This is a genomic window from Campylobacter concisus (assembly GCF_002092845.1).
Classification (GTDB): domain Bacteria; phylum Campylobacterota; class Campylobacteria; order Campylobacterales; family Campylobacteraceae; genus Campylobacter_A; species Campylobacter_A concisus_AQ.
Genome location: NZ_LVXF01000042.1, coordinates 1 through 57,671 on the forward strand (window position 1 = coordinate 1; position 57,671 = coordinate 57,671).

The 57,671-nt window shown below is 37.2% G+C and carries 54 protein-coding genes (1 of these 54 running past the window's edge); 47 read left to right on the plus strand and 7 right to left on the minus strand.

The window, feature by feature from the left end; translation table 11 throughout:
* The 8 genes from hisH to A3854_RS09125 form a co-directional block, all read left to right on the plus strand.
* Window positions 1-442: imidazole glycerol phosphate synthase subunit HisH (gene hisH / locus A3854_RS09090; RefSeq protein WP_141081845.1), on the plus strand; the 442-nt coding region annotated here is incomplete at its 5' end.
* Entirely contained in the window at window positions 442-1,152 is a 711-nt protein-coding gene (gene hisA / locus A3854_RS09095; protein WP_084042208.1) for a 1-(5-phosphoribosyl)-5-[(5-phosphoribosylamino)methylideneamino]imidazole-4-carboxamide isomerase, read from the plus strand. The genes hisH and hisA, both read left to right, overlap by 1 nt.
* A 63-nt stretch (window positions 1,153-1,215) precedes the next feature.
* Window positions 1,216-1,581: a chemotaxis response regulator CheY gene (locus tag A3854_RS09100; protein ID WP_002939933.1), complete on the plus strand. Its 366-nt coding sequence runs from the start codon at window positions 1,216-1,218 to the stop codon at window positions 1,579-1,581.
* On the plus strand, window positions 1,581-2,414 hold the full coding sequence (locus A3854_RS09105; protein ID WP_084042209.1) for a 50S ribosomal protein L11 methyltransferase: 834 nt from the start codon (window positions 1,581-1,583) through the stop codon (window positions 2,412-2,414). The genes A3854_RS09100 and A3854_RS09105 overlap by 1 nt, the downstream gene beginning before the upstream one ends.
* Window positions 2,407-4,332 carry an ATP-dependent zinc metalloprotease FtsH gene (gene ftsH, locus A3854_RS09110; RefSeq protein ID WP_084042210.1) on the plus strand — a complete coding sequence of 642 codons (1,926 nt, stop codon included), beginning with the start codon at window positions 2,407-2,409 and terminating at the stop codon, window positions 4,330-4,332. The genes A3854_RS09105 and ftsH overlap by 8 nt, the downstream gene beginning before the upstream one ends.
* Before the next feature lie 2 nt (window positions 4,333-4,334).
* Entirely contained in the window at window positions 4,335-4,961 is a 627-nt protein-coding gene (locus A3854_RS09115) for a phosphatidylserine decarboxylase (protein ID WP_021091662.1), read from the plus strand.
* Window positions 4,954-5,685 carry a CDP-diacylglycerol--serine O-phosphatidyltransferase gene (pssA, locus tag A3854_RS09120; RefSeq protein WP_084042211.1) on the plus strand — a complete coding sequence of 244 codons (732 nt, stop codon included), beginning with the start codon at window positions 4,954-4,956 and terminating at the stop codon, window positions 5,683-5,685. The genes A3854_RS09115 and pssA overlap by 8 nt, the downstream gene beginning before the upstream one ends.
* A 145-nt stretch (window positions 5,686-5,830) precedes the next feature.
* Window positions 5,831-7,345 (plus strand): 2-isopropylmalate synthase, encoded by a 1,515-nt coding sequence (locus tag A3854_RS09125; RefSeq protein WP_084042212.1) that lies wholly within the window; start codon window positions 5,831-5,833, stop codon window positions 7,343-7,345.
* A 345-nt stretch (window positions 7,346-7,690) separates the two neighbouring features.
* On the opposite strand, the gene A3854_RS09130 is transcribed toward A3854_RS09125, so the two are convergent.
* Both A3854_RS09130 and surE read right to left on the minus strand, forming a co-directional pair.
* Window positions 7,691-8,338, minus strand: coding sequence for a tRNA threonylcarbamoyladenosine dehydratase (locus A3854_RS09130; protein WP_084042213.1), 648 nt, complete (start codon window positions 8,336-8,338; stop codon window positions 7,691-7,693).
* On the minus strand, window positions 8,328-9,104 hold the full coding sequence (gene surE, locus A3854_RS09135; protein ID WP_084042214.1) for a 5'/3'-nucleotidase SurE: 777 nt from the start codon (window positions 9,102-9,104) through the stop codon (window positions 8,328-8,330). Before surE ends, A3854_RS09130 begins: the two co-directional genes overlap by 11 nt.
* 102 nt (window positions 9,105-9,206) lie before the next feature.
* On the opposite strand from surE, the gene lpxB reads away from it, so the two are divergent.
* From lpxB to A3854_RS09255, 24 genes are all read left to right on the plus strand, one after another.
* Window positions 9,207-10,241, plus strand: a complete 1,035-nt coding sequence (gene lpxB, locus A3854_RS09140; protein WP_084042215.1) for a lipid-A-disaccharide synthase — start codon at window positions 9,207-9,209, stop codon at window positions 10,239-10,241.
* A 3-nt stretch (window positions 10,242-10,244) separates the two neighbouring features.
* Window positions 10,245-10,730 carry a transcription elongation factor GreA gene (greA, locus tag A3854_RS09145; protein WP_072594430.1) on the plus strand — a complete coding sequence of 162 codons (486 nt, stop codon included), beginning with the start codon at window positions 10,245-10,247 and terminating at the stop codon, window positions 10,728-10,730.
* Between the two features lie 63 nt (window positions 10,731-10,793).
* Window positions 10,794-11,585 (plus strand): UDP-2,3-diacylglucosamine diphosphatase, encoded by a 792-nt coding sequence (locus tag A3854_RS09150; RefSeq protein WP_084042216.1) that lies wholly within the window; start codon window positions 10,794-10,796, stop codon window positions 11,583-11,585.
* Entirely contained in the window at window positions 11,585-12,538 is a 954-nt protein-coding gene (locus A3854_RS09155) for a chemotaxis protein (RefSeq protein WP_021091802.1), read from the plus strand. The genes A3854_RS09150 and A3854_RS09155 overlap by 1 nt, the downstream gene beginning before the upstream one ends.
* Window positions 12,539-12,546: 8 nt before the next feature.
* Window positions 12,547-14,901 (plus strand): hybrid sensor histidine kinase/response regulator, encoded by a 2,355-nt coding sequence (locus A3854_RS09160; RefSeq protein ID WP_084042217.1) that lies wholly within the window; start codon window positions 12,547-12,549, stop codon window positions 14,899-14,901.
* 9 nt (window positions 14,902-14,910) lie between these two features.
* Entirely contained in the window at window positions 14,911-15,408 is a 498-nt protein-coding gene (locus A3854_RS09165) for a chemotaxis protein CheW (RefSeq protein ID WP_072594427.1), read from the plus strand.
* An 8-nt stretch (window positions 15,409-15,416) separates the two neighbouring features.
* Window positions 15,417-16,043, plus strand: coding sequence for a phosphoserine phosphatase SerB (gene serB / locus A3854_RS09170; protein ID WP_084042218.1), 627 nt, complete (start codon window positions 15,417-15,419; stop codon window positions 16,041-16,043).
* 6 nt (window positions 16,044-16,049) lie between these two features.
* Window positions 16,050-17,042 (plus strand): transaldolase, encoded by a 993-nt coding sequence (locus A3854_RS09175; RefSeq protein WP_084042219.1) that lies wholly within the window; start codon window positions 16,050-16,052, stop codon window positions 17,040-17,042.
* A 118-nt stretch (window positions 17,043-17,160) separates the two neighbouring features.
* Entirely contained in the window at window positions 17,161-17,697 is a 537-nt protein-coding gene (locus A3854_RS09180) for a 50S ribosomal protein L25/general stress protein Ctc (RefSeq protein ID WP_084042220.1), read from the plus strand.
* An 11-nt stretch (window positions 17,698-17,708) separates the two neighbouring features.
* On the plus strand, window positions 17,709-18,257 hold the full coding sequence (pth, locus tag A3854_RS09185; protein WP_084042221.1) for an aminoacyl-tRNA hydrolase: 549 nt from the start codon (window positions 17,709-17,711) through the stop codon (window positions 18,255-18,257).
* A complete protein-coding gene (locus tag A3854_RS09190) occupies window positions 18,254-19,318 on the plus strand; it encodes an LptF/LptG family permease (RefSeq protein ID WP_084042222.1) in 1,065 nt (354 codons plus the stop codon). The genes pth and A3854_RS09190 overlap by 4 nt, the downstream gene beginning before the upstream one ends.
* Before the next feature lie 55 nt (window positions 19,319-19,373).
* Window positions 19,374-20,597 (plus strand): diaminopimelate decarboxylase, encoded by a 1,224-nt coding sequence (gene lysA / locus A3854_RS09195; protein WP_084042223.1) that lies wholly within the window; start codon window positions 19,374-19,376, stop codon window positions 20,595-20,597.
* Window positions 20,581-21,660: a prephenate dehydratase gene (pheA, locus tag A3854_RS09200; protein ID WP_084042224.1), complete on the plus strand. Its 1,080-nt coding sequence runs from the start codon at window positions 20,581-20,583 to the stop codon at window positions 21,658-21,660. Before lysA ends, pheA begins: the two co-directional genes overlap by 17 nt.
* Window positions 21,660-22,757, plus strand: a complete 1,098-nt coding sequence (hisC, locus tag A3854_RS09205; RefSeq protein ID WP_084042225.1) for a histidinol-phosphate transaminase — start codon at window positions 21,660-21,662, stop codon at window positions 22,755-22,757. Before pheA ends, hisC begins: the two co-directional genes overlap by 1 nt.
* A 4-nt stretch (window positions 22,758-22,761) precedes the next feature.
* Window positions 22,762-24,459: a flagellar basal-body MS-ring/collar protein FliF gene (gene fliF, locus A3854_RS09210; RefSeq protein WP_084042226.1), complete on the plus strand. Its 1,698-nt coding sequence runs from the start codon at window positions 22,762-22,764 to the stop codon at window positions 24,457-24,459.
* Window positions 24,459-25,490 (plus strand): flagellar motor switch protein FliG, encoded by a 1,032-nt coding sequence (gene fliG / locus A3854_RS09215; RefSeq protein WP_021091747.1) that lies wholly within the window; start codon window positions 24,459-24,461, stop codon window positions 25,488-25,490. Before fliF ends, fliG begins: the two co-directional genes overlap by 1 nt.
* The gene (fliH, locus tag A3854_RS09220) at window positions 25,487-26,350 is read left to right on the plus strand and encodes a flagellar assembly protein FliH (protein ID WP_084042227.1); all 864 of its coding nucleotides are present in this window, start codon (window positions 25,487-25,489) and stop codon (window positions 26,348-26,350) included. The genes fliG and fliH overlap by 4 nt, the downstream gene beginning before the upstream one ends.
* Complete coding sequence (gene dxs / locus A3854_RS09225) at window positions 26,343-28,169, plus strand: 1-deoxy-D-xylulose-5-phosphate synthase (RefSeq protein ID WP_084042228.1); 1,827 nt, start codon at window positions 26,343-26,345, stop codon at window positions 28,167-28,169. Before fliH ends, dxs begins: the two co-directional genes overlap by 8 nt.
* A 72-nt stretch (window positions 28,170-28,241) precedes the next feature.
* Window positions 28,242-28,652, plus strand: coding sequence for a Fur family transcriptional regulator (locus A3854_RS09230; RefSeq protein ID WP_054197019.1), 411 nt, complete (start codon window positions 28,242-28,244; stop codon window positions 28,650-28,652).
* A 113-nt stretch (window positions 28,653-28,765) separates the two neighbouring features.
* Complete coding sequence (locus A3854_RS09235) at window positions 28,766-30,199, plus strand: CYTH and CHAD domain-containing protein (RefSeq protein WP_257639913.1); 1,434 nt, start codon at window positions 28,766-28,768, stop codon at window positions 30,197-30,199.
* A 12-nt stretch (window positions 30,200-30,211) separates the two neighbouring features.
* Complete coding sequence (gene ubiE / locus A3854_RS09240) at window positions 30,212-30,934, plus strand: bifunctional demethylmenaquinone methyltransferase/2-methoxy-6-polyprenyl-1,4-benzoquinol methylase UbiE (RefSeq protein ID WP_084042229.1); 723 nt, start codon at window positions 30,212-30,214, stop codon at window positions 30,932-30,934.
* Window positions 30,927-32,093, plus strand: a complete 1,167-nt coding sequence (gene xseA / locus A3854_RS09245) for an exodeoxyribonuclease VII large subunit (RefSeq protein ID WP_084042230.1) — start codon at window positions 30,927-30,929, stop codon at window positions 32,091-32,093. The genes ubiE and xseA overlap by 8 nt, the downstream gene beginning before the upstream one ends.
* Window positions 32,094-32,095: 2 nt before the next feature.
* Window positions 32,096-33,175 (plus strand): phosphoserine transaminase, encoded by a 1,080-nt coding sequence (serC, locus tag A3854_RS09250; RefSeq protein ID WP_084042231.1) that lies wholly within the window; start codon window positions 32,096-32,098, stop codon window positions 33,173-33,175.
* The gene (locus A3854_RS09255; protein ID WP_084042232.1) at window positions 33,175-34,635 is read left to right on the plus strand and encodes a class I SAM-dependent methyltransferase; all 1,461 of its coding nucleotides are present in this window, start codon (window positions 33,175-33,177) and stop codon (window positions 34,633-34,635) included. Before serC ends, A3854_RS09255 begins: the two co-directional genes overlap by 1 nt.
* Before the next feature lie 30 nt (window positions 34,636-34,665).
* On the opposite strand, the gene A3854_RS09260 is transcribed toward A3854_RS09255, so the two are convergent.
* The gene (locus A3854_RS09260; protein WP_084042233.1) at window positions 34,666-35,406 is read right to left on the minus strand and encodes a sulfite exporter TauE/SafE family protein; all 741 of its coding nucleotides are present in this window, start codon (window positions 35,404-35,406) and stop codon (window positions 34,666-34,668) included.
* A gap of 152 nt (window positions 35,407-35,558) precedes the next feature.
* Here A3854_RS09260 and A3854_RS09265 point away from each other — a divergent pair, with 152 nt between their 5' ends.
* Window positions 35,559-36,830, plus strand: coding sequence for an anthranilate synthase component I family protein (locus tag A3854_RS09265; protein WP_084042234.1), 1,272 nt, complete (start codon window positions 35,559-35,561; stop codon window positions 36,828-36,830).
* Here the strand turns inward: A3854_RS09265 and A3854_RS09270 are convergent.
* From A3854_RS09270 to A3854_RS09285, 4 genes are read right to left on the minus strand one after another with little or no spacing between them, the layout of a single operon-like run.
* Complete coding sequence (locus tag A3854_RS09270; RefSeq protein WP_084042235.1) at window positions 36,827-39,697, minus strand: response regulator; 2,871 nt, start codon at window positions 39,695-39,697, stop codon at window positions 36,827-36,829. The two genes, A3854_RS09265 and A3854_RS09270, sit on opposite strands and share 4 nt — an antisense overlap.
* Window positions 39,687-40,442 carry a hypothetical protein gene (locus A3854_RS09275; RefSeq protein WP_084042236.1) on the minus strand — a complete coding sequence of 252 codons (756 nt, stop codon included), beginning with the start codon at window positions 40,440-40,442 and terminating at the stop codon, window positions 39,687-39,689. The genes A3854_RS09270 and A3854_RS09275 overlap by 11 nt, the downstream gene beginning before the upstream one ends.
* On the minus strand, window positions 40,439-42,256 hold the full coding sequence (gene uvrC / locus A3854_RS09280; RefSeq protein WP_084042237.1) for an excinuclease ABC subunit UvrC: 1,818 nt from the start codon (window positions 42,254-42,256) through the stop codon (window positions 40,439-40,441). The genes A3854_RS09275 and uvrC overlap by 4 nt, the downstream gene beginning before the upstream one ends.
* Window positions 42,250-42,699 carry a hypothetical protein gene (locus tag A3854_RS09285; protein WP_084042264.1) on the minus strand — a complete coding sequence of 150 codons (450 nt, stop codon included), beginning with the start codon at window positions 42,697-42,699 and terminating at the stop codon, window positions 42,250-42,252. The genes uvrC and A3854_RS09285 overlap by 7 nt, the downstream gene beginning before the upstream one ends.
* 30 nt (window positions 42,700-42,729) lie before the next feature.
* Here A3854_RS09285 and A3854_RS09675 point away from each other — a divergent pair, with 30 nt between their 5' ends.
* The 14 genes from A3854_RS09675 to A3854_RS09355 all read left to right on the plus strand — a co-directional run.
* Window positions 42,730-42,897: a hypothetical protein gene (locus tag A3854_RS09675; protein WP_167496277.1), complete on the plus strand. Its 168-nt coding sequence runs from the start codon at window positions 42,730-42,732 to the stop codon at window positions 42,895-42,897.
* Window positions 42,898-43,011: 114 nt separating this feature from the next.
* Window positions 43,012-44,400 carry a sodium:proton antiporter NhaD gene (gene nhaD / locus A3854_RS09290; protein ID WP_084042238.1) on the plus strand — a complete coding sequence of 463 codons (1,389 nt, stop codon included), beginning with the start codon at window positions 43,012-43,014 and terminating at the stop codon, window positions 44,398-44,400.
* Between the two features lie 10 nt (window positions 44,401-44,410).
* Window positions 44,411-45,943 carry a glutamine-hydrolyzing GMP synthase gene (guaA, locus tag A3854_RS09295; protein WP_084042239.1) on the plus strand — a complete coding sequence of 511 codons (1,533 nt, stop codon included), beginning with the start codon at window positions 44,411-44,413 and terminating at the stop codon, window positions 45,941-45,943.
* 386 nt (window positions 45,944-46,329) lie between these two features.
* Window positions 46,330-46,734 (plus strand): YbgA family protein, encoded by a 405-nt coding sequence (locus A3854_RS09300; protein WP_084042240.1) that lies wholly within the window; start codon window positions 46,330-46,332, stop codon window positions 46,732-46,734.
* Window positions 46,718-47,086 (plus strand): TIGR02328 family protein, encoded by a 369-nt coding sequence (locus A3854_RS09305; RefSeq protein ID WP_084042241.1) that lies wholly within the window; start codon window positions 46,718-46,720, stop codon window positions 47,084-47,086. Before A3854_RS09300 ends, A3854_RS09305 begins: the two co-directional genes overlap by 17 nt.
* A 555-nt stretch (window positions 47,087-47,641) precedes the next feature.
* Window positions 47,642-48,286, plus strand: a complete 645-nt coding sequence (locus A3854_RS09315; protein WP_084042242.1) for a cupin domain-containing protein — start codon at window positions 47,642-47,644, stop codon at window positions 48,284-48,286.
* Window positions 48,287-48,396: 110 nt separating this feature from the next.
* Window positions 48,397-49,557, plus strand: a complete 1,161-nt coding sequence (locus A3854_RS09320; protein ID WP_084042243.1) for a multidrug effflux MFS transporter — start codon at window positions 48,397-48,399, stop codon at window positions 49,555-49,557.
* Entirely contained in the window at window positions 49,550-50,188 is a 639-nt protein-coding gene (locus tag A3854_RS09325) for a uroporphyrinogen-III synthase (RefSeq protein ID WP_084042244.1), read from the plus strand. Before A3854_RS09320 ends, A3854_RS09325 begins: the two co-directional genes overlap by 8 nt.
* A gap of 232 nt (window positions 50,189-50,420) precedes the next feature.
* Window positions 50,421-51,665: a phosphoribosylamine--glycine ligase gene (gene purD, locus A3854_RS09330; RefSeq protein ID WP_084042245.1), complete on the plus strand. Its 1,245-nt coding sequence runs from the start codon at window positions 50,421-50,423 to the stop codon at window positions 51,663-51,665.
* A complete protein-coding gene (locus A3854_RS09335; RefSeq protein WP_084042246.1) occupies window positions 51,662-52,111 on the plus strand; it encodes an RDD family protein in 450 nt (149 codons plus the stop codon). The genes purD and A3854_RS09335 overlap by 4 nt, the downstream gene beginning before the upstream one ends.
* Window positions 52,104-54,263 (plus strand): LPS-assembly protein LptD, encoded by a 2,160-nt coding sequence (locus A3854_RS09340; protein ID WP_084042247.1) that lies wholly within the window; start codon window positions 52,104-52,106, stop codon window positions 54,261-54,263. Before A3854_RS09335 ends, A3854_RS09340 begins: the two co-directional genes overlap by 8 nt.
* On the plus strand, window positions 54,264-54,962 hold the full coding sequence (locus A3854_RS09345) for a hypothetical protein (RefSeq protein ID WP_021091548.1): 699 nt from the start codon (window positions 54,264-54,266) through the stop codon (window positions 54,960-54,962). It begins immediately after the preceding gene.
* Window positions 54,952-57,150 carry a polyribonucleotide nucleotidyltransferase gene (locus A3854_RS09350; RefSeq protein WP_084042248.1) on the plus strand — a complete coding sequence of 733 codons (2,199 nt, stop codon included), beginning with the start codon at window positions 54,952-54,954 and terminating at the stop codon, window positions 57,148-57,150. Before A3854_RS09345 ends, A3854_RS09350 begins: the two co-directional genes overlap by 11 nt.
* A gap of 17 nt (window positions 57,151-57,167) precedes the next feature.
* Window positions 57,168-57,671: the 5' portion of a universal stress protein gene (locus A3854_RS09355; protein ID WP_021091781.1), read on the plus strand. It continues 348 nt past the right edge of the window; 504 of the gene's 852 nt are visible here — the first part of the coding sequence; its start codon is at window positions 57,168-57,170; its stop codon lies beyond the right edge, outside the window.

Below are 57,671 nucleotides of genomic sequence, written 5' to 3' on the forward strand. Positions count from 1 at the left end.
AAATAACGGCATGGACGAAGCTGTAAAAGAAGCCGTAAAAAGCGGCAAAGCTTTTATTGGTATTTGTCTTGGCATGCAGCTTTTATTTGAAAAAGGTTTTGAATTTGGTGAACATGCTGGGCTTGGACTGATAGCTGGTGAGGTCGTAAAATTTAATGAAGCTAATTTCGATAAACCATTAAAAATACCCCACATTGGTTGGAACGCTTTGGAATTTAAGCAAAATAGCCCATTAAATTTAGGACTAAAAGAGCTTGAGTATTTATATTTTGTACATAGCTATCATGTGGTTTGTGATGATAAATTTGCACTGGCAAAGACGACTTATGGATATGAATTTACAAGTGCGGTTTGGCATGAAAATATCTTTGGCTTTCAGCCTCATCCAGAAAAAAGTCATGAAGCTGGACTTAAAATTTTAGAGAATTTTGCGAGGTTGTGATGGAAATTTTTCCAGCAATAGATCTAAAAGAGGGGCAAGCAGTTAGACTTAGCAAAGGTCTTATGCAAAGTGCAAAAATTTATAGCAACGAGCCAAGTGAACTTGCTAAGAAATTTGAAGATTATGGCGCAAAATGGCTTCATGTGGTTGATTTAGACGGTGCATTTGCTGGAGAGACGATAAATTTTAAAACAATTGAAAAAATTACAAAGGCTACAAATTTAAACGTCCAAGTAGGTGGTGGCATAAGAGATGAAGAGCGAATAAAACGCTATTTAGACCTTGGAGTTAGCAGAGTGATCCTTGGCTCAGTAGCTCTTAGAGATCCAGAATTTACAGCAAAAATGGCTGAAATTTATAGAGTCGTAGTTGGCATTGATGCAAAAGATGGTTATGTGGCTGTGCAAGGTTGGGGCGAGATTTCAAATATAAAAGCAGTCGATCTTGCAAGAAAATTTGCAGATGTTGGCGTGGAAGCTGTGATTTGTACCGATATTAACAAGGATGGAATGCTTGGCGGAGTTAATGTTGAGTTTAGCTTGCAAATAGCTAGAAATAGCAAGCTTGAGACAATAGCAAGTGGTGGCGTGAGTGATATAAATGATATTTTGATGCTAAAAGCCACAAATGAGATTAGTGGCGTAATAGTTGGGAAAGCCTACTATGAAGGGTTGCTTGACCTAAAAGAGGCCTTTAAACTACTTAGATAGCGTTAAAGCTTTTATAAATTTAAATTAGCTAGAATAGGGCAATTTTTACTAAAAGGATATTATGTGAAGATTTTGGTTGTAGATGACAGTTCAACAATGAGAAGAATCATAAAAAATACTTTACAAAGGTTAGGACATCAAGAAATTCTTGAGGCTGAGCACGGTCTTGAGGCCTGGAATATCTTAACTCAAAATGAAGGTATCGAAGTTCTTATCACTGACTGGAATATGCCTGAGATGAATGGTCTTGAGCTTGTTAAAAAGGTAAGAGCAGAGCAGAAGTATGTTGATATGCCTATCATAATGGTAACAACAGAGGGCGGAAAAGCCGAAGTTATAACAGCTTTAAAAGCAGGTGTTAATAACTACATCGTTAAACCTTTTACGCCACAAGTTTTAAAAGAGAAGCTTGAAGACGTTCTTGGTTAATGAAAGATAAATTCTACGAATTAAGCATAAAAACATCAAATTTTTATGATGAAATTTTAGAGCTAGTTTTCTCTTTTGGAGTTACCTGTGTTGAAGAGCTAGATCACGAGATCATCATCAGGGAAGAGTATGATCTAAAAGATATAGCTTGGGGTATCGAAGAGTATGCAAAAGGGCTCTCTAGTGTTCGTAAAATTTCAAATGATTTAAAAATTTCTCTTAATTTAAAAGAAAATAAAGACTGGCTAGGTGAATATAAAAAGGCAGTTAAGCCTATTTTGGTTGATAAAATTTATGTTAGACCTAGCTGGGAAGAGCCACTTAATGGCGTAACAAATATCATAATCGACCCAGCTCTAGCCTTTGGCTCAGGGCACCATGAAAGCACAAATTCTTGCTTGCAGCTTTTACAAAAATATGCAAAAAGTGGCAATACTACTTTAGACGTGGGCTGCGGAAGTGGAATTTTAAGTATCGCCCTGGCAAAGCTTGGCTGTAAGGTCGATGCTTGTGATACAGACGAGCAAGCCACGCAAAGCTCAATTAGCAACGCCGAGTTAAATGAGGTTAAATTTAATAAAATTTGGACAGGCTCTATCGCGAATTTAGAGCAAAAATATGACATTGTCGTAGCAAATATCATTGCTGATGTCATTTTTATGCTCTCAAATGACTTAAAAAAATCGCTTAAAAAAGGCGGCTACTTGGTATTGTCAGGAATTTTAAACAAATACGAAGATAGGATTAAAGATACGTTTAAGGATTTGAAGCTAATTGAGATAAAACAAAGTAACGATTGGAGTAGCTTTGTTTATAAGGAAATAGATGAATAACCAAAATAATAACCAAAATAATGGCGATAATAACGGTTTTTTTAATAAAAATCCTATTTTCATTTTTGCTATTTTTGCGATAGTTATAGTTCTAGCTTTTAGAAGCTTTAGTGGAGACGGACTTGGTGGCTCTTTTGGGCTAAATAGTAATGCCCAGAGTAAAATGGTAGCTTATTCTGAATTTAAAGATATGTTAAAAAATAAGCAGCTAAATGAGGTTGCTATCTCAGAAACTACCATAAAAGGCATAGGTAGTGACAAAACCATCTACCTCGCAAAGCGTATAAATGATCCAACGCTCATTGGTATACTTGAGCAAAATGGCATAACTTATAGCGTTTATAGCGAAAATAACTGGTTTGGTGATCTTATATTTTCATGGATCATCCCGGTATTTATATTTTTTGCTATTTGGATGTTTATTGCTAGTCGTATGCAAAAGAATATTGGCGGTGGCATACTTGGCATAGGAAGTGCAAAAAAACTTATAAATTCTGAAAAACCAAAAGTAAAATTTGACGATGTCGCAGGTGTCGAAGAGGCAAAAGAAGAGGTTCAAGAGATAGTTGATTATCTAAAAAGTCCTGATAAATATCTAAGACTTGGGGCAAAAATTCCAAAAGGTATTTTACTAGTTGGCCCTCCAGGTACTGGTAAAACGCTTCTTGCAAGAGCAGTTGCAGGCGAGGCTAGTGTTCCATTTTTCTCTATGTCAGCATCAAGCTTTATAGAGATGTTTGTCGGTGTTGGCGCAAGTAGGGTTAGAGATCTTTTTGAAAATGCTAAAAAAGAGGCTCCAGCGATCGTTTTTATAGATGAGATCGATGCGATCGGTAAAAGTAGAAATTCTGGTCCGATGGGCGGCAATGACGAGAGAGAGCAGACGCTAAATCAGCTTCTTTCTGAGATGGACGGCTTTGATGCGGACAAGTCGCCAGTCATTGTTATAGCTGCTACAAATAGACCTGAAGTTTTGGATGCTGCGCTTTTAAGGCCAGGTAGATTTGATAGGCAAGTGCTTGTTGATAAGCCTGATTTTAAAGGACGCTGCGACATTTTAAAAGTTCACATGAAAGATGTAAAGATCGGTAAGGATGTAAATATCGAAGATATTGCAAGGCTTACGACTGGTTTAGCTGGTGCTGATCTTGAAAATATCATAAATGAGGCAGCACTTCTTGCAGGACGTAAGTCAAAGACTTTTGTCGAGCAGGCCGATCTTGTGGAGGCCGTTGAGAGATCGATTGCTGGTCTTGAGAAAAAGTCTCGCCGCGTAAATCCAAAAGAAAAAAGGATCGTCACTTATCATGAGTGTGGTCATGCCTTGATAGCTGAGCTAACAAAAGGTGCAAAAAGGGTAACAAAAGTCTCAGTCGTGCCACGTGGTCTTGCGGCACTTGGCTATACTCTAAATACGCCTGAAGAGAATAAATTTATGATGCAAAAGCATGAATTGATAGCAGAAGTAGATGTGCTTTTGGCTGGTAGGGCTGCTGAAGAGGTGTTTATTAAAGAAATTTCAACCGGAGCTAGTAACGACCTAGAGCGTGCGACTGATATCATAAAAGCTATGGTTAGTATGTATGGTATGAGTGATGTTGCTGGTCTTATGGTGCTTGAAAAACAACGTGCTACGTTTTTAAATGGCGGTCAAAGCATCAAAGATTACAGCGATAAGATGGCTGAAAAGGTTGATGAGTTTGTAAAAACACTTCTTCATGAAAGATATACAGCTGTGCTTGGTCTTCTTGAAATTTATAAAGGCGCTATTGAAAATATGGTATCAGCACTTTATGAAGAAGAAACAATCGAAGGAAAAAGAGTTAGAGAGATCATTAAAAACTATGAGATCGAAAATGATCTAGAGAGCAGACTCGTAGAGATAGAAGAAGACGAAAAGAGTAAAAAAGAGGAATAAAAATGAGTGGCTATATCGCGAAAGCAGGATATAAATTTATATTATTTTTTCTAATTTTATTTGTTTTATCTTTGCTGTTTGGGATCTTGCCACTACTTTTTGCTATTTTACTTTTTTTGGGGCTTTATTTTTTTAGAGACCCTGAGAGAGAGCCATTTTCTGATGATAAATTGGCTTTACTATCGCCAATTGATGGCAAGATAAAAGAGATCAGTGCTTCAAATTTTGACAATAATGAAGTAGCTAAGATCGTCATAAAAAAATCTTTTTTTGATGTTGGTACATTAAGGGCTGTAAGTGATGTAAAAGTAGCTGAAATACGCAAAAGACATGGCTTATTTTTGTGTCAAGCTATGAAAATTTCAGAATTTTTAAATGAAAGAGCGATTATTCGCTTTGAAAAAGAGAATATAAAATTTGTTATGAAAATTATAGCTGGAGCTTTCAGTCGAAGTTTAGAAATTTCAAATGTTACTAGCCTGAAAGCATCTAGAAAATTTGGTTTTTTAGGAAGTGGTGAGGTGATTTTATACTTGCCAAGAGATACTAAGATATGTGTAAGCGTTGGAGAAAGCGTAAAGGCTGCTTCACTTTTGGGATATTTTGAAGAGGGAAAAAGAGATGAATAACATACAAAAGATGCAACTAATGTATATCTTGCCAAATTTATTTACAGCAGCTAGTGCTTTTTTGGGTGTTATTAGTATTATTTCATCTATTCAAGGTAACTATTTCAAAGCCATTATTTATATAATCTTATCGCTTATTTTAGATGGACTTGATGGACGCGTGGCTAGACTTACAAAGACAACTAGTAAATTTGGGGTAGAGTTTGATAGCCTTGCAGATCTTGTTGCTTTTGGTGTAGCGCCAGCTATTTTATTTTATTTGACTATTGGTAAAAATTTTGGCAGATTTGGAGCGCTTATAGCTGCTATGTTTGTGGTTTTTGGAGCGATAAGACTAGCACGTTTTAATGTCACCACCGGTACTTATGAGCCAAATGTTTTTATCGGACTTCCTATTCCATCAGCAGCTATTGTGAGCGTACTTTGGGTTGGTATTTATATCGACTATACTTTTTTAGAGGGATTTGAGTGGTGCTTGATGCTACTTGAAGCTACTCTGGCAGCTTTAATGGTTAGCAACATCCGCTATCCAAGCTTTAAAAAAATAAATTTAAAACAAACTCATGTGATAAGAATTTTAGTAACTCTTGTAGTTGCGTTTTCGATGCTTTATCTATATCCATTTGAAAGTGCGACTTTGGTTATGAGCGTCTATATGCTTTATGGTATAGTAAGAGCCACTATAATGTTTAGTAAAAATTCCAAAAAAAAGGAGAGCGAATGAGCGAAAATGGCGTCATAAAATCACGTAAATTTTTACCAAAAATCGAAATCAAAAACTCTCTACTGCTGCTACTTAGGTAGCAAATTTCTCTTTACTTAACTCATCAAATTTAAAATTTAAATATAAAAAATACAAAAGGACAAAAATGGATAAGAATAAAATTATAATCTTTGATACGACTTTAAGAGATGGTGAGCAAAGCCCTGGTGCATCGATGAATACAGCTGAAAAACTACAGATCGCACTTCAGCTTGAAAGGCTTGGCGTGGATGTTATGGAGGCTGGATTTGCAGCGGCAAGCCCAGGAGATTTTGATGCGGTAAACCAAATAGCAAAGCAAGCCTCAAATATCACGGTTTGCTCTCTTGCACGTGCAGTTGAGCGTGATATCAAGGCAGCTGGCGAGGCATTGGCTCCAGCTAAAAATAAGAGAATTCATACATTTATAGCGACAAGTCCAATTCATATGGAGTACAAGCTAAAAATGAGCCCAGATGAAGTAATAAAACGTGCAGTCGAGTCTATAAAATACGCAAAAACCTTTTGCGATGATGTAGAGTTTAGCTGTGAGGACGCTTGTAGAAGTGAAATGAGCTTTTTAAAAGAAATTTGTGATGCTGCTATAAATGCGGGTGCAAAAACTTTAAATATCCCTGATACAGTTGGTTATTTATATCCTGAAGAGATAACTGCTCGCATTAGTGAAATAGTAAAATTTGTAGGCGATAGAGCGATAATCTCTGTGCATAATCACAATGACTTAGGTATGGCTACGGCAAACTCGTTAGCGGCTATAAAAGCTGGTGCAAGGCAGGTCGAAGGTACAATAAATGGCATAGGTGAGCGTGCTGGAAATGCTGCGCTTGAAGAGATCGTGATGGCTATCAAAACCCGCCAAGACGTCTTTGCTCCATTTTATACAGACATTATCTCAAAAGAAATTTATCCAACTTCAAGACTGATTGCTAGTATTATAGGCATTGAGCCTCAACCAAATAAAGCTATCGTTGGTAAAAACGCATTTGCTCATGAGAGTGGCATACATCAAGACGGCGTGCTAAAACATAAAGAGACCTATGAGATAATTAGCGCCGAGAGCATAGGCCTTGAGAAAAATTCTCTTGTTTTAGGTAAGCATAGTGGTCGCCACGCGTTTAAAGATAAGCTTGCTAGCCTTGGATTTGACCTTGATAGCGATGCTCTTAATAAGGCATTTGAAAAATTTAAAGAGCTAGCTGATAAGAAAAAAGAGATATTTGATGACGATATTAGGGCTCTTGTAGCTGAAGAGATTACAAAAATTCCACAAGCTTATGAGATCACGGCTCTTCTTCAAAGTAGCGGCGGAAGCCTTGCGAGTGCTTCAATTAGTATAAAACACAATGATGAGATTATTAGCGACTCAGCTCTAGGAAATGGTACTGCTGATGCGATATTTAAGGTGGTTGATCGTATTAGTGGTATTAGCGGCACGCTAAAAGACTATAAAGTGGCGTCTGTTTCTCAAGGCAAGGATGCACTTGCAAAGGTTGATGTAAAGGTCGAGTTTGAGGGTAAAACGGCTGTAATAGGCCATGGACTTGACATAGATACTATGATGGCAAGCGCAAAAGCCTATGTTGGCGCGCTAAATAGCTACATTCGCATACACAAAAACTAAAATTTTAGCCGGCTGTTAAAATTGCAGCTGGCTACTTTAAATTTAATCCAAAAACTATATAAATTTTTAAAATTCAAAGTCTTTATTTTAAAAAAATAGAATTTTTACCATCTTTGCAAATTTTAAAATCTTACTCACCCGCCTTAGCAACTTACTAATTTTAGGGCTCATAAACATTCGCCACTAAATTTAGAGCCGAAATTACTCGCTCATAAATTTTAAAATTTGCTAGATTCTCATCTTGGATTGTTAAATTCGTGTTTTGTAGAGCTGGCTACCAAATTTATATCCAAAAAATACCAGCTCTAATTTGAAATTTTGCTTGGAGAGTAAATTTTTGACTTACTACCCAACTATCTTTTTAACAGCTAACGAGGCTAAATTTAGCCCAAAGCAAGCAGTCACGCCCATGAAGCTTCCAAGCGGCTTGCAACGTGGCTCTTCTGTTGAAAAAACCACATCAAATTTACCGCTAAAGCCTGATTTTTTGAGCTCATATCTATATTTTCTAGCTAGCGGATCGACCGAGGTTTTCCACACGCTAGCCACCTTTATCTTAGTTGGATCGATCCTTTTTGCCCCACCCATCGAGGCTATAAATTTGCTAGGATCTACCGCATTTGCAAGGGCGATCTTGGCGGTGATATCATCGATCGCGTCGATCACCACGTCAAATTTACTAAAGTCAAATCCAGCGACAAACTCAGGCGTGATCAGCGTCTGCATAGGCGTGATGCAAGGATAAATTTTGGCAAACTCCTCCACCTTTACGCCGCCTACATTTTCGCTGTAAATTTGGCGGTTTTGATTTGTCACATCAAAGATGTCTTTATCGATTAAAGTGATGTGCCCAACCCCGCTTCTAGCAAGCGCATCCACGCACATTCCGCCCACACCACCAGCTCCGCAAACTAGCACTTTTGCCCTTTGAAGTCTGCTAAAACCATCCTCGCCAAAGAGCCATCTTATCCTCGTAAATCTATCATTTTGCATCAAATTTCCCCTTTAAGCCCTCCAAACTCTCATACGAAGTCATATTTAGTTTTATGGGTGTTATCGTGGCAAAGCCCTCATTTACCTTGCTGATGTCGCTTGGCTCGCCTTTTTCGTATTCAAGTGCGGCGTTTCCAAGCCAGTAGTACTCGATGCCTCTTGGGTTGCGATTAAGCGTAGCATGCGTGGCGTAGGTGCGTTTGCCAGCTGGGACGACGGAGTAGCCTCTGAAATTTTTGCTAGTTACAGCCGGGATATTTACATTTAGAAATTCTCTTTGATTTAGCAAAATTTCACCCTCTAGCACCTTTGGTACGATAAATTTCACCACCTCTTTTGCTAGCTCAAAGCCAAGTTCATTTAATGAATTATTTGCATAAAACTGCGAAAAGGCGATACTTCTAATGCCTTGCAAAACGCCCTCCATCGCCGCTCCGCACGTGCCAGAGTAGGTGATATCTTCGCCCAAATTTGCTCCGTGGTTTATGCCACTTATCACAAGGTCTGGTTTTTTGTTATAAAGTGCGTGAAGTGCGAGATAGACGCAGTCACTGGGCGTTGCGTCATCTAGTTTAAAAAAGTTATCATCAAGTTTTATAAATCTAAGTGGCCTTGTGAGCGTCAAAGAGTGAGCGCAGGCTGATTTTTCAGAGCTTGGAGCTACGATCGTGACGTTCACGCCATCTAGCTCGCTTAAAGCTTCTTTTAAAGCAAGCAAGCCAGTCGCTTCAAATCCATCGTCATTTGTTATCAAAATTTCTTTCAAATTTTATCCTTTAGAGGCTTGGATTTTATCACAGCTTTCTTAAAATTTTAAAGAATTTTTGCGTATAATGCCCCCCAAAAAAGACCTGATGAAAGTGTGTAAATGAAAATTTTAGTCTCTGCTCTTGAGCCATCGGCAAATTTGCATTTAAAAGAAATTTTGAAAAATTTCGAGGGCGAATTTGAGCTTATGGGAATTTTTAGCGAAGAGCTTGGCACGCCATATATGAAAAGTAGCGAGTTTTCAGCGATGGGTTTTGTCGAGGTTTTGCCGCTCATCTTTAAAGCAAAAAAGGCGATAAAAGTGATGAGCCAGATGGCAAAAGAGGTTGATGCTGTGCTACTAATCGACAGTCCAGCCTTTAACCTACCGCTTGCAAAGGCGATAAAAGAGGCTGGTGCAAAAGCAGCCGTGACATACTACATCTTGCCTCAAGTTTGGGCGTGGAAGTCAAAAAGAGTAAGCATTGTGGAGAGATACTGTGACAACCTAGCTTCGATCTTGCCATTTGATGCGAAATTTTATAGCCGATCGACCTACGTGGGTCATCCTTTGATGGATGAGATAAAGCTTAAGAAAACTAGCCTAAGTAGCAGTGGCAATGTGGCGTTTTTGCCAGGATCAAGAAGGTCAGAGATTTTAAGACTGATGCCAGTTTATAGAGAGCTTGCTAAAAAGATAGAAGCAAAAAGGCTGCTTGTCGTGCCGCCATTTTTGCTTGATAAAGTTGGTGAAATTTATAGTGATGTGAGCGATTTTGAGGTCGTCTCAAATACGCCTGAAGCTTTGTATGATAGCGATTTTGCCTTTGTTTGCTCTGGCACTGCTACGCTTGAGGCAGCGCTCATTGGTACGCCATTTGTGCTAGCTTACAAGGCAAAAGCAATAGATGTTTTCATAGCTAGAAAATTTGTAAAGATCAAGCACGCGGGACTTGCAAATATAATGTTTGACTTCATGGGCAAAGAGCCGCTTCATGAGGAGTTTATCCAAGAGCTTGCAACGGCTGAAAATTTGCTAAGAGCTTATGAGAGCTGCGATAGGCAAAAATTCTTAAAAGGTTGCGATGAGCTAAGGGCTTACCTAGGGCATGGCAGTAGTAAAAATGTAGTAAAAATTTTAAAAAATATGGAGTAAAAAATGAGTGAACCAATGACAATGCACGGATACGAGAAGATAGAAGCTGAACTAAAAGATCTAAGGCTGGTGCAACGCCCTCAAATAGTAACTGAGATCGACATCGCAAGAAGCCACGGCGATCTAAAAGAAAATGCTGAGTATCACGCTGCAAAAGAGAAGCAAGCCTTTATAGACGCTAGGATCGCTGAGCTTAGCGCACTTTTAGCAAATGCCGAAGTGATCGATCCAAGTAGCTATGAGCACGATAGAGTTAGGTTTGGCTCAAGTGTGACGATAATGGACGAGGAAACCGAAATAGAGCATACATATACGATAGTTGGCATTAGCGAAAGCGACATCGATAAAGGCTATATCTCGATAAACTCACCTCTTGCAAAGCAGCTTTTAGGTAAGGCCGAGGGTGATGAAGTTGTGCTAAATTTACCAAAAGGCAGAAGCGACGTTGAGATCGTAAAAATTTGCTACAAGCCTATAAAATTTGACTAAAAAGATGGGACAAAGAGCTAGAAACTGCTTTTTGGCTCTGCTATTTTTTAATTAAGGCAAAATTTGAGCAGATATCTATATGCCCCCGTTATAAAAGAAGGTGCAATCTTTTTAGCTGATGCCCATGAAAACGTAAACCGAAATGGTTTTTTAAAATTTTTAAGAGCCATTGATAATGGTGAGATCAAAGAGCCGCCACAAATTTTTTTGTTAGGTGATATGTTTGACTTTCTAACGGGCGAGGGCCAATACACAATAGAATTTTACGCCGAGCACTTAAGTCTTATCAATAAAATTTCACAAAAGGTAGAAATTTTTTACTTCGAGGGCAACCACGATTTTAGACTTTCAAATTTATTTAATAAAACAAGAGAAATTTGGGATGGGCGTGAGATGCTGCGTTATAAAAGAGTTAGGGTTTATGATATTTACGATCAGCCAGCAAATTTTAAGACGATCAATGAAGAGCGCGTCCAGATCGCACATGGTGATATATTTTTACCTTTTATAGATAAATATGCACTTAGATTTTTGCGCGTAAAATGGTTTTTAAAATTTATGAATACATTGGATAAATTTTTAAATTTTAAAATATCAAAAGCGATACTAGCCAAACTTACTAAGAAAAATTTAGACTATAAAATTCCTAATTTTAAGGAGCTAATGAGTAAGCATTTGCAAGGATATGAGGCTAATATCGTGATAGAAGGACACTATCATCAAGGCGAGCAATTTAATATTTATGATAAGTTTTATATAAATTTACCTTGTTTTGCATGTGAGCAAAGTTATTTTGTTGTAGAATACGCCCAGCAAAAGTTAAATTTGCTCAAAATGAGTTTGAAAGGACATTGATGTTTGGAGATAACGTACTAAAAACGGACTCAAACGAGATGGAACTTGTTGATTTTCGTATCTTTAAAAAGACCGAAAACAAAGTATATGAAGGAATATACGGAGTCAATGTCGCAAAGGTGCGGGAGATCATTAAGATGCCAAATCTTACAGAGCTTCCAGGCGTTCCTGAGTATATCGAGGGAATTTTTGATTTAAGGGGCGTGGTGATCCCTGTCATAAATTTGGCAAGGTGGATGAATATTATCGAGCCAACTGAAGGCGTAGTTATAAAGCCACGTGTTATTATTGCTGAGTTTAGTGGTATTTTGATCGGTTTTATCGTCCATGAGGCAAAAAGGATCAGACGTATAAGCTGGAAAGATATCGAGCCTGCAAATTTTGCTTCAGGTTCTGGCGCTTTAGATAAAGGCAAAATAACAGGCGTGACAAGAATAGAAAATGATGAAGTTTTGCTTATCCTTGATCTTGAAAGTATTGTTGAAGAGCTTGGAATTTACTCGCCAAAGATCGAATTTGATGTAACAGACGATCAAAAATTAAAAGGTGCTGCTTTGGTTTTAGATGATAGCTCGACTGCTAGAAAACTAGTAAAAGACGCACTTGAGAAGATGGGACTTAGCGTAGTTGAGGCTAAAAACGGCGTTGAGGGCTTGGAGAGAATGGAAGAGCTTTATCAAAGATATGGAGATAACTTATCAAGAGAGCTTAGAGTTATCTTAAGTGATATTGAAATGCCACAGATGGATGGATACCGTTTTGCTTCAACTCTTAAAAATGATGAAAGATTTAAAGAAGTTCCAATAGTATTTAACTCCTCATTGAGTAATGATTTTAGCGAAATCAAGAGCAAAGAAGCTGGTGGTGCGGCGTATCTTACAAAATTTGATGCAAGCATATTTTATCAAGAAGTGCTAAAAGTTATTGAAGCACATTCTAAATCTGCAAAATGAGGTGAAACATGGATGATATGAAAGAAATAATGGAAGACTTTTTAATAGAGGCTTTCGAACTTATTGAGCAGATAGATCACGACCTTGTTGAGCTTGAGTCAAACCCTGAAGATTTGGAATTATTAAATAGAATTTTCCGCGTTGCTCACACAGTAAAAGGTAGCTCAAGTTTTTTAAATTTTGATGTTTTAACAGAGCTTACTCACCATATGGAGGATGTTTTAAATAAAGCTAGAAAAGGCGAGCTAAAGATCACTCCAGATATTATGGACGTAGTTCTTGAGTCAGTTGATATGATGAAAGGCTTGTTAAGCAGCATTAGAGATCATGGAAACGATACAGCTGCTGGCATTGATATTAAAAACATTTGCGCAAGACTTACTCAAATTTCTGAAGGTGAGGCTCCAGCAGCAGCTCCTGAAGCTCCTGTCACGCCAGTAGCTGAGCCAACACCAGAGCCGGCAAAAGAGTCAGAGCCAGCCGCGCCTGCCGAAGAAGCACCAGAGATAAGTGATGCTGAGCTTTCAAAATTAAGTGATTCAGAAGTTGAAGCAGAGATAGAAAGACTCTTAAAAGTTAGAAAGGCTGAGGATCAAGCAAGGCGTGCTTCAAAAGGCATAGCTCCAAAATCTCCTAGTGAGATAGCTCCGGCTGCAAGTAGTACTTCAGCTCCAGCTGCAAAAGCAGAGAGTAAAGAAAAGGATGGAGATAAAAAGGTCCCAGCAGCAAGCAGCGGTGCAGTAGCGCAGGAACAAACTATACGCGTTGAAGTAAAAAGACTTGATCACTTAATGAATCTAATCGGTGAGCTTGTTCTTGGTAAAAACCGCTTATTAAAAATTTATGATGACGTGGAAGAGAGATATGAGGGTGAGAAATTCCTTGAAGAGTTAAATCAAGTAGTCTCAAGTCTAAGCTTAGTGACTACTGATATTCAGCTTGCCGTTATGAAGACAAGAATGCTTCCAATAGCAAAAGTCTTTAATAAATTCCCACGTATGATACGCGATCTTAGCCGCGACCTTGGTAAGCAAATCGATCTTGAAATTTCAGGTGAAGAGACTGAGCTTGATAAGTCAATCGTAGAAGAGATCGGCGATCCACTAGTTCACATAATTAGAAATTCATGCGATCACGGCATCGAAGATCCTGAGACAAGAAAGGCAGCAGGTAAACCAGAAAAAGGCCTTGTTCAACTAAAAGCTTACAATGAAGGCAACCATATCGTTGTTGAGATAGTTGATGATGGTAAGGGTCTAGATGCTGACATGCTTAAATCTAAATCGATAGAAAAAGGCATCATCACTGAGCGCGAAGCTGATGCGATGAGCGAAAAAGAGGCATTTGGCCTTATCTTTAGACCAGGATTTTCAACTGCGGCAAAAGTTACAAACGTATCTGGTCGTGGTGTTGGTATGGACGTTGTTAAGACAAATATTGAAAAGCTAAATGGTATCATTGATATTGAAAGTGAAGTTGGAAAAGGCACAGTTATGAAGCTTAAAATTCCACTCACACTTGCGATTATTCAGTCACTACTTGTTGGAACACAAGAAGAATTTTACGCTATTCCACTTGCTAGTGTTCTTGAAACTGTTCGTGTACCGATTGATGATATCTACACGATCGATGGCAAAAATGTACTAAGACTAAGAGATGAAGTCTTATCTCTTGTTAGACTTTCTGACGTATTTGGTGTTGAAAAGGCATTTGATGGCGGAGATCAAACTTATGTCGTAATAATCGGTGTTGCTGAAGCAAAACTAGGCATTATCGTCGATACTTTGGTTGGACAAGAAGAGATTGTTATTAAATCAATGGGTGATTATTTACAAAATATCCCAGGTATTGCTGGTGCGACTATTAGAGGTGATGGCCGTGTGACATTGATTATTGACGTTGGTGCTATGATGGAGATGGCAAAAGATATCAAGGTAGACATTAGAGCCGAAATAGAAGATAGCACAAAAGCAAAGGAAAAACCAAGTGATTATAAAGTCTTGATAGTTGATGACTCAAAAATGGATAGAACTATCATGCAAAAAGCGCTTGAACCAACTGGGGTAACAATAATAGAAGCTACAAATGGTGTTGAGGCATTAAATATCGTAAAATCTGGAGAGCACTCCTTTGATGCGATCTTGATAGATATTGAGATGCCAAGAATGGATGGATATACACTAGCTGGCGAAATTAGAAAATACTCTAAGTACAGAAATTTACCACTTATTGCTGTTACATCAAGGACGTCAAAAACAGATAGATTACGTGGCGTAGAAGTTGGAATGACTGAGTATATTACAAAACCATATTCAGCCGAGTACTTAGAAAATGTCGTTAGAAAGAATATAAAATTAGCTTAGGGGTAAGGGATGAACAATAAACTAAATCAAGTTTTAAGCAAACAAAAACAGCAAATGAATGGTCCTGAGTTAAAAAATAATGAGGATATAGTTCAGCTAGTAGGATTTGTTGTCGGTGAGGAAGAGTACGCAATACCTATTTTAAATATCCAAGAGATAATCAAACCTATTGAATATACACGTGTTCCTAGTGTACCTGATTACGTTCTTGGCGTGTTTAACCTACGTGGAAATGTTATTCCGCTTATTGATTTGCGCAAGCGTTTTTCACTAAATGTCACAAAACAAAGCCCAAGCACAAGATATATCGTTATGAAAGATGCGGATAATATCGCTGGCTTTGTGATAGACCGCTTGACAGAGGCTATCAGAATAGACCGTAACAGGATCGATCCGCCACCAGAGACTTTAGTAAAAGACAAAGGCATGATTTATGGTATCGGTAAGCGCGATCAAAATATCCTTACGATCTTGAAGGTCGAAAGCCTTTTAAAACGTGATTTTTAGGGTATAGCTTGATAAAACTTTGTGTTTTTGATTTTGACTCTACAATAATGGACGGCGAGACGATAGATATTCTCGCCGCCGCTAATAATGCTAGTGAAGAAGTAACTAATATAACTAAGCGTTCGATGAACGGTGAGCTTGATTTTTTTGAAAGTCTTACAAAAAGAGTAAAATTTTTAAAAGGATTGCCACTTTTAAAAGTAAATGAAATTTGCAAAAATTTACCCATAATGCCAGGAGCTGGTGAGCTAATAGAAGCTTTAAAGCAAAAAGGTATCAAAGTTGTGGTTTTTAGCGGTGGATTTCACAATGCAACCGATATAATGCAAAAAAAACTTAATTTTGATGCAAATTTTGCAAATATCTTGCATCATAAAGATGGAATTTTAACAGGCGAAGTTGGCGGAGAGATGATGTTTGGTAGTTCAAAGGGAGATATGATTGACCGCTTGTGTGGACTATTAAATTTAGGCAAGGACAAGATAATGTGTGTTGGGGATGGGGCCAATGACATATCGATGTTTAGAAAGTGCGACCTTAGCATTGCATTTTGTGCAAAAGATATCTTAAAAAAAGAAGCGACACATTGTGTTGATGTTAAAGACTTGCGTGAAATTTTAAAATTTATAAGGTAGAAACTAATGTATGACAACGAAGCTAAATTCTCTCTTTGGTGTGATTTTATTGAGAGAAATTTTTTACAAAGTGAATTTAACTCTTTATTGGAAAATAATATTATAAACGGCGCTACAAGCAACCCAGCTATTTTTAAAACAGCATTTGCTTCACCTGCTTATAAAAAGATCATAGAAACTAGCAATAAACGCCACCCAAAAGATCTTTATGAAATTTTGGCTACTCAAGATATAAAAATCGCCGCATGTAAAATGTTAAAAAATTATGCAAATGGCGATGATGGCTTTGTAAGCATTGAGGTTGATCCAAATTTAAGTGACGATACAGCCGCAACGATAGAAGAAGGTATCAGGCTTTATAATCTAATATCAATGCCAAATGTTATGATAAAAATTCCAGCTACAAAAGATGGCTATGAGGCGATGAGTGCGCTTATGGCAAGGGGAATTAGTGTAAATGCTACGCTTATATTTTCACCAGATCAGGCTAAAAACTGCCTTGAAGCATTTAAAGAAGGTAGTAAGGCTTATGCAAGTCGCTTTATAGATACTACTATGCCAAAAGGTGTGATAAGTGTTTTTGTAAGTAGATTTGATAGAAAGCTTGATGAGGTTATGGCTGCAAAGAGATTGCCAACGGGACAAATCGGCATAATGAATGCTGCAAATATATACCACCTGATTGAAGATTTTGGACTAGAAAATGTAAGAACGCTTTTTGCAAGCACAGGCGTAAAAGGCGGTAGTTTAAGAGGGGATTATTACGTTAGAGAGCTAATGTATAAAAATTCTATAAATACAGCACCAATAGAGACGATAAAAGAATTTATAAAAGAAAAAGCAGAGGCAAAAAATGTGCCTAGTAAAGAAAATATCTCAAGCTTTTTCCAGATTATAAAAAATAATGATATAGATATAAATGTCGTTTATAAAGATTTATTAAGCGATGGCTTAAAGCAGTTTGTATCAGCATTTGATGATATTATGAAATCACTTTAGACAAAGAAGCCCAAGCTAATACATAAACAGCAAAAGTGGTCATTCTTAAATAAGCTTTATGTGAAATTTATAAAGCATTGGATAAAATCAGCATCTATTTTTTTATGAAAGGAAAACGATGTTAGAAGGAATCGTTAGAGAGAGTATCGGTAAGAAGTCTGCAAAGGCTTTGAGAAGAGATGGTTATCTAATCGCCAACATTTATGGCAAGGGATTAGAGAATGTTGCAGCTGCTTTTAAAGTAAATGACTTTATCAAAGAAGCACGCAAAAAAGAGAGCCTTGCTTTTGATGTAAAAGTAGGTGAAAAAGTTTATAATGTCGTTATTGTTGATTACCAAAGAGATGTTGTTACAAGTGATCTTAAACACGTAGATCTAAAAGTAGCACTTCCAGGCGTTTTATCAAAATATATGATTCCAGTTAAGCCAGTTGGAACACCTATTGGTCTTAAAAACAAGGGCGTTTTGATCCAATCAAAAAGACGTCTTTGCGTAAAATGCACAGCTGAAAATTTACCAAATTCATTTGACGTTGATGTAAGCAAACTTGACATCGACGATACTATTTTGGTTCGTGATATCACAGCTCCTAAAGGCGTTACTATTGTAGACGCTGACCGTGTTGCGGTACTTGGAGTTATTAAAGCTAAATAAAAAGGGCTTTTGTGACACTAATAGCGGGGCTGGGAAATCCTGGCTCCAAATACGAAAACACTAGACATAATATAGGCTTTATGCTTATAGATCTCCTAAAAGACTCAAATTACAAAGATGTTAGCTCAGCTAAATTTCAAGGCGAAGTTTTTAAATTCAATGACATTATCTTGCTAAAACCAACAACCTTTATGAACCTCTCAGGACAAAGTGTAAAAGCAGTAAAAGACTTTTATAAACCAGATAGAATAATCGTAATACATGATGATCTTGATCTTAGTTTTGGTGCAGTTAAATTTAAAAAAGGTGGCAGTAGTGGTGGGCATAACGGCATAAAATCGATCGATGGACTAATAGGCAACGACTACGAAAGGGTGCGTGTTGGTATTGGGCACCTTGGCGATGCTAAAAATTTTGTTCTTGGAGAGTTTAGTGATGAGGAAAAAAAGGCTTTAGATGAAATTTTATCCTACACAAAAAATGCAGTTTGCGAGCTACTAAAGAGCGACATCAACGAAATTTCGCAAAAATTTACGATAAAAAAAGGTCTTATCAAATGAAACTATACGCCAGATACGTTGGCTGGGTCTATATAAAATCTTTTTTTATCGTATTTTTAGCGCTTGAACTATTCTATGTAGGCATTGATCTACTTACAAATTTAAAAGATCTGCCGCCATCTGCCAACCTTCAGCTCCTTTATGTTGGGCTTACATCGCTTAGTGCTATTGGCTACGTTTTGCCACTTTCGCTCATTTTTGCACTCATTATTTTACATGTAAATATGGTCAGATCAAATGAGCTAATCAGTTTTTATGCACTTGGCATTAGTAAAAATAGCTTAATTTTTCCACCATTTTTTATTGCACTTTTTGTAACTATTTTTTATGTTGGCTTAAATTTTACTCCATTTGCCTATGCACACGACTATCAAAAAAGCATCGCTAAAAATACGGCTTTCTCAAAAAGCACGACTGATTCATTTTTAAAATTTGAAGGCAAATTTATCTACATAAAAGAGCTAAATTCTGTGAATCAAATAGCAAATGATGTTAGAATTTTTGAGATAAATGGCACAAATTTACTCTCAACTACATTTGCAAATCATGCTAATTTTAAAGACAATGAGTGGATTTTAAAAGATGTTAATCAAACTCTTTTGCCACAAATTTTAGAGCTTGGTGAGGCTGGTTTTAATAAAATACAAAGTGAGAACTTAGATGCATTAAAAGGCTTTAAGCCAAAGAGTATTGAAAGCGCTGCTAGTGTTGAAAACTCAAAATTTAATATCCCAGATGCGATAAATTTTATAAAGACATTTAAGAATGAAGGCATCGGCCTTGATAGCGCAAAAACAGCTTTTTACAACCTTGCTATTGCACCATTTTTTGCACCATTTTTGTTGCTCATTTTTTACTATCATTTGCCTGTAACTGGTAGATTTTTTAATCTTGCACTTTCGACTTTTATTTTTGTTGTGATAACTCTTGTCGTTTGGGGACTGCTCTTTATTCTTGCAAAATTTGCACAAACTTCTGTGATATTGCCAGAAATCGGCATAGTTTTGCCAGTTATTTTACTTTTTGTATACGCCATTTATCTCATAAAATCGCATCGTTAAGCCAAATTTTGGTAAGCTTTTTGTAAAATCAAGCCATTTTAATAAAGGCTATTTTATGGATTTTAAAGAGCTTGCAAATAGATACAAAACTCCACTTTACATTTATGATTTTAACCACATAAAAAACCGCTATGAAGCACTAAAAAATGCATTTTTTGCTAGAAAATCTCTCATTTGCTATGCGGTGAAAGCAAACTCAAATCTAAGTGTTTTGAAATTTCTAGCCGACCTTGGAGCCGGATTTGACTGTGTTAGCATCGGCGAAGTAAAAAGAGCACTTTTAGCAGGCGCGAAGAGATATCAGATTATTTTTAGTGGCGTTGGTAAGAGCGATGAAGAGTTAAAAGAGGCTTTGAAAAATGAAATTTTGCTCATTAATGTCGAGAGTTTTGCTGAACTTTTAAGGCTTGAAAAGATCGCAAAAGGGCTAAACTTAAAGGCAAGGATCAGTATTAGGGTAAATCCAGGCGTTGATGCAAAAACTCACCCTTACATTTCAACAGGGCTAAATGAAAATAAATTTGGTGTTGATGCTGAAACAGCCAAAAAAATGTACATTCACGCTAAAGCTTCAGGCTCTCTTGAGCCAACTGGCATACATTTTCACATCGGCTCTCAGCTAACATCACTTAGTCCGATAATTGATGCTGCAAATATAGTTAGTGAGCTTTTAAGAGAGCTAAGAGCGCTTGAAATTGATATCAAATTTTTTGATGTTGGTGGCGGACTTGGCATAATTTATAACGATGAAAAAGAGATAAATTTATATGACTACGCACAAGGAATTTTAGCTGCACTAAAAGGTCAAGATGTGACTATTGTGTGTGAGCCAGGACGCTTCGTCGTGGGCAATGCTGGCTACTTTGTCGCAAGCGTTTTATATGAAAAATTTAACGGCAAAAAGAGATTTGTCATCACTGATGGCGCGATGAATGATCTTATAAGGCCAAGCCTTTATGGTGCTCACCATGAAATTTTTGTTTGTGGTAAGGATAAAAATTTAGGCCCATGCGATGTGGTTGGTCCAGTTTGCGAAAGTGGTGACTTTTTAGCAAAAGATATAGAGCTGCCAGAGTGCGATAGTGGCGATATCATCGTGGTAAAAGGTGCTGGAGCTTACGGTTTTAGCATGAGTTCAAACTACAACACAAGAAACAGAGCTGCTGAAGTTTGCGTGCTTGATGGCAAAGATAGGCTTATAAGAAGACGTGAGAGCTTTGAAGATGTCGTGGCACTTGAGAGAGAATTTTTGGAGAGCGCTGATGCAAGAGCTAAATGAGCTTAGAAAAGAGATCGATGCGATTGATGATCTCATCTTAAATAAACTAAATGAAAGAATGATTTTAGTTGAACAAATCGGCAAGCTAAAACAAACTAGCGGAACGCCTATATATCGTCCTGAGCGTGAGCGAGCTATCATAAACCGCTTAACTAGTCTAAGTAAAGACAAAGCTTTAAATAAAGCCGCTATTGAAGCCATTTATCTTGAAATTTTTGCTGTGAGTAGAAATTTAGAAATGCCCCAAAAGATCGTATATCTAGGGCCTGAAGGCACTTACACGCATCAGGCGGCTCAGAGTAGATTTGGTGCGATGAGTTCATATTTGCCACTTGCGACCATCGAGGCGGTTTTTACAAAGCTAGCTCAAAAAGAGGCAAAATACGGCGTTGTACCTATTGAAAACAACACCGAAGGCGCTGTTGGCGCTACGCTTGATTGTTTGAGTAAATTCAGTGATATAAAAATAGTTGCTGAGCTTTATGTGGATATCCATCACAGCTTTGTTAGCATAAATGAAAATTTAAAAGAGATAAAGCGAATTTATTCACATCCGCAAGGGTATAATCAATGCCGTAAATTTCTAGAAGATCATATGCTAAATGAAATTGAATTTGTCCCAGCAAAATCAACCGCAGCAGCTGCGTATATGGCATCAATGGATAGAAACTCAGCCGCCATTTGCTCAAAGATCGCAGCAAAAATTTATAATGTGCCGATCGTTTATGAGACGATTGAAGACAATATGGCAAATAGAACGAGATTTTTGATTTTAAGCGATTTTAAAAATGCAAGAGTTGAAAACTCAAAAACTTCGATCCTTGCAAAGACTGATCACAGTCCAGGACGTCTTGCTGATCTGCTTTCTATCTTTAAAAATGAAAATATCAATATCACTAAACTTGAGTCACGCCCTATTAAGCAACGCGAGTTTAAATCGATGTTTTATCTTGATTTTGAAGGGCATATCGACGATGAGAAGGTGCAAAACGCCTTTGAACTCGCAAAAGAAAGCGGTGCTGAGATAAGCTGGTTGGGGAGTTATTTAAACGGAGAAGAGTAATGAAATTTAATGACTTTTTAGATGATCTAGTAAATTACGAGGCTGGAAAGCCGATCGAGCTTGTGGTTAGAGAGTTTGGCATCGAGGCAAAAGATGTGATAAAGCTAGCTAGTAACGAAAACCCTTTTGGTACGAGCAAACGCGTAGAGGAGGCGCTAAAAGAGGTCGCTAAAAAAGCGCACCTTTATCCAGATGATAGCTACTTTGAGCTAAAAGAAGGGCTGGCTAAGAAATTTGGCGTAACTAGTAAAAATTTAATCATTGGCTCTGGAAGTGACCAGATCATAGAATACGCACTTCACGCAAAGGCAAACAAACAAAGTGGCATTTTGATGGCTGGCGTGACATTTGCTATGTATGAAATTTATGCAAAACAAACCGGAGCTAAAATTTATCGCACAAAGAGCGTAGAGCATGATCTAAAAGAGTTTTTAGAAATTTATAATGCGCATAAAGATGAAATTTCAGTAATCTTTCTTTGCTTGCCAAATAACCCATTAGGTGAGTGTTTGGACGCAGATGAGGTCTTTAAATTTATAAAAAGCGTTGATGAAAATACGCTTGTTGTGCTTGATTGTGCCTACAATGAATTTGCTAAATTTAAAGATAGCAAAAAAGAGATAAAGCCAAGCGAGGTGGTAAAATTTAAAAATGCCATCTATCTTGGAACATTTTCTAAAGCTTATGCACTTGGTGGTATGCGCGTGGGATATGGCGTGGCAAATGAAGAGATCATAGGCGCTCTCTCAAAACTAAGAGCTCCATTTAACATCACAACTCCAAGCTTAAGAGCTGCGATAGTAGCACTTGGTGATGATGAATTTGTGCAGCAAACCATGCAAAATAACTTCGAGCAAATGAAGAGATATGAAGAATTTGCAAAGCAAAATGGCATAGAATTTATCCCAAGCTATACGAATTTCATAACTTTTAAATTTAACGAGCCAAAATCAAGCCAGATATGTGAAAAGATGCTAAAAAAAGGTATAATTTTGCGAGATCTAAAAAGCTACGCCTTAAATGCGGTGAGAATCACCATCGGACAGGCATGGCAAAATGATAGAGTTTTTGAAGAGTTAAAGCAAATTTTAAAGTAGGGATATGGATTTTAAGGCATTACTTCATCAAATAAGTCAAATTTATCAAAAGCTTTCACTAAAACAAAAGATTGTCGCAGCTAGCTCGATCGTCTTGGTCGTAGCATTTTTGGTATTTTTAACACTTTATAAAAGCAAAAATGAAAATTTTGCAGGCTACAGCGTCCTTTTTGAAAATATTAGCCCAAATGATTCTGCCTTAATACTTGATCAGCTAAACAAAGATGGCATTAAATATAAATTAGCAAACGAAGGCACTATTCTTGTGCCAACGAGCGATGTCTATAAAGAGCGTATCGCTGTTGCAACGCTTGGAATACCAAAAGAGAGTAAAATCGGCTTTGAAATTTTTGATAAGCAAGAATTTGGTGCGACTGATGCCGAGCAGAGAGTAAAATTTCAAAGAGCGCTTGAGGGCGAACTAGCTAGAACGATCGAGAGTCTCTCATCTATCCAAAAAGCGACCGTGCGTATCGCCATTCCTAAAGAGAGTGTCTTTACTGAACGCCAAGCACTTCCAACGGCTTCTATCGTGGTTGAGTTAAAGCCAGGTGTTAGCCTAAATGCAAAGCAAATTTTTGGTATTAAAAATTTAGTTGCGGCTTCTGTTACAAACTTAAGCACAGAAAATGTAAAGATCGTAAATCAAGACGGAGTCGCACTTGGCGATGAAGATGGCGAGTTTGATAGTGATGCTATAGCTCAGCAGATACGCTATAAACGAGAGTTTGAAAATAATTACGAGCAAAAGATCGTAAATGTGCTAGCTCCTATCGTGGGCGGAGCAGATAAGGTCGTAGCAAAGGTAAATATTGACTTTGACTTTGATAAAAAAGATACAAAAAGTGAAGTTTATGACCCAAATAACGTCGTAAGAAGCGAAAGTAATATCGAAGAAAAACGCCAAGGCTCAGCTCCAAATGAAGTAGGTGGCGTCCCAGGCGCAGTTAGCAACATTGGCCCTGTCCAAGGCCTTGATGATAGCACTTTAAAAGAGCAGTACAACAAAAGCTCACAGCAGACAAACTATGAAATTTCAAAGAAAGTAACAAGCATTAAAGGACAGTTTGCTAGCATAAATAGAGTGAGTGCGGCTGTCGTTATAGACGGGCTTTATCAGAGTAAAAAAGATAGCGACGGCAAGCCAACTGGTGAGGTAGAATTTACTCCACTTTCCAAAGAGCAAAGAGAATCAATCACAAATTTAATCAAACAATCAATCGGCTATAACCAAAATAGAGGCGATGAAGTAAGCTTAGATAACTTTGAGTTTAAAACTGGCAAAGATATAAGCACTAGCGAGAAGATGGATGGCTTTGTGAATAACTATGTAGTGCCATTTATGCCGCTATTAAAATATATTTTTGCAGCATTGTTGCTCTACATCTTCTATAAAAAAGTCATTGTGCCATTTATGCAAAAGATGCTTGAAGAGACAAAAGAAGAAGAGGAGCAAGTTCAAGATGGCCTTGAAGATATTGAGGTAGATGCTGAAGATACACTTGAGAAATTTAAAGCTGCTCGCAAAAAGGTCGAAGAGCAACTAGGACTTAGTGGCGAGTTTAATGAAGATGAATTAAAATACGATGTTTTACTTGAGAAAATGAGAGCGGTCATCACAGAAAGAAATGAAGAGATAGCAATGCTACTTCAAGATATGGTAAAAAATGACAGCGACTTTAATATGCGTAAGGAAATTTGATGTCAATAAAGCTAAATGACAAGCAAAAAATGATTTATGATGATCTATCGATGCCTGAAAAGATTGCTATTTTGCTGATCCAGCTTGGCGAAGAGGCAACTGCTCTTATATTTTCTCACATGGATGTTGATGTCATCACTGAAATTTCAGGCTATATCGCAACCGCAAAAAACATAGACAAACAAGTCGCAAGTGCTGTGCTAGAAGAATTTTACGCGCTAATGCAGTCAAATCAATATATGAGAAGTGGTGGCTTAGAGTACGCAAAAGAAATTTTATACCGCACATTTGGTCCAGAGGCTGCTCAGAAAATTTTAGACAAGCTTGCAAAAAGCATGGAAAACTCAAAAAGCTTTGGCTATCTTGATAAGATAAAACCACAACAGCTGGCAGACTTTATCATCAAAGAGCACCCTCAAACCATCGCGCTAATACTAGCTCACATGGACTCAACAAGTGCTGCTGAAACGCTTAGCTTTTTCTCAGATGAGCTAAGAAGCGAAGTTGTCATTAGAATGGCAAATCTTGGTGATATTAGCCCATCGGTGATTAAGCGTGTTTCAACTGTACTTGAAGGCAAGCTTGAAAGTCTTACTTCTTATAAAGTCGAAGTTGGCGGTCCAAGAGCTGTGGCAGAAGTGCTTAATAGACTTGGGCAAAAAGCCAGCAAAAGTACGATCGAACGCATCGAACAAAGTGATGATAAGCTCGCAACAACGATTAAAGAGCTTATGTTTACCTTTGAAGATATTATCAACCTTAATGCAACTGCGATTAGAGAAATTCTTAAAAATGTCGATAAAAAAGATCTTATGGTTGCATTTAAAGGCTCAAGCGATGGTATAAAGGATAAATTTTTATCAAATATGTCTCAACGTGCAGCAGAAGCCTTTAAAGAGGAGATGCAATATCTTGGTGCAGTGCGCGTAAAAGATGTTGAAGAGGCTCAAAGACGCATAGTGGAGACAGTGCAAACTCTAGCTGATCAAGGTGTATTCCAAGTCGGCGAAGCAGATGAGATGATAGAATGAAAAGCAGCGTAATAACCAGTGAGACTTCTCCAGCTCACTTTATAGAAAATTACAGATTTAAGGTGCTTGGAGTTGGAGAGCGAGCCGCAGATAGTGCTCCTGTATTGATAGAGGAAAATAATCTTAGTGAAGAGCTAAGTGAGCAAAATTTTGGGCAAAAGGGTGAAAATTTTGTTCCTCAAGCTAGCCACCAAACGCAAGCAAGCCCGCAAAACCACTTTGCTTCTCAGGCTCAAAGTCCACAAATACAGCAAACAGGCGAGTCGAGCTTTGTTGAAGAGTTACTTAAAAAAACAGATGAGCTAAGTAGCAACATTATCAAACTTCAAATGCAAATAGAAAATCAAGAGAGCGAATTTGCTAAACGCCTTGAGTCTGAAATTTCTCGTGCAAAAGAGGATGGCAAAAATGAGGGTATCGCCCAAGCAAATGCAGCAAATGAAGCAAGAATAAATGAGTTAGAGGCTAGATTTAGCGCTTCAGCTGCAAAGCTAGATGAGCAGTACGTTAAATTCGATGAGTTTTTAAAGAAGATCGAAGAAGAGCTTGGACAAACTGCTATAAAAATCGCAAAAGAAGTAATTGATAAAGAAATTTCAACCTCTTCAAATCAGATCACTCATCATCTAGCAAGCTCGCTTATAAAAGAGCTAAGTAATGTTAAAAATATAGAAATTCGCGTAAACCCAGAAGATAGCGAATATATAAAAGAGCAATTTAGCAAGAATGAGCACGTCAAAATAAGTGCTGATGATGCTATAAGCAAAGGCGGTGTGGTTATTATAAGTGATGGTGGCAATATCGATGCGACTATGCAAACAAGGCTAGAAAAACTAAAAATGCTGGTAAATAATGAATAAAGACGTTAAAAGTTTAGATGTTGATGAACTAAACGCGCTTTGTCATGACATCAGGGATAAAATTTTAGCCACCGTTAGCAAAAATGGCGGTCACCTTAGCTCAAATATCGGTGCAGTCGAGATCATCGTTGCGATGCATAAAATTTTTGACGTCACAAAGGATCCATTTATTTACGATGTAAGCCACCAAAGCTACGCACACAAGCTACTGACTGGACGCTGGGAGAGCTTTGATACGCTTAGAAAATTTAACGGCATCAGTGGCTATACAAAGCCAAGCGAAAGTAAATTTGACTACTTTGTAGCAGGGCATAGCTCGACGTCCATATCTTTAGCAGTTGGTGCTGCAAAGGCGATAAAACTTAAAAACGAAGATCGTATCCCAGTAGCTGTCATAGGCGATGGCTCACTAAGTGGCGGCATGGCGTACGAGGCGCTAAATGAGCTAGGGGATAGAAAATATCCTTGCGTCATCATCCTAAATGACAACGAGATGAGTATAAGCAAGCCTATAGGCGCGCTTAGCAAGTATCTAAGCCAGATGATGGCGGGTCAGTTTTATCAAAAATTTAAAGGCAGAGTTGAGAAATTTCTAAGCTACATGCCAGACTCAGCTGCATATATGGCTAGACGTATCGAAGAGGGCATTAGACTCATCACTCCTGGTATGTTTTTTGAAGAGCTTGGGCTTGAGTACATTGGGCCAGTTGATGGACACGATTTAGCCGCGCTTCTTAGTACATTTGAAACTGCCAAAAACATGAAAAAACCAGTCATCGTTCACGTACAGACACTAAAGGGCAAAGGATATGAATTTGCTGAGGGGTGCTATGAAAATTGGCACGGAGTTGGGCCATTTGATCTAAAAAGTGGCGAATTTATCAAAAGACAGTCAAACAAGTCAGCCACGGCGATCTTTAGCGAGCAGCTTTTAAAGATGGCAAGAGAGCATAGCGACATCGTTGGCGTAACGGCCGCGATGCCAACAGGCACTGGCATGGACGCCTTGATACAAGAATTTCCAGACCGCTTTTGGGACGTGGCGATAGCGGAGCAACACGCAGTTACCTCGATGTCAGCCATGGCAAAAGAGGGTTTTAAACCATTTGTTGCAATATACTCGACATTCATGCAAAGGGCTTATGATCAAGTCATTCACGACGCTTCTATTTTAAATTTAAACATCACCTTTGCGATGGATAGAGCGGGTATTGTTGGCGAAGATGGCGAAACGCATCAAGGCGCTTTTGATATCAGTTTTTTAAACGCTGTGCCAAACATGGTTCTTTTTGCCCCAAGATGCGAAGAGAGCATGAAAAATGTTATGGAATTTGCCTACTCTTACAAGGGTGTTAGCGCATTTAGATATCCGCGTGGGGCATTTATCTTAAGAGATGAGTTTGAAGCTCAGCCACTTGAGTTTGGTAAGGGTGTAATTTTAGCTGATGCAAAGAGTGATATCGCGTTTTTAGGCTATGGCAATGGCGTTGGCAGAGCAAATTTGGTCAGAAATTTACTAACTGGCAAGCTTGATGTGATATTGGTTGATCTTGTCTTTGCAAAGCCGCTTGATAGTGAGCTTTTATTAGATCTGGCAAAACGCACTAAAAAGTGGTACATATTTAGCGATAGTGCCAAAAAAGGCGGTATTGGCGAAATAATAAGTGCATTTTTACAAGAAAATAAAATTTCAAATATAAGCGTCATTAGCTTCGAGTATGAAGATAAATTTATTCCCCATGGTTCAACTGCTGAGGTTGAAAAGTACCTTGGTATAAGTGCCGAGCAGATTACCAAAAATTTACTAGAAAATAATTAATATCATTTAATAAAGTAACGTTTAATATTATTTTTGCTAGCATAAGCCAAAATAAAAACAAGGAAAAGCATTATGCAATACGTATCATTATTAAAGCAATCCGGGCTAAAAGTCACGCCACAGCGCCTTAGCGTTTTAAGAATTCTTGATCGTCATACGCATCCAACGATTGATGAGCTTTATGATGAAATTTTAAAAGAGAGCCCATCAGTTTCTCTAGCAACGGTTTATAAAAATTTAAATACTTTAAAAGATGAAGGTCTCGTAGTTGAAGTAAATATCGTCAATCAAAAAGCTAGATACGACATCTACGAATATCCACATATTCATGTTGTCTGTGAAAGCTGTGGAAGCGTCGAGGACGTGAGCTACGATGATGCTGAGCTTGGCAAATACCAAGAGGCACTAGAAAAGAAGATTGGAAATATAATAGAACGTCTAAATATCGTAGCTAGCGTAAAAAGCTGTAAACACTGTAAATAAAATTTATGTTGCTATTTAGCAGCATAAATTCCATCTTTTTTCTTATAAAAATACTTTTAAAATAAGCCTAAATTTAGCATTTTTCTCATTGTTTTAAGCACTAACTTGCTAAAATGAACAAAAAAATTTTGGAGAAAAATATGGGTTTGGAGATAGAGCGTAAATTTTTACTCAAAAATTCTCAAATTCTAGATTTTTTAAAAGAAGCTGGAGTAGTCTTTAAGCATCTTGAAATTTCTCAATTTTATACCAAGATAACGCAAAATGAAGAGATCCGCTTCCGGAGTGAAGAGGATAAATTTATAAAAACTGTAAAGATAGGCAAAGATCTAATCAGAGAAGAAAATGAAGAATTTTGCGAAAAGGTGGAGTTTAAAAAGGCTCTTAAAAACCGCATCGGTAGCGTCATCTTAAAAGATAGATATATTTTTAAACTAAATAACAATCCTTGCAATATCGATATTTTTAAAAATGAACTAAACGGGCTTTGTACATTTGAAATCGAATTTAGCGATGAAAATGAGGCCGTCTTTTTCAAGCTACCACCGTTTTTAGAAAATTTTTGCCTAAGTGACGTAACTTGTGACAAAAGATATAAAAACAAATTTCTTGCCATTCATGCTAATGAAAATGAACAAATCGACTACAAAAGAGCCTATAAGATCATAAAAGAAAAAGAAATTGTGCCAAATTTTGCTGCAAATCTAAAAAGCGGAGAGGCGCTAAGAGTCCTTTTTGTTAGTATTTTTAAAGTAATAAAAAGGCTAAAAAGCCAGTATTTGATAGATAAAGATGAAGAAGTTTTGCATGAGCTTCGCGTAAATTTAAGAAAAGTTAGATCGATCCTTAAAATTTTTAGTGGCGTTTTTGATGAGAAAGTGACACTTTTTTTTGGTGAGAATTTTAAAATGCTTGCAAACTCGACAAATAAAAAGCGAGATTTGGATGTATTTTTGAGCTTTCTAAACGAGCAAAAACATGCAAATGAGCCTATCTATTTTGTGCAAAAGGCTCTAGATTTAGAGTATGAAAATGTAAAAAGCTACCTTGGCGATGAAGAAAATTACGCATTTTTAAAAGAGTGGGAGATATTTTTAAATGAGGGTGAATTTTATAAATCAAAACTCTTTGATGTAAGTCTTTCGCGCCTTGGTTCGTTTAAGCTTAGAACTCTTTTAGTTTTAGCTCAAAAAAGGCTAAAAAGCCTTAATCAAGACTGCCCAAATGAGAGCTTTCATGATCTTAGGATAGAGCTTAAAAAGATGAGATACACATACGAGTTTTTATGTGAAATTTTTTATTTTGAAGGGCTTAAAAAGTATGAAGAGAAGCTAAAGCAGATGCAAGAAATTTTTGGCAATCTTCAAGACTATGACGTTTGGCTCGGCATCCTTAAAAGACTTCCAGAAATGCCAGATAAAGAGAGGCTAGAGAGTAAAATTTACAAGCAAATTTATAAAAGTAGAGAAGAGATACTAAAAAAGCGTCTTAAATTTATAAAAGCAACTCGCAAAATTTCAAGAAATTTAAAAATTTACTACATATAAAAGGGCAAATTTATGCAAAAACAAGAAAAAATCGTTGATATGTTTAACCAGATCGCTCCGACTTATGACGTCGCAAACAGAGTGCTAAGTCTTGGTGTGGATGTGAGCTGGAGGAAATTTGCCTGCAGATATATGCTAGAAATTTTTAAAGAAAGAAGCATAAATATTGTGGATGTGGCTTGTGGCACTGGCGATATGATGGGGCTTTGGAGTGAAATTTCAAAAGAATTTGGTGTTGAGATAAAAAGCCTTACTGGCATCGATCCATCAAGCGGTATGCTAAAAGAGGCTAGGGCGAAATTTCCAAATTTTAAATTTATAGAGGCCTACGCTGACAACACGACGCTTGCAAGCGGAGAGGCTCAAATTCTAAGCATAAGCTATGGCATTAGAAATGTGGTCGAGCGAAAGGCTGCGCTTAGAGAGTTTAACAGAGTACTTGCTCTAAATGGCTACGTAGTCGTGCTTGAATTTACTAAACGCCAGAAAAAGGGTATTATAACCTCGCTAAGGGATTTTTACCTAAGTAAAATTTTGCCAAAAATTGGCGGCTTTATCTCGAAAAACAAAGAGGCGTACGAGTATCTGCCAAGTTCGATCGAAAATTTCTTGGACGCAAAGAGCTTTTGTGATGAACTTATAGAGGCTGGCTTTGAGATAGAGCTTTACAAGGGCTTTAGCATGGATATCTCGACACTATTTATCGCTAAAAAGGTAAGAGAAATCAATGCTTAGTGTTTCTGAGCTAAACGAAAAAGCAAAGGCGCTGCTTGAAGCGACACTTGACTACGTCGAGGTAAGTGGCGAAATTTCGCGCCTTACTAAGCACGCCTCTGGGCACTGGTACTTCACGCTAAAGGACGAAAAGTCAAGCATCTCGGCTGTGATGTATCGCATGAACAACCAAAAGGTGAAATTCTTACCAAAAGATGGCCTAAAAGTAAAAATTTATGGCAAAGTGACCATTTATTCGCCAAGTGGGTCGTATCAGCTAGTGGCTAGTGCGATGCTACCAGATGGTGAGGGCGAGCTTGAGCTTGCGTTTAGGCAGCTTAAAGAAAAGCTCGAAAACGAGGGGCTTTTTGACATCGGCGCAAAAAAAGAGATACCAAATTTACCTAAAAAAATAGCTCTTGTCACAAGCGCCACTTCAGCTGCACTTCAGGATATGCTAAAGGTGGTAAAGAGTCGCTGGAAATTAAGTGAAATTTATATATTTGACGCGCTAACTCAGGGCGAAAGTGCTCCAAGCTCGCTCATAAAAGCTTTGCGCAGAGCCGATAAATACGGCGTCGATGTGATCGTTTTGGCTCGTGGAGGCGGTAGCAAAGAGGATCTTTGGTGCTTTAACGACGAGAGCCTAGCACGTGAAATTTACGCTACAAAAACGCCAGTCATAAGCGCTATCGGACATGAGATAGACTACGTTATAAGTGACTTTGTAGCAGACCGCAGATCGCTTACACCAAGTGCAGCTATGCTTGATCTTTTGCCTGATGAAGAGGCATTTTTTCAGTATCTTGATAGACTCAGCGACGATCTTGATAGCGCTTTAAATTTAAAGATCACCAAAAAGCAAAATTTGCTAAATGTTCTTCTTTCTAGATTTTCATCAAATGCTCTAAAAGCTAGGATCGAGCTAAAATTTAGCGAGGTGGCAAACAAGCAAAACGCCCTAACAAACGCTGTGCAAAGAAAGATCTTGCTTCTTAGCTCAGCTCTTGGCTCGCTAGAAAAAGCTTATGAGATGAGGGAGCTCTTTTTTGAGAGCACGAAGGGGCTTATCGAGGTTAGAAAAGATGGTAAGAGAGCCGATCTTAGGGATTTAAATTTGAATGATGAGATCGAACTTATCTCGCAAAATACACATAAAAAAGCAATTATCAAGGAGTAAAAATGAGTAGAAAAATCAACTTTAGCGCAGGCCCAAGCGCGATACCACTAGACGTTTTAGAGCACGCAAAAGCCGAATTTACCGACTATAGAGGCGAGGGCTACTCGATCATGGAGATCAGCCACAGAAGCAAGACCTTTGAGGAGATCCACTTTGGCGCGATGGATAAGATAAGAAAGCTTTACGGCATCGGTGATGAGTATGAAATTTTATTCTTGCAAGGCGGCGCACACTTGCAATTTAGCATGATACCGATGAATTTATATCAAGGTGGTAGGGCCGAGTACGCAAACACTGGCGTTTGGACAAACAAAGCAATCAAAGAGGCAAAAGTGCTTGGCGTAAATGTAGATGTCGTAGCAAGTAGCGAAGATGAAAATTTCTCTTACATCCCTGAGTTTAAATTTAGCGATGACGCTGACTACGCCTACATCTGCTCAAACAACACGATTTATGGCACACAGTATAAGGCTATGCCAAAGACTAAATCGCCCCTTGTTGTCGATGCTTCGAGCGACTTTTTCGCTAGACCGCTTGATTTTAGCAGTATTGGCTTGCTTTACGGTGGCGCTCAGAAAAATGCAGGCCCAAGTGGCGTGACTATCGTCATTTTAAGAAAAGACTTGGTTGATCGCGTGAGCAGCCAAAACATCCCTATGTTTTTACGCTACAAAACGCACGTAGAGGCAAACTCGCTTTACAACACACCACCAACTTTTGGAATTTATCTTTTAAATTTAACCATGCAGCACCTGCTAGATCTTGGCGGACTTGCCGAGGTTGAGAAGATAAATGCCAAAAAAGCAAGCACGCTTTATAGCATCATAGATAGCTCAAATGGCTTTTACGTAGGTCACGCTAAAAAATCAAGCAGGTCAGATATGAACGTGAGCTTTACGATACCAAAAGATCACGCACTTGAGCCAGTTTTTGTAGAAGAAGCGCTAAAAGAGGGCATGCTAGGGCTAAAAGGTCACAGACATCTTGGCGGCATAAGAGCATCTATCTACAATGCCGTTAGCCAAAGCGACGTTGAAAAACTTGGCGAGTTTATGAGAGAATTTGCAAGAAAACATAGCTGATGAATAAAACAAAGAAAGCTTACGATGAAATTCCTTATTTCTCGGCCGCATTTAGCGACTGCTCGCCAGTTAGGATAGAAGCGGTTGCTAAATTTCTGGGGCTTAAAGCAGCTAGCCTAAAAGAGGCTAGAGTGCTTGAGCTTGGCTCATCATATGGCGGAAATATCTTACCATTTGCTATTTCGCATAAAAACGCAAAAGTTGTTGGTATCGATATCTCAAGTCATCAAGTGGCTGAAGGTAACAAGGTAGCAAAGCAGATAGGTTTAGAAAATTTTACTCTACTTGAGCGAAATTTTTTGCACATGAACGAAAGCGATATAAAAGAGCTTGGGAAATTTGACTATATTATCGCTCATGGCGTTTATAGCTGGGTGAGTCCAAATGTAAGAGATGCGCTGCTTGCCACGATTAAGGCACTACTGAGCAAGGATGGCATAGCTTATGTTTCGTATAATACCTATCCTGGCTGGAAGAGCCTTGATATTTTAAGAGATTTTATGCTTTTTGTTAGCTCAGGCAACGACAGCAAAGAGGCACTTGCTCACGTAAAAAGTGAGTTAAATTTTTTACAGGATTATTTGAAATTTAGCCTGCAAAGTCAAAGCGATGTCGTATACAAAGATAGTATGAAGCTTCTTCTAACGCAGCTGAATTTCTTACAAGGCATCATCGCAAAGGGTAATGATTATTATATATTGCATGATTTTTTAGAGGCTAGCAACGAGCCAATCTACTTTCATAAATTTGCTAAGCATATCGACAAACACGGACTTTGCTACGTTATAGATGCTTCGCTAAATGACATCTTCGCAAGCTCTACTGGAATTTACCGCTTCGACGCACATATCGAGCAAAATTACAACTCTCGCATCAAAAAAGAGCAGCTAAACGACTTTTTGTTTAATAAATCCTTTAGAAAGAGCCTCATTGCGCACAAAGAAAGGCTTAATGGCGCTGAGGACTTTGACGCGGTGCTTGGAGAGAGCGAGCTTGATAGGATTTATTTTGCCTATTTTAGCGAGCAGCCAAGGACAAAAACGCAAGAAATTTTAAGCAAAGCCTATCCGCAAAGCCTAAATTTAAGTGAAGTAAAGGCTGCACTTGGTGAGAGCGAGAGTGAAGCATTTATGGGGCTACTTGAAATTTTAAATGATCAAAACACCAAAATTTCATCATCAAAACTTGCAGCACTTACTTATGAGCCTAAAAAAACTAGGCTAAAGCCTAGAGCTGCGGCCTATCTTGGGTATTTTTTGGAGGCTAGTTCGCCAGTCATATCTTTGGCAAACGAGCTAAATGGCAAGCTTAGTTTAAGCGTTGAAGAGATCAAGGCCGCTTTAAAATTTGATGGCAAAGCTAGTTTAGAAGATATCGCAAAGAGCGTAAATTTTAGTAAAGACGAGCTAGATAAGCTTGCTTTTAAATTAAGTGAAGCCTACTTTTTTGAAGAAATTTAAGACTAGCTAGCCTAGCCTTAAATTTTTGATTTAGCCAAATATCATATCTTTTAAGATCAGAATTATCATTGCTATGTAAAAGAGTAAAAACCACTTTTTAAGTGCTTTTTTATCCATAGCTTGTGTCTTTTTGGTGCCAAAGTATGCGCCTATTAGCGAGCCAAGCCCTAGGAATGTACCCTCCAAATAAGAGATGTGGCCGTTTAAAGATAGTGAGATAAAGCCTGAAATGGCTGCGAACATCACAAAAAATACTCCCATTGAAACGGCTTTTTTCATATCATAGCGCAAAAAGCCAACTAAAATAGGAGCTATAAAAACCCCACCGCCTATGCCTATACTAATGGCAAGTGCACCTATACAAAAACCAACTAGAAATAGTAAAAATACGGAGTTGTTCGCATTTGTACCGTCGCTATTTGGTGTGAAGTATAGTTTTATGAGTGAAAAGATAAAAGTTGCAAGCAAGAGTAGTTCGAGTAAGAGCTCGGGCGTGTGAGATACGATTATGCCACTAAAGCTAGCTCCGACCAATCCTCCAAGACCTAAAAATACGCCACGATTTAGCTTTAAAAGTCCAGCTTTGTAGTTTAGATACGAGCCAAACGTCGCGCTAAAGATCATCTGCATGACGCTTATGCCAATAGCTGTTTTCACGTCATATCCAAAGGCGACCATTATAGGAACAACGACTGTGCCGCCACCGATGCCAAAAAAACCAGCGATGTATCCAACGCCGATACCAATTATAAAAAGTTCAACAAAAAGCATAAATTTCCTTTTATGAGTGCCAAATTTTAGCCAAGCGGTGTTAAAAAAATAGTAAAAAGGTGAAATTTGGGCATAAATTTAGAAATTTGATAAAAATTTTAAAAACTAAAAGCGAACTTTTTTTATAATCATCAAAAATTTAAAGGAAAAAAATGCTCTTAGAACAACCACTGTTTTATTATGAAGTGATTAGAGAAAAATTTAAAAATAGCTACCTAGCCGAGGATAAGACGCAAACGATTATAGGCATTGATTGCGATTATATCGATGAAAAGGATATGGATTTTTATGGGCTTAGAAGTTATTTTGATACAAATCGTAATAAATCTTTAGCTCCATTTGCGGGACTCTTTGGTGTTTTTGCCTATGATGGTGTGAGATATTTTGAATATATCGGAGAAGAGAAAGCTAAAAAGTATGAATTTCCAAAATTTATCTATGCCGATGCTAAGGCCTATCTGCACTTTGATAAGATGAGTAAAATTTATACATTTTATGGAGATAAGAATAAATATTATGACTTTTTGCTTGATGCGAAAGTTGAATGTAAAAGCAAAGAGCAGAGTAAATTTAGTATAAAAACTGATCTTGGTAAAGAAAAGAAACACTTTGAGGATATGGTTGAATTAGCAAAAGAGTATATAAGAAGTGGCGATGTCTTTCAGGTGGTGCTTGGTGAGTTGCTTGAAATTTCAACGAATATGAGTAGTCTAGACTTTTATAAAAAGCTCTCACTTACAAACCCAAGTCCATATATGTTTCATTTTCCTACACCTTATGGCGATGTGGTTGGCTCTTCGCCAGAGCTTGTTTTTGAGATGAAAAGTGAGCAAATTTTTGTAGCTCCGATCGCAGGCACAAGACCTAGAGGAAGTGATGCAAATGCAGATGTGGCACTTGAAAATGAGCTATTAAGTGACGAAAAGGAGCTGGCTGAACATAAAATGCTAATCGATCTTGCCAGAAATGACATTGGCAGGGTTTCAGAACCAAAAAGTGTAGCTGTAAAAAATGCGATGCATATCCAAAAATATGAAAAAGTAATTCATATCGTAAGCGATGTCTATGGCAAGTGCGCCAAAGGGCTTGATCTTTTTGATGTCTTAGCTAGTATTTTCCCAGCTGGCACGCTAAGCGGAGCCCCAAAAATAAGAGCTATGCAGATAATCAATGAGCTTGAAATTTCTGAGCGAAATATCTATGGCGGCGGCATTGGATTTTTACATTTTAATGGCGATGCTCAGGTTGCTATTCTTATTCGATCAGCCATCTTTGTGTCAGGTGAAAATGGCTTTAGTAATGTATTTGTGGGGGCTGGAGCTGGTATAGTTTATGACTCAAAGAGCGAAAGAGAATACGCTGAAATTTGCCATAAGCGAGCAAGCGTGCTAAATGTATTTAAAAATAACGCAAAAGAGTTTTAGGCGTTAAACTTAATAAATTCATAAGAGCTTTTAGCGTAGCTAGTACCCATAGAATCGATTTGCTTTCTTACGGTAGCTGAAAGCTCTGCTTTTGTGATATTTTTGGCTAACACTTTTACAAAAGAAAATTCACTTCTTTCTTGTGCGCCAAATATCAGCACTCTTGTATCAACCTTTTGGCTTTGCCTTGTCTTATCAACAACTCTTGTTAGCTCTTCGTAGTTGAAGTCTTTTACATTTTCATCTATAAGAACGATTCCGTAAGTTTTGGTTTTTATCTTTGTTAATAGCTCATCAAAGCTATTTGTGGTTTCAAGTGTGTTGTAAAATTCTCCTAAAGCTGAGCTAAATATTTTATTTTCCATTGGCGATTTCTTAAATAAAATAATATTTTCGCTTTTTGCTAGATAGCTTTCGTCTATTGCAATCTCGCCAAAATTTGGCAAAAATTTTCTAAAAATTTGAGCCAGTTCGTCGCTACTTATTGGCGTTTTTATATAGGCATTGAAGTATTCTTTGACACTCTCTCCATCTATATTTGAAGTATTTGAAAGCATTAATATAATTGGAATTTTCGCATTTTGTATAGCTGCTTTTATAAGATCAAGATTTTTTTGAAGGCTATTTTTTTCAGCTTCGAAAAATTTTGAGCCAACAAAGATAAGGTCAAAATCGCCTTGCTTTATAGCTTGTTTTAGATCTTTTTTATTACAAACCCCAACAACTTCGCAGTTAAATTTACTAAAACCACTTGCTATTATATCTATGTAAATTTCATTAGTATCGCAGATTAAAATTTTTGGTTTATCGTTTAAATTTTTATTCATAATATCAGCTTCGCCTAAGCAAAGTAGCCTTGTGATGCTTAATGGAGTTAGCGGATCTTTTAAAATGAGCGGATTTTTAATATCTTGACCTTGCTTATTGGTGTTTCTTAAAAATATAGCATCATAATTTTTTGTAATAGATGGACTAGTGCTTGTTAGCATATCCACTTTGAGCCCAAGGTCTTTTGTGGTCTGCTCAAAAGCTTCGTTGTAAGCGACATTTACGTCTTGTAAGAATGCTAATTTATGATTGCATTTTATATCAAAGTCTTTATAATTCGATGTTGTTTTAAAAATGACTACAAATTTAAACTCATTGCCAATACTTGGAAACGAGTTAATCTCCAGCTTGCTTTCTAAATTTTTTAAATAAATTTGAGCTATTTTTAGATAAAACTCGCTCTCATCATTATTTAAGCTATTCTCATCATCTGAAAATATATCTGAAATTTGCTTTTCGCTCATGGCAGCTGAGCTATTTTTTATGCTAAAGCTTACAGAACAAAGCCCGCTTCTATCAAACTCTTTTTGAACTTTTTTGATAGCAATGATAATGTTTTGATGTCTTAAAGACATTGATAAAGATGCCAAAAAGATAGAGTTAAATGCGGTTTTTAATGAATTTAGATTTCCTTCTAGTTCATTTGTAAGGCTTGGATCAAGATAACTTATAAAATTTATCTTTTTGCTTTGCGAATAGACAATATTTGCTTGCAAAATTTCTTCAAAGCTTTTTTGAGGATCAAATATCTCAGTTTTATTGCACTCGCTATATTTTTTAACATTTGAGATATTTTTAGCATTGTTATAAAGCGAGGTCATGATATTTGCATTTTTTTCTATCGTGTCTATAAATACTTGCTTTTTGCTATTATTTGTTTCTATTTTTAAAGCCGCTATCGATGTAAAAATTTCTTTATTGATAGACTCTAGTTTCTTGCTCACTGATAAAATATATCTATCTTTTATCTGAAAAAAGTTGCTATCTTTTATATAGGTTTCTTTTAGATCTTCATAAGTTTTTATGAGTTTTGATATCGCATTATCCGCATTTGCCTCTTTTGATGATAGGATATAGTTTGATATGTATTTTGACTTATCGATAAGCACCTTTAAAAATTTCAACCTAGCAGAAATACCAAGCAAAGACAAAATGAGCAAGCCACAAAGCGAAAACTCAAAAAAGGTCTTTATGCCAAAGTTTATTTTCTCGCTCTTAGTAAGTTCTAGTAGCTCATTTTTTATGTTTATGGCACTATCTAATAAAAGTATAAATTTATCATCTTCATACTGTTTGATTAAGATAATATCTTCGATATTTAGCTTCTCAGAAAATGCGATCTTGGCTTTAACTTCTCTTATTTTTCTGGCTTGATAGTTGGCTTCAAACTGGTTAAAGTCTTTATAAATATTTTCTTTTAGCTCACTTTTTGGAAGCATATCAAGATTTGGCGTGTTGTCCTTTACGGAATATATATTTTCTCTCACATTATTGTTTATTGAAAATAAAGGGCCATCTATAAAGATATTTTTTACGTAGTATTTGGTGTTGTTTGCTAAAGAGAGTTGATTGTAAATTTTACTTAAAGTTGCGGCATAAGCTTTTATTATAAGCGGAAAGTCTCGGTCTAAATCTTGTTTAAAATCGCTATCTATTTCTCCATTTATATTTTGGAAAAATTCGTAAAATAGTTCATCAAATTTATCATTTTGGTTTAGATTTGCTAGCAATTCTTTTAATTTATTTACATTTCGTATCTCGATGCGATCGTCTTTTCTTATAGAATTTATAAATTTTTGTGTATTTTCTAAAGTGTTATCCCGCAACTTTTTTATATCTTCTTGGCTTTTGCCTATTAGCGTATTGTGCTCTTGTATTACGGATTTTATAGTTTGAAATACTAAGGATTGTTTATATAGTTTTTCATTTAGATCTTTTAGATCTGTGAATTTTTTATAGCTTTCATTTCCGCTATATGCGCAAAAGATCGCTGAAATTATTATTGGCGCTAACAATATATAAAATTTATTATTTTTCATGGATACTCTTTTTGCTATATTTTTTGACGATATTTTCTATCTCAATTAGTCTTTTGGTAAAAAGAGACATCTCTTTCATTTTTCCATTTTGATTGTTATCTAAAAAAGCGTTAAGCTCATTTGCAAGGTTATTAAGCTTTAAATTTAATGCAGCTTCTCTTATCTCATCTACGTATTTTTTGAGCATTATCTCGTCTTTTGCGATTATGGCTGATTGGATTTGGATAAGAATTTCTCTTGCGTTGTGCAAAAATATATTTAAATAGGATGTAAAATCTTTTTTACTTAAATTTAGTATTTTAAGCGATGTTTCAAACCAAGAATCATCGATAAGTGATTGTGTCTGTGTGTCAAAAAGATACCATGCGTTTAGTTTAAAAACGGGCAGTCTTAATGTAGGTTTTACTTTTACCGCTGCTATTAGATTTTGGTTGTTTATTATGTCTTGCTTCTCTAAAAGAACGATAAAAAATTTTTCACCATTTTTTAAAATAGCATTTTGTAATCTTGCTTCTAGTAAGATCGCACCACCATCTTTTCTTTTTAAATTTACTCTAGCGCTATTATCTTTCGTATTTTGTAAAAATTCCAAGAAGCTGTAGTTTGTACTTTCCTGGCTTGTTATGACTAGCTCACTTATATCTTTGTATTGCAACAAAAAATCATCTAAACTATCAAAACCCAATAGTTCAAGTGAATCTTGCGTTATCGCAGATATTTTTAAATTTTCATCATATATTATCACTTCAAATTTCCTTCTTTGAGCACTGTAAGCTTTTCTGCTACGCTTTTATTTGTTATTTTTGCCACTTCGTCTAAATTCGCTTCGCTGATTTTATCAAAACTTCCGTAAAAGCTGATTAATTTCGCGATACTTCCTTCAGATACGCCAGCTTGCTTTAGAATTGATCTTTGCATATCGTTTTTCTGCCTTGTTTTTCTATGAAAACTGATGACAAATCTATGGCTTTCATCACGCATTTTTTGGAAAAACTGAAGCTTTTTATTGCTCGTGCTTAGGCTAAAACTACCATTTTTTGTGTAAATTTTATCCTTTGCCTCGCCTTTTGCGCGGTGAGCTTTGGCATCGATCTTCTCTTTTGAAATGGCTATCACATCGACATTTGCACCACTACTTGCTAAAATTTCACAGGCTAAGTTTAAAAGCACTTCGCCTCCGTCAATAACCCAAAGATCAGGCGGACTAAGCTTATCAAATCTAAGTGCTCTAGCTGTTAGGCTCTCTTTCATCTGATCGTAGTCGTTTTTAGAGTTTAGATGCATGTGGCGGTAGTTTTGCTTCGCCCACTCGCCGTGTTCATAGCGCACCATCGCTCCGACACTTGCCTCACCAAAAAGGTGTGAGTTATCGTAAGCCTCGACCACGTAAGGCGTGTGAGCTAGGTCAAAGTACTCTTTTATCTCGTTTAGTAGCTCGTTATCATGTGTTTTTAGGTATTTTTCGATGCTAACTTCAGCGTTTTTTGTAGCGATCTCACAAATTTTACGCTTATCGCCTATTTTTGGGCAGGTGATACTAAATTTGCGTCCAAATCTCTCGTTTAAAATTTCCTCCACCAGCTTACTATCTTCAAAGCTCTCATGCACATAAATTTTGGTGCTAATTATCGGCTGTCCAGCTATGAAGCTTTTTAAAATGGCCTGCTTATAAGCCTCGTTTATCTCATCTTTTTGAGCATTTTTAGCCTGCGCGATGTCAGTTTTTACGCCAGTTATCTTGCCACTTTGCACGCTAAATCTCACTGCACAGATCATATCATGCACGCAAGCGACCGAGTAGGCCTCAAAGTCCTCAAGTTTAGCAAGATCAACTTCAACCTTTGTTTGCATATTTTTAAGCGTTTGCATCTTATCTCTAGTCGCGGCTGCTTGCTCGTAGTCTTCAGCTTTGGCGTAGTTTAGCATGAGCTCTTCAAGGCGAGCGATGAGTAAATTTGGATTTTGTAAGGCCGCGATAGCTTCGTTTACGATCTTAGCGTAGTTTTCTTTTGAAATTTTGCCTTCACACGGGGCATAGCAGCGTTTTAGCTGATAAAAAAGGCAGGCTTTTTTGCCTTTGATGCAGGATTTTTTCTGAACGAGGTTGAAATTTAGATAAAGTGCCTCAAGCAGCTCGCTAGCTCCACTAAAATATGGCCCGAAATAGCGGATATTTGAGCCTTTTACCACCTTTCTAGTGATCTCAAATCTTGGAAAATCATCATTTAAATTTATAAAAATATAAGGGTAGGTCTTGTCGTCACGAAGCAAGATGTTGTATTTTGGCTTAAGCTGTTTGATGAATGAATTTTCAAGTATCAGCGCGTCTGCTTCGCTTGGTGTGACAATGTATTCAAGATGTACAGCTTCACTTATCATCTTTGAAATTCTTGGACTTAGCTTTTCGGCTGGAGCTAGACTTGGGGTAAACTTAAAGTAGCTTTTGACCCTGTTTTTTAAAATTTTGGCCTTGCCGACATATAAAAGTCTATTTTGCGCGTCAAAATACTGGTATACGCCAGGCTCGTTTGGAAGCGTTCTTATCTCGTCTATTAGCATCTTGCCTGCTCATTTTTCTTGAGCAAAATTTCTCTTAGCTCTTCAAATTTTTGGTGTATTTGCTCGTCTTTTGCTAAATTTTTAAACTCGCCTTTACTAGCTGGTGCATAAAAGATGGTACTTTGCTCTTTTTGATTAAAAAATTTTAAAAATTTGCTCACGACAAATCTTATATTTTCTTCTTTTTTGTTTTTTGTATAGTTGATTTCGTTAAGAGGTTTTGGAGTAAGAATGCTGTTAAAAACGCTATTTTTATTAAAATTGCAAAAGGTTTTTAATAACCTTTTTATGTCATTTATACTACTATCACGCCTAAGCTCTAAAAGCCCAGTGGGATGAGTAAGAACAAAGGTCAAAACACCTTCTCTAACGTAGCAAAAAGCTATATAAAATCGTTTTGCTTTCCCCATAAGCTCTAAAAGCTGTTGGCACTCATTTGCCATGCTTAATTTTTCTTTATACAAAGGATTTTCGTGAATAGTATTTATCAAAAATTTAGCGTTTTTCATGGGCTTATCTTATCATTTTTTATTTTAATTTTTACTCTTTTTGCATTTAGTGGTTGTGGTTACAAGGATGATCCATTTTATGGAAATGCTCCCGTAAAAGAGAAGAAAACTGACAAGATAAATAAAATCTAGTAAATTTTCATATTTAAATAAAAATGTAATGTAAGCCTAATAATTTTAACTAACCTAATTTTTAGGCTCATTTAAGTAATATACCAAGATTTTTTATTCTACAAGGAGAGTATAATGAGGTTTTTTGGACTTCTAGGCTTGTTTTTCGCGATGGCTTTTGGTGCTGATGGAGAAACCGCAGCTATTGACTTAACTACTACATGGGCAGGAATTTTATCGCTTATAATTTTTGTTGTTGGATATTTTTTCATAGCAGCAGAAGAAAATTTCCATATCGACAAAGCAAAACCTGCTATCTTTATCGGTACGTTTATGTTTCTGCTTATCGGCGTTTATATGCTTATAAATGGCATGGATGTGCATTCGCTTGAACATGAGGTAAATCACCTGATTCTAGAGATCGCTCAGATCATATTTTTCCTGATGGTGGCGATGACATTTATCGAAGCACTTATCGAAAGAGACGTATTTAATGCACTTAAATATAATCTCGTATCAAAAGGCTATACTTATAGAAAGCTATTTTGGCTAACTGGTATTTTGGCATTTTTCATAAGCCCAGTAGCTGATAACCTAACAACAGCGCTTATTCTTTCAACCGTTCTTCTAACGATAGATAGAAATAATACAAATTTCCTAGTAGCCGGTGCGATAAACATCGTCGTAGCAGCAAACGCAGGTGGAGCATGGAGTCCATTTGGTGATATCACTACGCTTATGGCTTGGGCTGCTGGAAAAGCGCCGTTTGTCGATTTTTTCGCACTTTTTCCAGCATCTATCGCAGGTTGGTTTGTAACGGCATTTTTACTTTCTCGCGTGGTGCCAAGTACCGCACCGCATTTTGACGTAGCAAACGAGCCAAAAGTGGTTATGAAAAAGGGCGGTAAAGCGGTTATCTTTATAGGCGCATTTACTATCTTTTGTGCTGTTATGATGCATCAGCTTTTCCACTTGCCAGCGATGTGGGGCATGATGTTTGGCTTCTCGCTACTTAGTCTTTATACATACTATTTCAAAAAAGCTCACAAAAATGAAGAGCCAATGCATGTATTTCACTATATGTCAAAGATCGAAAACAACACACTATTTTTCTTCTTTGGAATTTTAGCTGCGGTTGGTGCTCTTCATTTTGCTGGATTTTTAAATTACGCTGTATCACTTTATGATAAATTTGGCTCAACTGCTGTAAATATTGGCGTTGGTTTCCTTTCAGCGATTGTTGATAACGTTCCAGTTATGTCAGCTGTTTTAAAAGCAAATCCAGCAATGGGAGCTGATGCAGGCGAGGCAATGAGTCAGTGGCTACTAGTGACACTAACTGCTGGTATCGGCGGTTCGATGATCAGCTTTGGCTCAGCAGCTGGTGTTGGAGTAATGGGTAAATTAAAAGGAATTTATACCTTTGGTGCACATATGAAATACGCTTGGATGGTGGTTCTAGGATATATCGTATCGATCATTGTTTGGTATGTGCAGTTTGAAATTTTTCATATCTATTTTTAAAAGGTTATAAATGAACAATACGATTATAGTTTTGGATTTTGGTTCGCAATACACTCAGCTACTAGCTAGAAGGCTAAGAGAAGAGGGCGTCTACACTGAAATTTTGCCATTTAATGCAAAGCTTAGTGAGATAAAGGCGAAAGAGCCAAAAGGTATCATTTTAAGTGGCGGTCCAGCTAGTGTTTATGCTAAAGATGCTTATTTTTGCGATAACGGCGTCTTTGAGCTAAATATCCCTATACTTGGCGTTTGCTACGGCATGCAACTGCTTGCTCACACGCATGGGGCTGAGGTTTTAGCGGCTGATCAAAAAGAGTATGGCAAGGCCGAGCTTAACGTTATTAAAGAGCATGAGCTATTTAAAGATACACCTTCAAAACAAATCGTATGGATGAGTCATAGTGACTATGTAAAAGACCTACCAGAAGGCTTTGAAGTGATCGCTGTTAGTGAAAATTCGCCTTATTGTGCTTTTGGCGATGATAAACGAAAATTTTATGCGATCCAGTTTCACGCAGAGGTGCAACACAGCGAGTATGGCACGCAAATTTTAAAGAATTTTGCTAAATATATCTGCGGTTGCGAGAGCACATGGAATATGGGAAGCTTCGCTAAAAATAAGATAGAAGAGATAAGAAAAATAGTAGGCACTCACAAGGTACTTTGTGCAGTTAGCGGTGGCGTGGATAGCTCTGTAACCGCGGCGCTTTTAGCAGCTGCTGTGCCTGAAAATTTGATCCTTGTCTTTGTTGATAACGGACTTCTTAGAACAAACGAAAAAGAGCAAGTTGAAGCTACATTTAGAACAAAGCTTGGTGTTGAGCTAGTTAGCATAGACGCGAGCGAGACCTTCCTTGGCCGCTTAGCTGGCGTCGTTGATCCTGAGAAAAAACGCAAGATCATAGGTGAGACATTTATAGAAATTTTTGAGCAAGAGGCTAAAAAGCATGGTGATGTGAAATTTTTAGCTCAAGGAACTCTTTATACTGACATTATCGAAAGCTCCGTAGTTGGCTCAAGCAAGACGATAAAGAGCCACCACAACGTTGGTGGTTTGCCTGATTGGATGACATTTGAGCTAATAGAGCCACTAAGAGAAATTTTTAAAGACGAGGTTAGAAAACTAGGTCTTGAGCTTGGACTAAGCCGTGATCTAGTATTCCGCCACCCTTTCCCAGGACCAGGCCTTGCTATCCGCATAATGGGTGAAGTAAATAAACCAAGCCTAGAACTACTTCGCAAAGCTGATGTGATCTTGCGAGATGAGCTAAAGAGCACTGGCTGGTACAACAAAACTTGGCAGGCGTTCTGCGTACTTTTAAACGTAAATTCTGTTGGTGTTATGGGGGATAACCGCACTTATGAAAACGCCGTGTGCGTGCGTGTGGTCGATGCGAGCGATGGCATGACGGCTAGCTTCTCACGCCTACCGTACGATCTGCTAGAAAACGTCTCTCGCCGCATCATAAACGAGGTAAACGGCATAAACCGTGTAGTTTACGATATCTCGAGCAAACCGCCTGCAACTATCGAGTGGGAGTAGAGTAACAAAAATATTTCTGCTGTAAAACCGTTGAAAATACAATATCACAACGGCTTACGGAAGCAAAAAGCTCCTTAGTGATACTATTTTGATACTAAAAGTAAGAAAAAGTAGGTTCCAAAGGGAGTTTTAAATTTAGATAAATTATTTAGAAAGCCTTCCATTATTTTGGTGGGAGGCTTTTGTGGAAACAGTGGTTAATAAATTTGAATAGGTTATAGTAATAAAAATCATTTGTATCTGAGCCCACTTTAACATACTAATAATGCAGGATATTCATTTATACCTTACCTAAACAAAAATTTAAATGCTATTAATAAATGCTTAAATTGTGATACATTGTATGGGATTTGTTTTGGTTTGAATATTTTGAAAGAAGCGTCAACATGAGACACAAAGATACAAGAAGAGAATGTGAAGAGTTATGGGCAAAAAATAAATATTTTGTACTAAGCAAATCGCAAAAAGCATATCTGGAGATAAGGGAGTACTTGAAGGAAAAAGAACTGGATGTTGTATGGCTAAATGAAAAAATACAGGAAACAAGAGATATGAAGGAGAGTAAAAAAGATTTTAGTAATGCCATTCTTCATATATGGGGATATTTCAGAAAAAATGCAAATACAATTGAAAAGCAGGTATTATTTGATATATTAAATGGATATATGGCAGGGGAGAATAGTCAGAAGGCTGTAATTGAATGCATTAACACTTTACTAAAGAAATACCCTAATGAATATTTAGAAAAATCAACCTTGTTAACAGGAGAAAAATATGAGACTATGGCATGAAAAACTTATCCACTTATTGCCTAAAAATCAGCTTCTTGGACAACACAGGGAATGTTGTGCTTTGAGGGGCAATGGATGGAAAAAGAAACATAAAACCGTAGATTATGTGTTTACATATTCCCCATATCATCTTTTTATTTACCATGTATTGGTTATGGAGGAGATGGAAAAAAGGGGATATAATGTTTCTGCGGAATGGAAAGATAAAAATTATAGAGGAAGGACAGCAGAAAAGTACGATAATCTTAAAGAAGAAATTATAAGCAGTCCAATTTACAAAGAGCACAATATCGAATATCTAGCTGATTGCATAGAGAATTTAAGAAACAAAGGTATACATTTAAAAGTATAGAAGTTGTGGAAGAGTAAATTGATATAAAAATAAAAGAAGTTGAAGATAAATTAGAAAAGCAAGCTGTGTCAAGAGAAATATTATATGACCTTTCAGAATGGTTTGGAATACTGGAAAGTACAGAATAATATATTCGTGATTCACAGAAAAGACTTTTCTCGCTTATCATATAAATGATGAGCTGGTTGGTTTTGTTGTATAAATGCAATCGGCAAAGATTGTACAGATATTTTTGTAATTGGCATAGAAAAGAAATTCCATCAAATGGGTATTGGATTAGTACTTAACGAAGCTTACAAAACTACGGCAAGGAAGCCGGGTTACGCATATTAAAAACAGAAACTAAAAAGATACTGTTATAGAACAAAAGAAACAAATATGATATGGTAATTATTGAGTGAGAGTAGACACAAAAATCCCTTTATGAAATTTTTTGTAAATGGAACTTCCTTATATACATTAGTTTTAATTAGGATATTTTTTCTCTTTTTATTAACATTGGTCAATGAAATTTAGCTCTTAACCTTTTATAATTTTGCAAAAAAAGGATATAAAATGAGTAAAATTTACAATCTAAACGCCGACACGAAAGTCGTCGCAAAAAGCGTTGTTAGCAAGAGAATTTTTGATTGCGAGAACGCTCATGTCGATGTATTTGCTTTTGATACTGGCGAGGAGCTAGATCATGAGATGCTGTTTTGCGACAGCCTCGCATGGGTTGTAGAAGGCGGTGCTAGCCTATACTACGGCGAAAAGCAGATGCATATAGGCAATGAGCAAGCTTGCCTGATAGAGAAAAAAGTGTGGCGCAAGCTAGTTTTTAACGAACCAACGAAATATATTTCAATTGATTTTAAGGAGGATTTAATGATAGATCATTTACCTAAGGCAGCTATTTTTAGCTTAGTTGATGCAGTCGAATACGAAAAAGGCAAAATCGTGAGCAAAACGCTCGTAAAGAACGAAAACGGCTCAATGTCATTGCTTAGTTTTGACACAGACCAAGAGCTCTCAACTCACGCAGCTCCAGGCGATGCACTACTTATCGCACTTGATGGTGAGATGAAGCTAACTATTGGTAATGAACATTTTGATATCAAAAAAGGCGATACCATCGTGCTTCCGGGCAAAATACCACATGGATTAAAGATAAAAGATAAATTTAAAATGCTCTTAATCGTCACTAAAGACAAAATGTAATACTAAGCCCTATTTCTAGGGCTTATTCTTTATAATAACAATAGTAAATTTATACTTAATAAAGCAAAAAGTAAAACCATAATATAATCGCTCCAAAAAAAAGAAAAACTATGAAAAAAGAAAATTCCAAGCTATTTTTGTTACTATTTTTAGGTGCTCTCTCTGCCTTTGGACCATTTGTTACAGATCTTTATTTGCCAGCACTTCCGGCTATTACTGAGTGGTTTAAAACAAGTGTCACAGCTACACAATTAACGATCACGACATCAATGGCGGGCTTAGCCATAGGTCAGCTAATAGTTGGCCCAATAAGTGATAAATTTGGCCGAAAACTGCCCCTTACCATCTCGCTCATCGTCTATACGATAAGTACGATTTTTATATTTTTTGCGCAAAATATCCAGTTTTTTATCTTTATGCGCATCATCCAAGGGCTAGCAAGTGCAGGCAGTTTGGTTATTTCAAGGGCTATCGTGAGTGATTTATATAAGGGTCATGAAATGACTAAATTTTTTAGTCTTATGATGGTCGTAAATGGCCTTGCTCCGATACTCTCGCCAATTGGTGGCAGCTTGCTACTTAAATTTACCGACTGGCGTGGTATCTTTATGGCACTTACTATCATTGGCATTTTGCTTTTTATTGCAAATTTTTATTTCAAAGAGAGCTTAAGTCAGTCAAATCGCTTAAAAATGCCTTTGCTAGTGACTTATAGTGTTTTTGGCAAAATTTTAAGAAAGAAAAAATTTATGCTTTTTGTAAGCATTCAGACATTTGCGATGGGTGCGATGTTTGCTTATATAGCGTCATCTTCGTTTATCTTTCAAGAATTTTATTCTCTAAGTCCAGTAAGTTATAGCTTTTGTTTTGCTTCAAATGGTTTAGGGCTTGTTATAGGAGCAAGGCTTGCTAGTCTTTTAAATGAGCGAAAAGCACTAAAAACTGGGCTTTTTGGCACCTTGTTTGCTAGCATTTTTATTGCTTTCATGCTTTGTTTTAAATTTGAAGTGATCGGCGTTATCATCGCATTTTTCTTATTGCTTCTTTTTACAGGATTTGTCTTGCCAACTGCTTCATCGCTAGCCATGAATGAAGGCAGAGAATACGCAGGCTCAGCCTCAGCGATACTTGGATTTTGTCCATTTTTCTTAGGCGGCGTCGTCTCTCCGCTAGTTGGGCTTGGCGATATATTTTATTCAACTTCTATTGTTATTTTAGCCTGCACATTACTTGCTTTGATGTCTTTTTTAAGGTTAAAAAGAGTTGCGTAAAATTTATCTTATTTCAAATACAAAAACGACTAATGAGAGCGTTATAAATTTAAGTGTTAGCAAGATCGAGTTTTTAAAATTTGAATTAAATTTAAGCGACTATGATGTGCTGGTAGCCACTTCTAAAAATGCTTTTAATGCATTAAAATTTAATGGCATTTCGCCTATAAATTTGCCAGTCTTTGCCATTGCAAATAGTTGTGCGTCGGCCGCAAGAGAGTTTGGATTTAGCGAAATTTATACCGGAAAGAATGCTCACGGAGATGACTTCGCAAGAGAAATTTTGCCACTTTTAAAAGGTAAAAAGGTTATTTATCTAAAAGGTAAAGATAGTGCTTCAAATTTCTTAGAAATTTTACAAAAGGGTGGCGTAAATATAAAGGCGATCGTTGCCTATGAAAATATTTTAAATCCTTGCAAAATGGAGCTAAAACCGCCAAAAAATAGTATCTTGATCTTCGCTTCTCCACTAAATGTCAAAAATTTTCTTAATAATTTTGGTTGGGATGAGAGCTATCAAGCGATAAGCATTGGAAAGGTCACTGCAAAAGAGCTAAAATTTACCGAGCCAATAGTGAGCCAAAGTCAAGATATAAACGCCTGTATCGCGCTTGCCAAAACATTACTTTAAGCAAAGAATTTATATAATTTTATTGCCTGAGTGAAGCGAGTCAGCATTTTACGGGGTCCAACACTTTTTTGTTAGCGAAAAGGTATGGATGCCTTGTGATGTGGCTTCGTTTGAGTCTGAAAAGGCGAGAAGTTGCAACCGTTTGGTATCCATCTATTTGCAAGATTGGCTTTGTTTATGGGCCACTCTTCTATGCGACGCCCACTCGGGTTTTTAAATTTACGGAGATGAAATGAATATTCTCATAATAGGAAGTGGCGGCCGCGAATACGCCATTGCTCTAAAACTAAAAAACGAAAAAAATATAAATTTATACTTTGCGCCAGGAAATGGTGCGACCTCACGCCTTGGCGAGAATTTAAATATAAAAGACTTTTATGAGCTTGCAAAATTTGCTAAACAAAATGATATTGCTCTAACTATCGTAGGCCCTGAAGCACCGCTTAGTGAAGGGGTAGTGGATATCTTTAAAAAAGAGTGCTTGCTCATCTTTGGACCAAGCAAAGCAGCTGCTAGACTCGAAGCTAGCAAGGCCTACATGAAGGACTTTTTAGCTAGAAATAACATAAAAACCGCAAGATATTTAAACACAGATGATAAAGAAAAAGCATTTAAATTTATTGATACCCTAAGCGCGCCGATGGTCGTAAAGGCCGATGGCCTTTGCGCTGGCAAGGGCGTTATAATCGCAAATTCTAAAGAGGAGGCCAAAGAGGCAGTTAGTGACATGCTAAGTGGAGCTAGCTTTGGTGAGGCTGGTAAATTTGTTGTCGTTGAAGAGTTTTTAGACGGCTTTGAGCTAAGTTTTTTTGCTATTTGCGACGGCGAAAATTTTGTAAGCTTGCCAGTGGCACAAGACCACAAACGCCTGCTTGATAACGACGAAGGTCCAAATACTGGCGGTATGGGCGCTTATGCTCCAAGTCCGCTTGCTTCAAAAGAGCTGATAAAAAGGGTCGAAGAAGAGGTTGTAAAGCCAACTTTAAAAGGGATGAAAAACGAGGGTAGTCCGTTTTGTGGAGTACTTTTTGTAGGGCTAATGATCGTGAAAAATGAGCCTTATGTACTTGAGTTTAACGTAAGATTTGGCGATCCTGAGTGCGAGGTATTGATGCCATTAATTGACGGAAATCTAAGCGAAATTTTACTAAATGCTGCAAAGGGCGAGCTAAAGCCTATTAGTTTAAAAGATGAATTTGCAGTTGGCGTTGTGATGGCTAGTAAGGACTATCCGTATAAAAGTAGTCCAAAAGCTAAAATTTCAGTTTTAAATGATGTAAAAGATGCTCACATTGCTTATGCTGGTGTTAGCGAGCAAGGCGGAGAAATTTATGCAGATGGTGGCAGAGTATTAGTCTGCGTAGCCACTGCGAAGAGTATAAAAGAGGCACGTGATAGAGCTTATGAGCTTTGCGAAAATGTAAAATTTGACGGAGCACATTATAGAAAAGATATTGCCTGGCAGGCATTAAAATGAGTATGCAGATAGTTGAAAAACTTGAAAAAGAAGAAATTTCGCTAGCGCCATTTTCAAAAAGAGTGCTAGCTTACTCAATTGATGAATGTATTGTTTCTTTTTTGTTTTTGATCATTTACTGGGATGCCTTTTTGTCGGTTATGAGCTATGATGAAGCCAGAAATTTGACTTTAAATTTCTTTTGGCAAATAGTCGCACTAAAGATTATTTATCATGCATTTTTTGTTTGGTATTATGGCGCGAGTCTTGGACAAATGCTAACAAAGACGATGTGCATTAATGTAGAAATTTTAGACAGACCAAATTTTATTTTAAGCTTAGTAAGAGCGATTTTTAGGTTGGTTAGTGAAGCTTGTTTTTATCTTGGTTTTGCATGGGCATTTGCAAATCCAGCTAGGCAGACTTGGCAAGACAAAATAGCAAAAACAGTGGTGATAAATGCGTAAAATTTTATTTTTAGTTCCGGTATGTATTTTAAGTCTAAGTGCAGCTGTGCAAGATGTGCAGCTTTTGGCCGATGATGTAAAGCAAGATAAAGGCATCGTCACGGCCAATAAAAACGTCGTTGTATATTCACAAGATTATCTTGTAACAGCTGATTGTGCAGTTTATGATCAAAATAATTCGGTTATAGAGCTCTTTGGAAATGTCAACATGATGAAGGGTAAGAGTGAAGTCTCTCGCTCAAACTATGCAAAGCTAAATTTAAAAAATAATGACACTGCTTTTGAATCGCTTTTTATGATGAATAAAGACATGGAAGTATGGATGAGAAGCGATGAGAGCAGCTCTGACAGCGAGTACTATAGAGTAAAAAAAGCGATGGTTTCAAGCTGTAATGTCCAAGATCCTGACTGGAGTATTACCTCAAGCTCAGCTATGCTAAATAAACAAAGCAAATTTTTACATCTTTTTAATCCAGTCTTTCGTATAGCCAATGTACCAGTTTTTTACTTGCCATATTTTGGTTTTTCAACAGATACTACAAGAAGAACAGGCCTTTTACCGCCTGAGCTTGGATACGGAAAATCTGAAGGTTTTTATTACAAGCAGCCGATTTATTTTGCACCTTATAATGAGTGGGACTTCGAGCTTGATCCGCAGATAAGAACAAACAGAGGTGCTGGAATTTATGGTGCGTTTAGATTTACTGAGTCACCTGATTCAAGGGGCGAAATCAGCTTTGGCTCATTTACTGATAAAAACAGCTACCAAGCTAAGCAAAAAGGAGAGACTTCAAATAAGGCTGAACTAAAGAATAAAACACATAAAGGTATCGGACTAAAATACGAAAGAGATAAGCTTATAAGATACCTTAGTGAAGCAGATTTACAAGAGGGAATTTGGATAGACGCAACGAAGCTAAATGATATAGATTATTTAAATTTAAAGGGCAGGGATGATGATTATGATTCGCTTGTAACTTCTAAATTTAACTACTTCATCGCAAATGACGATCATTATTTTGGTACTTATGCAAAATACTACATAGATACTGAAAAGATTGGCTCAAAAAATGAGAACAAAGACACGCTTCAAGAGCTTCCATCGCTTCAGTATCATAAATTTACAGATGATATTGTCTTGCCAAATATCTTATATTCACTTGATCTTCAGTCACATAGATATGATAGAAAAATAGGTGTTAGAGCGACTCAGTATGAATTTACACTTCCAGCTTCAGTGCATGTGCCACTGCTTGATGATAGCTTAACGTTTTCATTTTACGAGTACCTATACGCTTCAAGAATAAATTACGAGAATAAGATAAATTCATTTGATGATAAAAGAGAAGATAAACATACAAATTTTGTAAATAATTATCACAAATTTGCCCTTCACACTGACCTTGCAAAAGCGTATGAAAGCTTTTATCACACTCTAAATTTTGGAGCTGAATACCTACTACCAGGCTATAGAAAAGGAAATTTAGATGATGAGTTTATCTATGATAAAAATCTAAATGAATATGAAAATTTCTTGACTCAAGAGCAGAGTAAGGAAGAAATTTCTGGTTATCTGACTCAGTATTTCTTTAACTCTAATGGTAGAAAGATTATAAAGCATAGTATTTCTCAAGGATATTACACAAAAGAAGATGAATATTCGAATTTAAAAAATGCTATCTATCTATATCCATTTGAAAATTTAAGCCTTTATAATAAGCTTGAGTATTCGCACAAGAGCAAAGAGCTTAAAAAGATACAAAGCGGACTTTCATACACAAATGATTTATTTTGGCTAAATATGCTTCACACTATGAAGAAAAATGATAGCAAAATAAAAAATAGTGCAACAAAAGATAGCTATTTTACAAGTGGTCTTGGAGTAAAATTACCTCATCAATACAGCCTTATTGGCAGCTGGCAATATGATGTCGAGCGAAGTTACACAAAAAGCTGGAGAGTTGGCGTGCTTCATCAAAGAAAATGCTGGAATTACGGGATAATTTATCAACAAGATGTCGAGCCAACAACAACAATAGATGGCTCCGCATCAACTAGAAAAAATGGTATTTATTTCACGATAAATTTCTATCCAATGGGCGGTTTGCACTATGACTTTTCGCAAAGCAGTACAAAATCGAGTGCTAACTAAATGATAACGGCTAAATTTAAGGATCAATTAGAAGCAGCTAGCAAGCTAATTGAAATTTTGCCAAAAAAAGAGCTCGTAGATAAAAAGACGATAGTTGTTTGTATGTCGCTTGAGTCAGTTATACTCACAGATGCAGTTTGTAGAAGTTTAAATTTAAGCTACGAGATGCTCTTTAGCGAGCCAATACCTGCCCCAAATAATAGCGAATGCGACGTTGCAATAGTTAGCGAGACAGAAGATATAGTATTAAATGATAAACTTATAAAAGCTTTTAATATAAGCTATGACTACATTTACGGTGAAGCACATAGAAAATATGAAGAGAAAATTTTAAAAAACGTTTATAAATACCGAAAAGGAAATTTGATAGGAGAGCTAAAAGATAAAAATATTTTACTAATCGATGAGGGGTGCGAGACTGGTATGACGGCACTCATTTGTATAAAGACGTTGCTTGATGTGAAGGTAAAATCCATATCATACGCAACACCAGTGATTGCTACTGATGTCTTTACAAATTTAAATGATATGGTTGATGAAATTTACACGATAAACAAGATCGTTGATTTTATCGATGTGGATTCGTATTACGAGAAAAAGATCGAAGCTACGAGTGAGCGCATCATGTCAATATTAGAAGAGAGCCCTTATTATTTGCCGTTACAAAAACAACAAGGAGATAAAAATAATGCAATATAGTATAGAAGTCAATAATCAGGTTGAAATTTTTGACCTTAATAAAGTAGCAAAACAAGCTAGCGGAGCGGTACTTTTAAGGGTAAAAAATACCGTAGTTTTAGCAACTGTTGCAAGAGAGGACACACAAGTTGAGGAGGATTTTTTACCTCTAACGGTGCAGTACATCGAAAAAGCTTACGCTGCTGGAAAAATTCCTGGTGGTTACGTTAAGCGCGAGACAAAGCCAGGCGACTTTGAAACGCTAACAGCTCGTATCATCGATAGATCTCTTAGACCACTCTTTCCAAAAGGTTACGCATATCCAACTCAAATAGTGGTAATGGTGCTTTCAGCTGATCCTGAGGTTGATTTGCAAGTTGTTGGACTAAATGCAGCATCAGTTGCTCTTTATCTTAGTGATATCCCGGTAAATCGCCCAGTTTGTGGCGTGAGAGTTGGTTATATAGATGAAAAATTTGTGATCAACCCAAGCAACTCTGAACTAAAACAAAGCGCGATCGATCTATACGTAGCTGGAACAAAAGATGAGCTTTTGATGATCGAGATGAGAAGCTTACCTCAGCAAACTACGCAGCTTATCCCAATGGTTGCGATTGAGCCAATGATAGATCCGAGCTTAAGTGATAGCATGGCTCAAAAACAGCTGATGAATGAATTTAGCGAAGATATGATGGTTGAGGCGATTGATTTTGCTGGCAAGGCGATACTAAGAGCTAGCAGTGCTTACGAAGAAGCTTTCAAAGAGCATAAAAAAGAGGATGCTGCGCTTGAGTTAAAACCTGAAATAGAAAATGAAAATATCGCTATTTATATCGATAAATTTTATAAAGCTGAAGTCAAAAATGCGATCAACCAAATGGCAAAAAGCGAGCGAGCGAGCGAACTTAGTAAGATCGCGAAACAAATTTCAAGCGATGAGGTCGCTCAAAAAGAGGGCTGGGACGAGGCTGTCATCACAAATGTCCTTGGCAAATATAAAAAGAAAATCGTAAGAGAGCAGATCATAAACGATGGCGTTAGAGCTGATGGGCGTGGTCTTGAAGAGGTTAGACCTATTAGTATCGAGACAAACGTGCTTCCAAATGCACATGGCTCATGCCTCTTTACAAGAGGACAGACTCAAGCTCTAGTTGTAGCTACCCTTGGTACAGATAACGACGCTCAGATGTATGATGTTTTAACTGAAAAAGTGCCTTTTGTAGAGAAATTTATGTTTAACTACAATTTCCCAGGCTTTAGCGTGGGTGAGGCAAGCCCACTAAAAGCCCCTGGCAGACGCGAACTAGGACATGGGAATTTAGCCAAACGTGCCCTTGCTCCAAGTATCGATCTAGCTTCTCCATATACGATAAGGGTCGTTTCAGAAATTTTAGAAAGCAATGGCTCAAGCTCGATGGCTAGTGTTTGTGGTGGCTCACTCGCACTTAGAGCTGCTGGCGTAAATACTTTAAAACTTGTCGCAGGTGTCGCTATGGGTCTTATATTTGAAGGCGATAAGCATGCAGTGCTAACAGATATCATGGGACTTGAAGATCATGACGGCGACATGGACTTTAAAGTAGCAGGCACAAGTGATGGCATCACGGCACTTCAGATGGATATTAAACTTGGTGGTATTAGTCTTGAGGTGCTAAAAGAGGCACTTTATCAAGCAAAACGTGGTAGAGAGCATATCTTATCTTTGATGACAGAAGCGGATAAAAATATAGAAATAAATGAAGATGTGCTTCCAAAGCTTGAACTATTTAGCGTCGATCCAAGCAAGATCGTAGACATTATCGGACAAGCTGGCAAGACTATAAAAGAGATTATTGAGAAATTTGAAGTCTCAATCGATCTTGATAGAGAAAAAGGCGAGGTAAAAATCGCAGGTGGAGCAAAGAAAAATGTTGATGCTGCAAAAGACTACATCATCTCTATCACTTCAAAAGATAATGGACGTTCATTTGGCAAAAAGCCATTTAAACACGACAAAGAGCGTTCAAAACCAAATTTTAATATCGGTGATGAGTTTTTAGGAACCGTAAAGAGTGTGGTTGATTTTGGTGTATTTATCGAGCTAAAAGATGGCATTGATGGCTTGCTTCATATCTCAAAGATAAAAACTCCATTAAATGTAGGCGATCAGGTCAAAGTGTGTGTGAGCGAGCAAAAAGGAAATAAAATTTCGCTCTCTTTGGTTGAATAAATTTTAAAGGACAGATGATGAAATACAAAAAGTTGCTTTTTCCAATAGGAGCTGGAGACGATATCGAGCCAAGAATTTATGGTGCCCTAAAGGTTGCTCAGTGGTTTAACACACATATGGAAATTATGACTTGTCAGCTTGATCCAAGTGTAGTTTATAATATGAAAATGACGCTTCGTGGAGGAGTGCTTTTTGAAGAATTTCTAAAATCAGCTAAATCTGAACTAGCTGTCGAGCATGAAGAGAATGAGAAAATTTTTAATAAAATTTGTGCTGAGCTTGGCATAAAAGTAACTAGTGAAATCATTGAAGATGTTTGCACCGCAAATTTTACGATCCATAGTGGCAAAAGAAGCGCGATAGTGGAGCAAGAGAGTAAATTTTGCGATCTAGTAGTGGCTGCTGTGCCACTTGATGGAAAGATCACTGGTACATTTGAGTCAGCTGTTTTAAAAAGCGGTAAAAATGCGATTGTAATCCCTAGAAAAATGCGTGAGTTTAAAGCCGATAATATCCTTGTA

Coding starts and splice junctions, on each gene's coding strand:
- uvrC (WP_084042237.1), bottom strand. CDS start 42,256: ATGCTAATAGACGAGATAAGAACGCTTCCAAACGAGCCTGGCGTATAC.
- A3854_RS09175 (WP_084042219.1), top strand. CDS start 16,050: ATGTATGACAACGAAGCTAAATTCTCTCTTTGGTGTGATTTTATTGAG.
- fliG (WP_021091747.1), top strand. CDS start 24,459: ATGTCAATAAAGCTAAATGACAAGCAAAAAATGATTTATGATGATCTA.
- A3854_RS09340 (WP_084042247.1), top strand. CDS start 52,104: ATGCGTAAAATTTTATTTTTAGTTCCGGTATGTATTTTAAGTCTAAGT.
- A3854_RS09235 (WP_257639913.1), top strand. CDS start 28,766: ATGAACAAAAAAATTTTGGAGAAAAATATGGGTTTGGAGATAGAGCGT.
- pssA (WP_084042211.1), top strand. CDS start 4,954: ATGAATAACATACAAAAGATGCAACTAATGTATATCTTGCCAAATTTA.
- dxs (WP_084042228.1), top strand. CDS start 26,343: ATGAATAAAGACGTTAAAAGTTTAGATGTTGATGAACTAAACGCGCTT.
- ubiE (WP_084042229.1), top strand. CDS start 30,212: ATGCAAAAACAAGAAAAAATCGTTGATATGTTTAACCAGATCGCTCCG.
- A3854_RS09255 (WP_084042232.1), top strand. CDS start 33,175: ATGAATAAAACAAAGAAAGCTTACGATGAAATTCCTTATTTCTCGGCC.
- A3854_RS09155 (WP_021091802.1), top strand. CDS start 11,585: ATGTTTGGAGATAACGTACTAAAAACGGACTCAAACGAGATGGAACTT.
- A3854_RS09130 (WP_084042213.1), bottom strand. CDS start 8,338: ATGCAAAATGATAGATTTACGAGGATAAGATGGCTCTTTGGCGAGGAT.
- A3854_RS09305 (WP_084042241.1), top strand. CDS start 46,718: ATGAGACTATGGCATGAAAAACTTATCCACTTATTGCCTAAAAATCAG.
- purD (WP_084042245.1), top strand. CDS start 50,421: ATGAATATTCTCATAATAGGAAGTGGCGGCCGCGAATACGCCATTGCT.
- hisA (WP_084042208.1), top strand. CDS start 442: ATGGAAATTTTTCCAGCAATAGATCTAAAAGAGGGGCAAGCAGTTAGA.
- A3854_RS09165 (WP_072594427.1), top strand. CDS start 14,911: ATGAACAATAAACTAAATCAAGTTTTAAGCAAACAAAAACAGCAAATG.
- A3854_RS09115 (WP_021091662.1), top strand. CDS start 4,335: ATGAGTGGCTATATCGCGAAAGCAGGATATAAATTTATATTATTTTTT.
- lysA (WP_084042223.1), top strand. CDS start 19,374: ATGGATTTTAAAGAGCTTGCAAATAGATACAAAACTCCACTTTACATT.
- A3854_RS09265 (WP_084042234.1), top strand. CDS start 35,559: ATGCTCTTAGAACAACCACTGTTTTATTATGAAGTGATTAGAGAAAAA.
- A3854_RS09300 (WP_084042240.1), top strand. CDS start 46,330: ATGAGACACAAAGATACAAGAAGAGAATGTGAAGAGTTATGGGCAAAA.
- A3854_RS09190 (WP_084042222.1), top strand. CDS start 18,254: ATGAAACTATACGCCAGATACGTTGGCTGGGTCTATATAAAATCTTTT.
- A3854_RS09180 (WP_084042220.1), top strand. CDS start 17,161: ATGTTAGAAGGAATCGTTAGAGAGAGTATCGGTAAGAAGTCTGCAAAG.
- A3854_RS09125 (WP_084042212.1), top strand. CDS start 5,831: ATGGATAAGAATAAAATTATAATCTTTGATACGACTTTAAGAGATGGT.
- guaA (WP_084042239.1), top strand. CDS start 44,411: ATGAACAATACGATTATAGTTTTGGATTTTGGTTCGCAATACACTCAG.
- A3854_RS09345 (WP_021091548.1), top strand. CDS start 54,264: ATGATAACGGCTAAATTTAAGGATCAATTAGAAGCAGCTAGCAAGCTA.
- A3854_RS09230 (WP_054197019.1), top strand. CDS start 28,242: ATGCAATACGTATCATTATTAAAGCAATCCGGGCTAAAAGTCACGCCA.
- A3854_RS09335 (WP_084042246.1), top strand. CDS start 51,662: ATGAGTATGCAGATAGTTGAAAAACTTGAAAAAGAAGAAATTTCGCTA.
- fliH (WP_084042227.1), top strand. CDS start 25,487: ATGAAAAGCAGCGTAATAACCAGTGAGACTTCTCCAGCTCACTTTATA.
- A3854_RS09350 (WP_084042248.1), top strand. CDS start 54,952: ATGCAATATAGTATAGAAGTCAATAATCAGGTTGAAATTTTTGACCTT.
- A3854_RS09105 (WP_084042209.1), top strand. CDS start 1,581: ATGAAAGATAAATTCTACGAATTAAGCATAAAAACATCAAATTTTTAT.
- greA (WP_072594430.1), top strand. CDS start 10,245: ATGAGTGAACCAATGACAATGCACGGATACGAGAAGATAGAAGCTGAA.
- xseA (WP_084042230.1), top strand. CDS start 30,927: ATGCTTAGTGTTTCTGAGCTAAACGAAAAAGCAAAGGCGCTGCTTGAA.
- fliF (WP_084042226.1), top strand. CDS start 22,762: ATGGATTTTAAGGCATTACTTCATCAAATAAGTCAAATTTATCAAAAG.
- ftsH (WP_084042210.1), top strand. CDS start 2,407: ATGAATAACCAAAATAATAACCAAAATAATGGCGATAATAACGGTTTT.
- A3854_RS09160 (WP_084042217.1), top strand. CDS start 12,547: ATGGATGATATGAAAGAAATAATGGAAGACTTTTTAATAGAGGCTTTC.
- lpxB (WP_084042215.1), top strand. CDS start 9,207: ATGAAAATTTTAGTCTCTGCTCTTGAGCCATCGGCAAATTTGCATTTA.
- serC (WP_084042231.1), top strand. CDS start 32,096: ATGAGTAGAAAAATCAACTTTAGCGCAGGCCCAAGCGCGATACCACTA.
- hisC (WP_084042225.1), top strand. CDS start 21,660: ATGAAATTTAATGACTTTTTAGATGATCTAGTAAATTACGAGGCTGGA.
- A3854_RS09260 (WP_084042233.1), bottom strand. CDS start 35,406: ATGCTTTTTGTTGAACTTTTTATAATTGGTATCGGCGTTGGATACATC.
- A3854_RS09270 (WP_084042235.1), bottom strand. CDS start 39,697: ATGAAAAATAATAAATTTTATATATTGTTAGCGCCAATAATAATTTCA.
- A3854_RS09315 (WP_084042242.1), top strand. CDS start 47,642: ATGAGTAAAATTTACAATCTAAACGCCGACACGAAAGTCGTCGCAAAA.
- pheA (WP_084042224.1), top strand. CDS start 20,581: ATGCAAGAGCTAAATGAGCTTAGAAAAGAGATCGATGCGATTGATGAT.
- A3854_RS09285 (WP_084042264.1), bottom strand. CDS start 42,699: ATGGCAAATGAGTGCCAACAGCTTTTAGAGCTTATGGGGAAAGCAAAA.
- nhaD (WP_084042238.1), top strand. CDS start 43,012: ATGAGGTTTTTTGGACTTCTAGGCTTGTTTTTCGCGATGGCTTTTGGT.
- A3854_RS09320 (WP_084042243.1), top strand. CDS start 48,397: ATGAAAAAAGAAAATTCCAAGCTATTTTTGTTACTATTTTTAGGTGCT.